The sequence below is a fragment of the Burkholderia sp. Ac-20349 genome (assembly GCF_017104865.1).
GTDB classification, from domain to species: Bacteria; Pseudomonadota; Gammaproteobacteria; order Burkholderiales; family Burkholderiaceae; genus Burkholderia; species Burkholderia aenigmatica.
The window spans coordinates 1-57,671 of sequence record NZ_JAAGPM010000029.1 but is presented as its reverse complement, the minus strand read 5'-3'; the positions used below and the strand labels follow the sequence as shown (position 1 = coordinate 57,671).

Genomic DNA, 57,671 nt, shown 5'->3' with positions numbered 1-57,671 from the left:
CGCACGCCGGCAACGCCGACCGGCATCGCGTGATGGCCGCCGGCTTCGACGCGTATCTGTGCAAGCCGGTGGACATGCCGACGCTGGCGAGCGTGATTGCCGATGTCGCACCCGACGCTGAGCACGATCGGAAGCCGCGCCGGCGGTAGCAGCCGGCGGCCGCGCACTGACCGGCGAGCGCGTGACTGCTTGCCGCCTTCAGGGCCATTCGACGGTTGCCGCCGACGATGCGTGTGTCGGCGCGCGACGGTCTGTCCGTCGTCATCAAACCTCTCCTGATCGATGCGGCACCCGGGCGGGCCACGCGCCATGAATGAGCGCCGGTCAGCGCCGGCGCGGCAGCGACACGTCCTCGAGCGTATTGGCCAGCTCGTCGCGCTCGGGGCCGCCCGCGCGTGTCGCGATGTCGCCGAGCGACACGATGCCGACCAGCCGCCGGTTGCGGTCGAGCACCGGCAATCGATGCAACTGCACGTCGGCCATCCGCTGCTGGACGTCGCCGACGCCGTCGTCCTCGACACACCATTGCACGGGCGTGGACGCGACCGCCTTGACGGGCGTATCGGACGCATGGCCGTGCGACAGTCCGCGCACGGCGAGGTCGCGATCGGTCACGATCGCGACGAGTTCGGTGCCATCGCAAACGGGCAGCACGCCGATATCGAAGCGCTGCATCAGTTCGGCCGCATGGCGAATCGTGTCGGTCGGCGCGACGCACACCACGTCGCGCGACATGATCTCGGTGACGCGATACATGAACGTCTCCTTCGTGAGCGAGACGATGAGGAAGCAGACGGCGTGCCGCGCGCGTGCCGCCCACGCCGGGCCGCGACGGCCAGGCGACGGAGAAATTTGCCAGCCCGCTTGTACATCTTCCACGGCGGCAGCCGTGAACGGGCGGGGCGGGACGTCAGTGGCCGATGCCCGTCATCGCGACGATCGCGAGCACCACTGCGCTTTCGATCGCCGCCAGCGCAGCGACGCCGGCGGCGCCGCTGATTTCATGCCATCTGCGTTCAAGGCGTTTCATCAGATCAACTCCGGATTGCTCCGGCGCGCCGTTGCGCCGCCGCGCAGCGCGGGCCGGGTGCCACCGTCAGCCGTGATCGGGGGGCGGGGAAGGAACGTGCGGCGCGCGGCGTTCGTGCTCGCCGGACGGCTTGGCAGGATCGATACGGGTCGCGCCGCCAACGGCGGGCGGGTCGCTGGCCGGAAACGTCTCCTCGAGTCCCTCGTCGATGCGTTCCTCCGTCTTGTCTTTGGACGGCGGGCGCGACGTGGCGAGCCAGAGCAGTCCGGCAGCCGGTGACACGGCGTCGTGGCGGCCGGGGGCGTGAACGGTCATGGTCGAACCTCCTTGGTCATGGATGCGGGCGCAAGCGCCATGCCTGCGCGGGCCGACGGCACGACGCTTGCGCGTCGGCGGAACCGTACGGGGCGCGGCGCAGCCACGCGCGCCGTCGGCGTGGACGAGAGGACATCGTGATGAATGCATCCAAGGAAAGGATACGTTACGACGCGAACGTATGCGGCGGCGATTTCTCCCATGTGCGCGGACGTTTCGACACGTGGAAGCGCGAATCGCTGGTCTATCGGCCCGAGCGGCGCATGTTCAACGGCAAGGACGAGGTACGCGAACTGAACGACACCGTCTATGACGGCCCCGAGCGCGCGCAGCGGGCGCTCGTCGCGCAATGCACGCCGTCCGACCGGTTCGCGCTCGCGGTGCGGCTGATCGCGGAGGGGCGCGCGATGTGGCTGGTGATGGCGGCTTACGACGACTGAGCGCACCGCCGCGCCCGACCGGAGCGGGCAACCGGAGGAAAGTGGCGCCGCAGCGGGCACGCCATTTGCGCGCGCTGGCAGCGCCATCGAGATGCGCGCGCCGTCGCGCAGGAGAGACATGAAGACGCCATTCACGCTGCACCGCCCCGAGCCGACGACGCCCGACGTCGACCCGGATCCGCCGCCGCCCGGGCACGACGATCCCGTCGATCCGCCGGTACCCGACGGGCTGCCTCAGGGCGACCCGCCGTCGCACCCGCCGCCGATGGGGATGCCGGGAGGCAGCGGTGCGCCCCAACCGGCCGCGCGAAACCTGAAAAAAGGAGGACCCTCATGGACATTCACGTGCAATCGCCAGACAAGCGCGCGATCGCTCAGGTGCTGGGCCGCTATTTCGAATCGCGCTCGTTGCGCTATCACATCGAGGAATTGCCGGGCGGCGTGCTGCAGATCGGCTTTCGCGCCAGCGGCCACCCGGTCGCCGTCACCGTGTCGTTTGACGATGCCGCGTACGACACCTATACGCACTGGGATGCGAGCCAGAAGCAGCTCGCGCTCGGACGGCTTGCCGATGGCTTCTCGCGGATGATGTCGATGCGCAGCCCGGCCGCGCTGGCCGGCGACTATCACGTCGAGCGCTTCTGATTCCACCTCGCTTCACCGGTCGGTGCCGGCCAACGGCAAAGTGCCCGCGCGCAGCGGGCGCTTTGCGTCTGCGCGCGTGTCGCGTAGGATGTCCGTTAATTCAGCGCACGCTACGTTCGCGCCGCAGGCTGCCAGCCGCTGCAGCCGAAGAGGCGCAATGCGCTTTCCTTCAGGTTCGATTCGCGCAACCGACGGGGACCGCCTTGATGACTGCTGCTCGCCCTTTGCTGTCGCCCGGCGCACGCCGGTTCGTTTCCGGTGTGTCGGCCTGTGCGGCGCTCGTCGCGGCCGATGCCCGCGACGCGTCGGCCCAGACGCCTTCGCCGCTCGGCGAATGGCAATACTCGGCGGGTGTGCCGCTCGAAAAACTGTACGACCCGAACATCTCCACCTGGGATATCAGCGTGGGGGCTGCGATGACGCTGCAGCCGCGCTATGCGGGCTCCGATCGCTATCGCGTGATGGGCGGCCCGAATCTCGACATCCGCTATCGCGACCTGTTCTTCCTGTCGACGGGCGAGGGGCTCGGCGCGAACGTGCTGCGCGGGCCGAACTGGCGCGTGAGCCTGTCCGTCGGTTACGACCTCGGGCGTCGTTCAGCCGACGATACCGAACACCTGAACGGCCTCGACAACATCAACGCGGCACCGGTGATGAAACTGGCGGCCGATTACGTGATCTCGAAGGAATTTCCGCTCGTGCTGCGCGCGGATATCCGGCGCAGCCTCGGCGGCTCGAACGGCTGGGTCGGCGATTTCTCCGCGTACATGCCGCTGCCGGGCAGCAACGAGCATTTCTTCTGGTTCGCGGGGCCGACCGTATCGTTCGCCGATTCGCGCTACATGAACAGCTGGTTCGGCGTGAACCAGGGCGCCGCCGCGCGTTCCGGGTTGCCGGCCTATTCGTCGGGGGCCGGGCTCAAGTCGTTCGGCGCGGGCGTGACGATGGCCTGGTTCGTGAACAAGCACTGGTTCGTCACGATCGACGGCGCGATCGAGCAGCTCGTCGGCCGCGCCGCGCGCAGCCCGATCACGCAGCAGTCGACCAACGGCGTGTTCGACATGTCGGTGAATTACCAGTTCTGACGGCGGCCGGGCAGCAGGTCGGGACCATACGGGGTGCGGCATCCGCCGTCACATTTGATATGATTCCGACCTGTACAAATGTACAGTGATCAATCCCCGTGACGCCTGCTTCGCCGACGCCTCCGGCGTTTTACTACCTGACCAATTTCGAACGCGCGCTGGCCTGGCTCGGCGAGCGTTACGACGACCTGTTCGACGCGCACGAGCACGCGTTCGTCCGGCAGTTCGCGACGTTGCCGCAGGCGTCGCGCGCGCTGCTCGTGCGGATGCTGATGCGCAACGGGGCCGACTTCCGCGCCAGCAAGCTCGTGTACGACGAAATCGGTTGCACGCTCGACGCGGCCGCGCCGCTCGTCGAACTCGGCTGGGTCGACCCGGCGCCCGCGCTGACGCTCGACGAACTGTTCGCGCTGTCGACCAAGGCCGATCTGCTGCGCATCTTTCCGGCACTCGCCGCGCATGCGGGCGAGCGCAAGCCCGAATGGCTCGAACGGCTGCGGCCCGCGCACGACGTCGCGCAACCGCTCGACGCGTGGTGCGCGCAGGCCGGCGACCGCGTGCTGCGCGTGACGGTAGGCGCGCTGTGCGACCGGCTGCGCCTGATGTTCTTCGGCAATCTCCATCAGGACTGGAGCGAGTTCGTGCTCGCCGATCTCGGCGTGTTCCAGTACGAAAGCGTGCCGATCGCACCGTCGTCCCGTGCGTTCCAGCAGCGCGGCGACGTTGACGCGTATCTCGCGCTGCAGATGTGCCGCGATGCGCTCGACGCATGGCCCGACGATCTGCCGTTCGACGACCTGATGCGCGCGATCGACGCGGTCGGCTGCGCGCAGCCGTGGCTCGCGACGCGTCGCGCGAAGCTGCTGTTCGCGCTCGGGCAGACCTGCGAGCGCCGGGCCGACTGGACTGCCGCGCTCGACGCGTATGCGCGCAGCGCATGGCCCGGCAGCCGTCATCGGCGCATCCGCGTGCTCGAACGCTGCGGGCGTGACGACCAGGCGCTCGCGCTGGCGCTCGATGCGCGCGGCGGCTTCGAGAGCGACGAGGAACGCCAGCGTGTCGAGCGCATGCTGCCGCGCCTGCAGCGCCGGCTCGGCCAGCGCGTCGAACGTGCGGCGGCCGCCGCGGACGTACCGCGCGAAACGCTCGTGCTCGCGCGCCCCGACGCGTTCGTCAGTGTCGAATTCGCGGTGCGCGACCATCTCGCGCAAGCGGCTTCGCCGGTTCATTACGTCGAAAACACACTGATCAATTCGCTGTTCGGGCTGCTGTGCTGGGAGCCCGTGTTCGCGGCGGTGCCCGGTGCGTTTTTCCACCCGTTCCAGCGCGGCCCGGCCGATCTGCACGCGCCCGATTTCGCCGCGCGCCGGGCAGACGCGTTCGCCGCGTGTTTCGCGCAACTCGATTCGGGCGCCTATTGCGACACGATCCGCCGGCATTTCGCGACGAAGGCGGGGCTGCAATCGCCGTTCGTGTTCTGGGGCGTGCTGAGCGACGAACTGCTCGACGAGGCGCTCGCGTGCCTGCCGCCCGAGCACTTGCGGCTGTGGTTCACGCGCCTGCTCGCGGATATCCGCAGCAACCGCTCGGGGCTGCCCGATCTCGTCCGCTTCTGGCCCGGTGAGCGCCGCTACGAGCTGATCGAGGTGAAAGGCCCCGGCGACCGCCTGCAGGACAACCAGACGCGCTGGCTCGCCTACTGCGTCGCGCACGGCATCCCGGTGCGCGTGATCGATGTCGAGTGGGCCGGTGAAGGCGTCGCGCACGCCGAAGCGGCGGGTCTGTCCGCATGAGCTACGTCGTCGCGGTGCGGGCGATGTGCGAGTTCACCGCGCGACGCGGCGATCTCGACCTGCGCTTCACGCCCGCGCCGACCGCGCTCGAAGGCATCGCCGGCCACGGCGCGGTCACGTCGAGCCGCGGCGCACGCTACGAAACCGAGATCGCGCTGACGGGCACGTGGGGCACGCTCACCGTGCGCGGCCGCGCGGACGGCTACGATCCGGTGGCGAACCGCCTCGAGGAGATCAAGACCTATCGCGGCAGCCTCGATGCGATGCCGGCCAACCATCGCGCGCTGCACTGGGCGCAGGCGAAGGTCTATGCGCACCTGATGTGCGACGCGCGCGGCCTCACGGAAATCGACGTCGCGCTCGTCTATTTCGACATCGTGTCCGAGCGGGAGACGATGCTGACGCAAACGCTGGGGGCGGCCGAGCTCGCGACGTTCTTCGCCGAGCAGTGCGCGTGCTTCGTCGGCTGGGCCGAGCGCGAGACGGCCCATCGTGCGGCGCGCGATGCGGCGCTGCGCGCGCTCGCGTTTCCGCACGGACAGTTCCGCAGCGGCCAGCGCGAGCTGGCGGTGGCCGTCTATCGCGCGGCACGCGACGAGCGTTGCCTGATGGCGCAGGCGCCGACCGGCATCGGCAAGACGCTCGGCACCGTGTTTCCGCTGCTGAAGGCCTGCGGCGAGGGCGAGCTCGACCACGTGTACTTCCTGACCGCGAAAACGCCTGGCCGCGCGCTTGCGCTCGAAGCGGCGACGACGCTCGGCGCCGGCACGCCCGCGCTGCCGCTGCGCGTGCTGGAACTCGTCGCGCGCGACAAGGCATGCGAGCATCCCGACAGCGCGTGCCACGGCGAATCGTGTCCGCTCGCGAAAGGTTTCTACGACCGGCTGCCGGCCGCGCGCGATGCGGCGATCGAGGCCGGGCTGCTCGATCGGGACACGGTGCGCACGGCCGCGCTCGCGCATGACGTCTGCCCGTACTACCTGTCGCAAGAGCTCGCGCGCTGGTCCGACATGATGATCGGCGACTACAACTACTACTACGACGGCAGCGCGATGCTGCACACGCTTGCGCAGCAGAACCAGTGGCGCGTCGGCGTGCTCGTCGACGAAGCGCACAACCTGCTCGATCGCGCGCGCAAGATGTACAGCGCATCGCTCGATCCATTCGCATTCGCGGCCGCGCGCGAGGCCGCGCCCGCCGCGCTGCGCAAGGCCTTCGACCGGCTCGCCCGCGCCTGGGGTACGGTCAATCGCGCGCAGGCCGAGCGCTATGCCGCGTATCCGGAGATACCGGGCCCGATCGTGTCGGCCGTGCAGAACCTCGTCGCGGCGATCGGCGAACACCTGACCGACGCGCCGCGCGCGAACGGCGACGCGCTGCTGCGGTTTCATTTCGAGGCGATCCAGTTCGGCGTGCTGGCCGAAGCGTTCGACAGCGCGTCGATCTTCGACGCGACCCTGCATGGCGAGCCGATGCCGCGCCAGCCGGCACTCGATGGCGTTGCGGCGCCCGGCCGCCGGCGCCGCGTGCAGTCGACGCTGTGCGTGCGCAACGTGATTCCGGCCGGCTTTCTCGCATCGCGCTACGAAGCCGCGCGCGCGACCGTGCTGTTCTCGGGCACGTTGAGCCCGTTTCATTTCTATCGCGACACGCTCGGGTTGCCCGGCGACACGGGCTGGCTCGATGTCGACGGGCCGTTCCGCGCCGAGCAACTGACGGTGCGCGTCGCGAGCCACGTGTCGACGCGCTGGCGCGACCGCGACCGTTCGCTCGAACCGATCGTGGACCTGATCGCCGCGCAGTACGCGACGCGGCCCGGCAACTACCTCGGCTTCCTGAGCAGCTTCGACTACCTGGGGCGCGTGGTCGCGCTGATGCAGACGCGGCATCCGGACGTGCCCGTCTGGGCGCAGGCGCCCGGCATGGCCGAAAGCGAGCGCGACGCGTTTCTCGCGCGCTTCGACGCGGGCGGGCGCGGCGTCGGCTTCGCGGTGCTGGGCGGGGCGTTCTCGGAGGGTGTGGACCTGGTCGGCGAGCGGCTGATCGGCGCGTTCATCGCGACGCTCGGGCTGCCGCAGGTCAACGACGTCAACGAGCAGATGCGGCGCGCGATGGACGCGCGTTTCGGCAACGGCTACGACTACATGTACCTGTATCCGGGCTTGCAGAAGGTCGTGCAGGCGGCCGGGCGCGTGATCCGCACCGAGCACGACGAAGGCGTCGTGCATCTGATCGACGACCGTTACCGGCGGCGCGAAGTGCGCGATCTGCTGCCGCGGTGGTGGCGGATCGGGTGAGACGGAAGAAGCGCTGCCGGCAGGCTGCCGATTCCGGCAGGTGGGCGCCAGCCGTCGCGTAGCGAGATCGGGCGGCCGCGGACGCGGCCTGGGCGGGTGCTGCCGCTACAGCACATTCAGCATCGCGAGCGCGGCTTCCTGCAGGTGCGGGAGGACGCGCCGCACGGCTGCGTCGGTCGTCTCCGCGCCGATCGGCATGTTCGTGCTCAGCGCGGCGACCACTTCGCCGTGACGGTTCTTCAGCGGCACCGCGATCCCGCGCACGCCGACCTGCAATTGCTGTTCGATCGCCGCGAAACCGGCGTCGCGTGCCTGATCGACCTGTTCGAGCAGGCGCGCCTTGTTGGTGATCGTGTGCGGCGTGAACGGCGGCAGTTCGGTGTCGTCGAGCCATGCGCGCACGGCTTCGCGATCGGGATGATGGGCGAGCAGCACGACACCCGGCGACGTCAGCGGCGCCGGCACGCGCGCGCCGAGCACGAAGCCGGTCGTCATCACGCGCGACACGCCGTTGCGCGCGATGAACACGAGTTCCCAGCCGTCGAGCACGCTCACATACGCCGATTCGTTCAGCGATGCGCTCAATTGCTGCAGATAGGGCTGGACCGTGCGCGGCAGCCGCGCCGAATCGAAGTACGACCAGCCGACCCGCAGCACGCGCGGCGTGAGGCCGTACAGCTTGCCGTCGGTGTACACGTAGCCGAGCGATTCGAGCGTCAGCAGGTAGCGCCGCGCGGCCGTGCGCGTGAGGCCGGTACGCGCGGCGGCCTGGGTGGGCGTCATGCGCGCGTGCTGGCTGTCGAACGCCTCAAGGATCGCCAGGCCTTTTTCGAGGCCGGCAATCCAGTCGCGTCGGTCGAGTTCGGGCTTTTTCATCGTCGGAGGGGCGCTTGGGTGCGCGGTAATCGCGCGCGAATGGGCGATTATCGCGCAAATCGGATCTGTCGCAACGCATGGCCGGGCTTGTATGATTCGACGCTGGATGTGTGCCCCGAGTATGTGCCCCGAGCCCGGAACATGACCGTCGACGACAACCGATATCGCCTCCTGCCAATCGCCCGCCGTATCGCCCGCTGCGCCGTGCTGGTGGCGCTGGCGTCGTTGCCGGCGGCGCAGGTTTGGGCGGGGGCGCCGGCCACGCAGGATGCATGGACCGTGGCGGTCAGGCAGGCCATCCTGCAGCGGCTGCAGATCCCGGCCGGGTCGGGCCATCCGTCGTCCGGCACGTACAAGGCGCGCCTGAGCGCACGAATCGGCCGCGACGGCTCGGTGACGCAGGTGGAGATCGGGCAGTCGTCGGGCTATGCGGATCTGGATCAAGCAGCGGTGGCCGCGTTCCGGGGCGGGAACGTGCCGGCGTTCTCGCCGGACATGCCCCAGGATTCGATGCTGCTCAATGTGCCGATCGTCTTCGATCTCGGCCCGGCGCAACCGGATGCCGGCAACGGGCGGCGGTTCAGCGATGCGATGACGGGGCTGTCGTTCTCGGTGCCGGTGCCGCTGCAGTTGGGGGAACGGCATACGCGGCCGTCGATGCCGCTGGTCGTCGACGTGACGAATCCCGAGCCGGTGCCGCGCTACGCGGGGAAATCGAACAGCCTGTGCGCGGTGGCGCTGAAGTTGCAATCCTCCGCGATGGCCGACGTATCGCAGCGCGAACTGAATTCACCGGAGGCGATCGCCAACCTGAAGGCGTCGATCGAGTCGACGATTTCGATCCTCGGCGTGATCGAGCGCATGTCGCCGATCGAGCTCGGCGGCGGCGTGAAGGGGCAGGAAACCGTGTATTCGCCGAAGATCGGGCCCGATCATGAGCGCGTCAGGTTGTACATGGCGCTCGGCGATACGCCGAACTACCGGATCAGCCTGACGTGCGCGACCTATGTGGAAGACATGCCGAAAGCGTTGCCGCTGTTCCGCAGCATCGTGAAAACGATGGCGTTGGGGACGTCGCACTGAGCGGCAGTCATGACGTCGGGGCGAGGTGCGCCGCGTTCAGGGCTGCGGAAGGCGCCGGACAACCTGATGGACACGAGCGTCCAGTATCCATCCAGCCCGACCGACGACAGCCTCGGGCTGCGGCCGAGCCATCCCGCACGCGGGACGACCGCGGTGATGCTGTACGGCTTCGATCACATGGGCGCGGGCGACGTCGACTGCGGGGACGCAGAGTGACGCCTGGCGGGTAGCACGGCCGGCCGGAACCGGCCGACGGGCAGGCGATGCCGATTGCCGGGCTGCCTGTCGAGGCAGCCGGAAGAAAACGGAAGGGGAAAAGGCGGCCGCGATGTCACGCGTACCGCCTCCGGTGCAGCGCTCGTTACTCGCTGCTCGTCCACTCGACGTTCGCGCCGACCGAGCGCAGGTTCTCGACGAAGTGCGGGTGCGCGCGGCGGATCGGCAGCGCGTTCATGATTTCCGAGCGGCCTTCGATGCTCGCGGCCACCATCAGCAGCGCGATCGCGACGCGGATGATGTACGGGCTTTCGACGCGCGCGGGCGTCAGTTGCAACCCGCCGAACGTGATCAGCCGATGCGGATCGGACAGCAGCACGTGCGCGCCGAACTTCGACAGTTCGCCCGACCAGCCGAGCGCACCGTCGTAGACCTTGTTCCAGAACATCGCGCTGCCTTCCGCGCGCACGCCGAGCGCGATGAAGATCGGCAGCAGGTCGACCGGCAGGTACGGCCACGGCGCGGCTTCGACCTTGGTGAGAATGTTCTGCGTGAACGGGCGGCGCACGCGCAGCGGGCCGTCGCGTTCCGCACGCGACCAGCCGTCGCGGTGCGTGATGTTGACGCCGAACTTCGCGAACGTGCGGTCGATCAGCGGGAAGTGTTCTGGCGACGAGTTGCGCACCGTGATGTCGCCGCCCGTGATCGCGCCGAGCGCGAGGAACGTCGCGATCTCGTGGAAATCCTCGGCGAAGCGGAACTCGCCGCCGCCGAGCTTGCGGCCGCCCGTCACGCAGAGCCGCGACGTGCCGATGCCCTCGATCGCGACGCCGATCATCGAGAGGAACTGGCAGAACTCCTGCACATGCGGCTCGGACGCGGCATTCATCAGCGTCGACGTGCCGTTCGCGGTCGTTGCGCACAGCGCGAAGTTCTCGGTGGTCGTCACCGACGCGTAGTCGAGCCAGTGGTCGTTGGCCGTCAGCGGGCCGTCGGTGCGGACGATCAGCGAATCGGGCGTGCGCTCGATGTGCGCGCCGAAGCGCTCGAACACCTCGACGTGCGGATCGATCTCGCGCACGCCGAGCGTGCAGCCCTTTACGTCGTTCTCGAGGCGCGCGACGCCGAAACGCGCGAGCAGCGGCGGGATCAGCATGATCGACGAGCGCATCGCTTCCGGCAGTCGATGGACCGCCGGATCGAATTTCGTGTTGCGATGGTGGAGTTCGAGCAGGCCCGTCGTGAAGTCGACCGATACGTCGCTGCCGAGCGTGCGGAAGATGTCGAGGATCTTGCGTACGTCGGTGATATCCGGCACGCCGATGAGACGCAGCGGCTGATCGGTCAACAGGGTGGCGCACAGAATCGGCAGGACGGCGTTCTTGTTCGCGGACGGCTTGATGTCCCCGCGCAGCGGAGTGCCGCCGTGGACGATGAGATTCGACATGATATGGGGGCGTATCGGTGACTGACGTAGGCCCATATGATGCCATTGGTCGGCGGGCGGCGTGGAATGTTCAGAGGGGAAAAGGGGGAATCGGGGCGTGTAACTGACAGTGTTTGACGTCGCGCGCACGAACGGAAGGCAGTGGCGCCGTTGCCGGTCACCGTTGAACAATGCGTGATGGCCGGCCGCGGGTCAGGCCGGCCATCCGGACGAGTTGTTACTGCGCCGCCCGCATCCGCGCGGCGACGACCAGCGAGATCAGGCAGCCCACCGCGAGATAGCCAGCGACGAGGTGCCACGAACCGCCCGCCACACTGACGAGGCCCACCGCGATGAACGGCGTGAACCCGCCGCCGACCACGCTCGCGAACTGGTAGCCGACGCCCGCGCCGCTATAGCGGTATTCGGCGCCGAACAGTTCCGTGAACAGCGGCTGCTGGACGCTCACGACCATGTCGTGTGCGGCGTTCGCGAGCAGGATCGAGAAGATCACGATCCACGCGATCGACCGCGCCTCGAGCGCGAGGAAGAACGGCACCGCCGACGCGACGCCGATCAGCGCACCGATCAGGTAGATGCGGCGCAGGCCGTAGCGGTCGGCCAGCCACGCAAAGCACGGGATCGTCACGCAGCTCACCGCGCCGACCAGCAGGCCGATGTTCAGGAACAGGTCGCGCGACATGCCGAGGTTCGTCGTCGAATAGCTGAGCGCGAACGCGGTGACGATGTACATCGTGAACAGTTCGGCGAGGCGCAGCGCGATGATCAGCAGGAACGCCTTCGGATGGCGCGTCAGCGCTTCGAGCACCGGCAGGCGCAGCTTGCGGTTGCCGTGTTCGACCTTGTCGACGAACTCCTGCGATTCGTCCATGTTCTTGCGCACCCACAGCCCGATCAGCACGAGCACGATGCTGAACACGAACGGCAGGCGCCAGCCCCACGACTTGAACGCGGCCTCGCCGAGCGTGTGGCTCAGGATCGACACGATGCCCGTGGCCAGCACGAGGCCGACGCCGTAGCCGACCTGCACACCGCTGCTATAGAACGCCTTCTTCTGCTTCGGCGCGCTCTCGACGGCCATCAGCGCCGCGCCGCCCCATTCGCCGCCGACCGCGAAACCCTGGATCGCGCGCATCAGCACCAGCAGCACGGGCGCCCACCAGCCGATCGTCGAAAACGCCGGCAGCAGGCCGATCGCGACCGTCGACAGCCCCATCAGCATCACGGTCAGCACCAGCATCCGCTTGCGGCCGAGCCGGTCGCCGTAGTGGCCGAACACGACGCCGCCGAGCGGCCGGAACAGGAAGCCGACGCCGAAGGTCGCGAATGCCGCGAGCGTGCCCATCGTCGGGCTGACTTTCGGGAAGAACTCGGAATTGAATACCAGCGCGGCGACGATCCCGTACAGCAGGAAGTCGTACCAGTCGACCACGGCGCCGACGAAGCTGCCGATCGCGGCCTTGCGGGCCTGGCTGCGTATGCGGGCACTGGCGGTAGCGTCGAGGGTGTCGATGGTTGGGGTCATGGCGGTGTCTCCTGGCACGGCGCATCGAGGAATCGTGGCGGCGCCGCGTCCGATGCTGCATTGAAGTCGATGGGTGAACGGAGAATAGGGTGCGCGCCGCCCGGCGGCAATTGGCCAAACGGGCAAAGTGCGCGATTATCGTTCAAATCCGTGCGATTATCGAACGCTTTCCGGGTTTGCACTAGGCGGGGCGGCGATATCCCGTTTGGCCAGGGTGTGCCGCCGTGAACGATCTGGTTAAAATCTGCAGCATTGATAACTCGCCCGTTCGGGGCGGATGCGCGGCGGCCGCCCTGGCCGCGCATGCCGCACGCAACGGGCGCCATCCCCATCGACGCATGCCCCCGGAGACTGGAATGCCCGGCAATTCCCCCCCCCTGTCCAGCGATACGCCGCCCGTTGCCGATCCGGCTGCCAATCCGCTGGGGATGGCCGGCCTCGAATTCGTCGAATTCGCGGCGCCCGTGCCGGAAGCGCTCGCGCAGCGCTTCGAGCAGCTCGGGTTCAAGGCGATCGCGCGGCATGTCAGCAAGAACGTCACGCTCTATCGGCAAGGACAGATGCATTTCCTGATCAACGCCGAGCCCGAATCGTTCGCCGCACGCTACGCGGAGGAATACGGGATGGGCGTCTGCGCGATCGGGTTGCGCGTGGCCAGCGCCCGGCGCGCGTTCGAGCGGGCGATCGAGCTCGGCGCGTGGGCGTTCGAAGGCGAGAAGGTCGGGGTCGGCGAGCTGAAGATTCCGGCGATCCAGGGCATCGGCGATTCGCACCTCTATTTCGTCGACCGCTGGCGCGGGCGCGACGGCCAGCGTGGCGGCGTCGGCGATATCTCGATCTTCGACATCGATTTCCGGCCGATCGACATCGCGACCGCGCATACCGATCTCGACTGCGTGGGCGTCGGGCTGCAGCAGGTCGATCATTTCACGCAGACCGTCGGCGCGGGGCGCATGCAGGAGTGGCTGGATTTCTACCACGACCTGCTGCATTTTCGCGAGATCCACGAAATCGACGCGCACTGGCATGTGTCGGAGGAATCGCGTGTGATGGTGTCGCCGTGCGGCGCGGTGCGGATTCCGGTCTACGAGGAAGGTACGCGGCGTACCGAGCTGATGCACGCGTATCTGCCCGACCATCCGGGCGAGGGCGTGCAGCATGTCGCGCTGGCCACCGACGACATCCTGTCGTGCGTCGATGCGCTGCGTGCGAACGGCGTCGAATTCATCGAGCCGCCGGCCCGCTATTACGACGACGTCGACGCACGGCTGCCGGGGCACGGCGTCGATCTCGACGCGCTGCGCCGCCGCGCGGTGCTGGTCGACGGCGAAATCGGCAGCGACGGCGTGCCGCGCCTGTTCTTCCAGACCTTCGTCAAGCGCCGGCCCGGCGAAATCTTCTTCGAAGTCGTGCAGCGCAAGGGGCACCACGGGTTCGGGGAAGGGAATCTCGCGGCGCTCGCCCGCGCCCGCGACGCCGGCTGAGCGGCCGCGGCGCCCGCATCGGGCGTCACACGCGATACCTGACGCTTCACGCGCCGGCGGCCGGCACGCGGTTCGGCGCGGGGTCGTTCGGCTCGCGCAGCACGCACGCGGTGCCGCCCGGCGTGTACATCGACACGACACAGCGGTTGCACGACGTGCAGCCCGACTGCGCGAGCCGGCCGTCACGCAATCCGTTGACGAAACCCGGCTCGAACACGAGCGCGCGTGCAAGCGCGACCGCGTCGAACCCTTCGCGCATCGCCAGCTCGACGTTCCCGCGCGAACGTACACCGCCGAGGTAAGCGAGCGGCATCCTGACGGCCTCGCGCACTTTCCTCGAGTGCTCGAGGAAATACATCTCGCGAAACGCGCCCAGCTTCGGCTCGGTGAGCTTCTGCAACGCCATCGCGGCACGCACGATCGCGTTGTCGGCATTCGCGCGCGCGTCGCCGGGCAACGGGCTGCCGAACAGCTGCCACACCGATTCGACGTTCATTCCGCCGCTGAGCACGAGCAGGTGCGCGCCTTCGGCTTCGAGCCGCCGCGCGATTTCGCATGCGTCGTCGGCCGTGCCGCCGCCGCGCACGCCTTCGGTCACGCCGATCTTGCAGACGACGGCGAGGTCGCGGCCCACCGCATCGAGCACGCGGCGCAGCACCTCGACCGGGAATGCGGCACGCCGTGCAGCGTCGCCGCCGTATGCATCGCGGCGGCGGTTGTACAGCGGCGACAGGAACTGGCTGAGCAGATAGCCGTGCCCCATGTGGATCTCGACCGCATCGAAGCCGGCGTCGCGCGCATGGCGTGCGGCCTGCGCGAATTCGTCGGCGACGGCCGACATCTGGTCGCGCGTCATCGCCTGCTTCAGAAAGCGGCCGCTCATCACGCCGACCTTGTTGAAGCCGCCCGAGGCGCTCAACGGCCGCGCGGTCGACAGCGACGGCAGGAACGTGAAGCAGCCGCCGTGCGTGATCTGCGCGGAGGCGGCTGCGCCGTGGCGATGGACGGCGTCGGTCAGCGCGCGGAACTGGCGGACCGTCGGCACGTCGAGCCGCGCCTGGTCGACGAACGTGCGGCCGTCGTCGCTGATCGCGCAGTACGCGACGGTCGTCAGCGCGGCGCCACCTTCGGCGATGCGTTCGTGAAAGCGGACGAGCGCGCGCGACGGCACGCCGTTCGGTGTCATGCCCTCGTTGGTGGCGGACTTGATCAGGCGGTTGCGCAACGTCAGCGGGCCGATCTGCAGCGGGCTGAACGCGGTCGTGAGGTCGGCGGATTCCATGAGGGGGCGGGTGTCGGGAATGGGCACGGCGACCATTGTGCGGCGGTGGCGCAGGCGCGCATCGTCCGGGTGGACGAGCCGGGTGGCGGTGATGGCAAGCCGGTGTGCCGTCGGGCGCGCCAGCCGGGCCGGCCTCACGACCCGGGAGCTGCGTTCGTCATCCGACAGAATGCGATGCCGGCTGCTTCCGTTCCGGCATCGCGGCGGATGCGTCAGTTCAGTCGGGTGAGCCGTCGAGTCCGTGCATTGAATCGCCGTATCCGGTTCTCGAGCCTGGCCGATGCGTCAGCGCAACCCGTACTGGACGGGATCTCGATCGCGGCGGATGTGTGCGTCCAGCCCGGATGATCTGTCCAGTCCGTGCATTGAATCGCCGTATCCGGTTCTCGAGCCTGGCAGATGCGCCAGCGCAACCCGTACTGGACGGGATCTCGATTACGGCGGATGTGTCCGTCCGGCCCGGATGATCCGTCGAGTCCGTGCATTGAATCGCCATATCCGGTTCTCAAGCCCGGCCGATGCGCCAGCGCGACCTGAAACGGACCTGACCTCGATCGATGCATCGAACGCCACCAGACGCTCAAGCCTGCCCCAAACTCGACAGCCACCCGTCAAGCCACATTACGCGGGTTCGCCAGCCCCGAGCTTGCGAACCTGCCGGCGCATGCCATCGAAGATCGCGTCTGCCACGTCCGCCGGAAAATCCGCCGGGATCTGCGCGGCGGCTTCGGCGATCGCGGGTTCCGTGCGTGCGGCGACGGCCGCCATCGCGGCGCGCACGTCGTCTTCGGTCAGGCCGACGCGCCGGCCCTGCGCGATCCAGTGACGCGGCTGGATCTCGCCGATCACGTAGTGCCGGTTCTTCCCGCACACGGCCATCGCGAGCCGTGCGCGGCGCGGCGGAAGCTGGTTGCGGCGCGTGCCGAGGATCGGATGCGCGGACAGCACGTCGTACAGCGGCGTGCTGCGGTACGTGTTGCCGGGCAGGTGCGCGATGCTGAAGTTCTTCGCGTGCCCGTCGATCGCCGCCAGCACCCAGAACACGAGCTGCGCGATGAAGAAATTCATCCGGTCGTGCGCGGCGTCGGCCGAATTCGCGAGGATGCCCATGATCGTCTCGATGCCGGGGCCGCCGTCGGATTCGTATTTCGCGCCCGACGGCGTGCCGGTCGCCTGGCACATGTCCTCCTGCGGCAACCGCAGGATCCACGTGCGGTCGCGCGAAGCACGCCGGTCGAAGCGCTCGACGATCAGCGCCTTCTGGTCGTCGAATCGGCCGATCTCACACCGCGCGACCGGCAACCCGTACGCGGCGACGAGCCTGGAGCACAGCCATTCGTTTTCGACGGACGTTCGCATGTCGGCCTGCATGTTCCCGACGCGCCCGAGCGGCAGCTTGAAGATGTGCGTCGTCGGCGTGCTGCCCGATGGCCGCAGCCAGCGATTTCCCTGGCGCAGCAACGCGGTCTTTTCCTGCGCGCCGGCAATCGACAGGCGCAGGTCGCCTTCCGGTTCCGGGCGGCCGGGCAGCGGCGCGGCGGTCGCGTGGCGCAGCACGTCGGCGACAGCCGCGTCGTCGAGCGTCACGCCGTCGATCGCCTCGAGATCGACGGGCGTTTCGCCAGGCGGCAGCATCTGGATCGCGCCGACGCAATCGCGGCCGATCGACGCGAGCAGTTCGAACGGCGCCGTCGATCGGAGCCGATAACGCTGCGCGATGCGACGGCGGATCGGCTCGCTGTCCGGCAGCAGGTTGTCGAAGTAGTCGGCGACGATCGCGCCCTGGTGCGGCTGGTTGCCGGGCGTGAAGGGCAGCGACAGCGACAGCGGCCGCCCCTGCGGATCGTCGAGCCAGGCCGGCAGGTAGACGAGACGCTCGACGCCGCGCCGGACTTCCCAGTAGCCGACCGGAATGCCGTTCATCCACAGGTCGAGCCGGTCGTGACGGGTACGCGTGGCCATCGTCACCAGTCCTCCCGCTTCGATACCCGTGGCTTGGCCGGTGTTGCCGTCGCGGGCCGCTTGCGTGCGGCACCGGTCGTGGGTTTGGCTGGACTTTTGGCGGGCGTGGTGCCGCGCGCCGCATCCGGCTTGCGTTTGCTCGCCGCCGGTTTGCGAACCGCTGGCGCGGGATCGGGCGCGGGAACAGGATCGGCCGATGCCGCCGGGACATCCTGCTTGCCTTGCGCGAGCGTCATGTGAACGCCGAGCGTGTTCAGCACTTTGAAGAGCCGCTCGATACTGACCGCCGACGGGTTGGCTTCGAGCTGCGCGTAGGATTGCTGCGTGACGCTCAGGCGGGCGGCCAATTGCGCCTGCGTGAGGCCCGCGGCTTTCCGGAAGCCGACGAGTATCGGACGCAGCTGGGTCAGGGTCTGGACAGGAAAGGCCATCGGGCGCTCCGCGGGATGACAGGCGATCGTTTGTAATCGGGAAATACAGTCTATGGCATGTATCGTCAAAATACAAACCCAAGACTGTATTTAACAAAAACAAACAATAGCCTGTTAGACGGAAAACCGGCCGGCCATCCCGCGTCAACGCATCATGCCGCCCGCAGCGGATTCGCGTGCGCGCTCCGTGCGCTTTCCGGATCGTCGTCGCCGAGCGGAATGAACGCCATGATCTCCAGGTCGTGCCCCGACAGCGCGGGCAGCCGGAACGGGCTCGACAGCACGTTCAGCCGCCGCACGCCGAGCTCGCGCAGGATCTGCGAGCCGATCCCCGTCACGCGTCCGTCGCGGCGGGCCGGGCCGGCGGGCATCCGCATCGCGTCGCCGCGCATGTCGCAGTCGAGCAGCACCGCCACGCCGCAGCCGGCCGCGTCGATCCGTTGCAGCGCGGCATGCAGCGGCCACGAATGCGCGGACGGCTCCGCATCGAGCAGGTCGAGCAACGAATGGCATTCGTGCACGCGTGTCAGCACGGGCGTCGACGGATCGGGCTCGCCGCGCACGAGCGCGAGATGCGGTGCGCCGTGCACGGTGTCGCGATACTCGATCGCGCGGAATCGCCCCCACGGCGTATGCAGCGGCCGCTCGCCGACGCGTTCGACGAGCGATTCGTGCTCGCGTCGGTAATGGATCAGGTCGGCGATCGTGCCGATCTTCAGCCCGTGATGCGCGGCGAACGCCTTCAGCTCGGGCAGCCGCGCCATCGTGCCGTCGTCGTTCATCACTTCGCAGATCACCGAGGCGGGCGTGAGCCCGGCAAGCGCCGCGAGATCGCAGCCGGCCTCGGTATGCCCCGCGCGCACCAGCACGCCGCCCGGGCGGGCGGCAATCGGGAACACGTGGCCGGGCTGCACGAGATCGTCCGGGCGGGCACCCGACCGCACCGCCGCACGGATCGTGTGTGCGCGATCGGCCGTCGAAATGCCCGTCGTCACGCCTTCTGCCGCCTCGATGCTGACGGTGAACGCGGTGCCGAACGGCGTGCCGTTGCGATCGGCCATCGGCGGCAGCCGCAACTGCTCGCAGCGTTCGGCGGTCAGCGTCAGGCAGATCAGCCCGCGCCCGAAGCGCGCCATGAAATTGATCGCGTCGGGCGTCACGTGATCGGCCGCGATCACGAGATCGCCTTCGTTCTCGCGATCCTCTTCGTCGACGAGCAGGACCATCCGGCCCGCACGCAGCTCGTCGACGATCTCCAGCGTACCGGCGAGCGTCATGACGCCTCCGTCGCGCCGAATGCGCGGCGCAGCGCGTCGGCGCCGAAGGTCAGCACGCGGTCGGCCGCATCGATGGCGCCGAGCATGCTCGCGAAGCCGTGAAGCTGGCCCGGCCAGCGCACGAGCGTCACCGGCGTGCCGGCCTGTGCGAGCCGCAACGCATACGCTTCGGCCTCGTCGCGCAGCGGATCGAATTCGGCGCTCACGATCGTCGCCGGTGCCGCGCCCGCGACGTCCGGTGCGGCGAGCGGGCTCGCCAGCGGCGACGCGTGATCGGCGCCTTCGTCGAAATAGTGCCGCTTGAACCAGCGCATCATGTCCGCCGTCAGGAAATAGCCGGTGCCGAGCGTTTCGTACGACGGATGTTCGGTCGCGCAATCGACGACCGGATACAGCAGCAACTGGTGCGCGATCGCGATGCCCGAACCGCGCAACTGCAGTGCGGCGACCGCCGCAAGATTGCCGCCGGCGCTGTCGCCGGCAACCGCCACCGCACCGGCGCGCGCGCCGAGATCGCGCGCACTGGCGGCGGCCCAGCGCACGGCGTCGCATGCGTCGTGCGCGGCGGCCGGGAAGCGCGCCTCGGGCGCGAGCCGGTAGTCGACCGACAGCACGAGCGTGCGCGCACGGGCCGCGAGGCTGCGGCACAGGTTCGCGTGCGAATCGATGCCGCACGACACGAAGCCGCCGCCGTGGAAAAACACGGTCAGCGGCAACGGCCCGTCGGCAGCGGGCCGGTACAGCCGTGCGGACAACTGACGACCGGATGCGGGAATCTGCCAGTCCTCTTCGGCGACGACGGCATCGCCCGGCGCGAATGCGCCGCCGGCGGCAAGACTCGCGCGATACGCGGGAACGGTGAGCTGCGCGAAATCGATCGCGGGTGCCTGGGCGAACGCGGCGAGCAGCGCCTGCGCCTGTGGGTCGAGCGGCATGGGGACTCCTGTCTGAATCGTATGCGGTTTGAATCAGGTAAACCCGTGTCGCGGTTTTCCCTGAGTCCGCGCCGGACGCTTGCCGGCACGGCCTGACGGGCATTCCAGCGCAGCGGGCAGGGCGCCACATCATCCGATCGGACGATGGTTGGTTCGTCCGGATAGCCAATTCTCACCATTCAGTGAATCTCCCGATGACGCCGGAATTTAGACGCGTCTTAATCATGGCGGCGCGGTTGGGTCGCGTCGGAAACATGTCGTATGGAGGATGGAGCGTGCTGATGGAGACGAGATGGGCTCCGCAAGAGAGCCAGGCAACCAGTGACGAGGCCGACATCGGCGTCGCGGATTTCAGCGAGCTGATGGCGCGCATCTACCAGGGGCCGCTGGAGACACCGCCGTGGGCCGGCGCGCTCGAACTGGTCCGCCGCTGGCTGCAGGCGAACTACGTGACGCTGATCCTGCGTGCGGCCGCGAGCGATCGCCGCGCGCCGCTGTCCGTGCACGCGTCGGAATTCGGCCCGGTCGTCCCGGGCGACGGCGAGGCGTCGTACAACAACTACTACTATTCGCTCGACCCGTTCGTCGGCCTGCCGGCCGATCGCGTGGTCACGGTCGACGAGGTATTCGGCGACACGGGCTGGCTGTCGAGCGAACTGTACAAGCAGTTCCTGAAGCCGCAGGACGTGCGCTATATCCTCGGCGCCGACCTGCGCACATCGTCGGGCGTCGAGTGCCGCTTCCGCGTGTGCCGCAACCATGCATCGAAGCCGTTTTCCGCGCGCGACAAGGCGATCTGCGCGCTGCTGCTGCCGCACCTGAAGCGCGCGGTCGAGTTGCATTCGCGGCTCGACACGGCCGAGGTCGAACGCTCGATCTATGCGAACGCGATCAACCGGATGCAGATCGGCACGATCACGCTCGACGAGAACGGCACGATCATCGACCTGAACAGCGTCGCCGACGAGATCCTCAAGCAGAACAACGGTCTGACGATTGCACGCGGCACGATCGAGGCGGCCGACGCGCAGGAGAACCGCACGCTGAAGCGGCTGATCCGCCACGCGGTGATGGGACACCACGGCACGGCCGCGGCAACCGTCGAAGCGATGCCGATCACGCGCAGCTTCGACAAGCCGCGCCTCGGGCTGCTGGTGCGCACGGTGCTGCTGTCCGACTGGTCGGAGGACAACAAGCGGCGGCCGGCCGTCACGCTGTTCCTGCGCGATCCCGACCGCAAGCCGCAGGGCGCGCAGGAAATCATTCGCAAGCTGTTCGACCTGACGCCCGCCGAGACGTCGCTCGCGCTGTTGCTGACGAACGGGCTGACGCTCGAGGAGGCGGCGGAGGAATCGGGGATCAGCAAGAACACGGCGCGCACGCACCTGCGCGCGATCTTCTCGAAGACGGGCGTGACACGCCAGGCGACGCTCGTGCGGATTCTGCTCGGAAGTGTCGTGCCGCTCGGGTAAGCGACAACCGATGCCAACCCATCGGAACCGGCTGCATTCGTCTGGCGATACATCGACATCGGTCAACGCGTCGCGTGCCGGACGATAGCGGCGACGTCATGCAAAAGAGGCTCGCAACGTGCGAGCCTCTTGTTCGTTCAGCGGGGCCGACAGCGAATATTCAGCCGCCCGCGATGCATGGGCGATGCCCCCGGCGTTCACGAGCCGCGCGTCGACCGATCCGCCCATGCCGACAACGCAGGCCACTGCGCACAGCCGCGCCGGATGAACCCAACGCCCGTGCGGATCACGAGCGCGCCGATCGCGAGCGCGGCCAGATCGTCGAGCCGACCGAAGCCGATCAGCGCCGCGCTCATCGCGAGCGCCGCCAGCAGCGACGACAGCGCATCGGTCCGGACATGCCAGCCGCTCGCCTCGAGCAGCGCGGAGCCCGTCTCGCGTGCCTTGCGCAGCATCCAGTGCGACAGCGCGGCCTTGCCGGCAAGCGTCACGGCGACGAGCGCGAGCGTCGTCGCGCCCGGCTGCACGACGGGCGGCGTCGCGAACCGGTTCGTTGCGTGCCAGATCATTTGCGCGCCGGTCGCAACGAGCAATGCGCCGAGGCCCGCGAGCGCGAGCGGTTCGTAGGTCGGGCGCCGTTCCGGCGGCAGGCGCGCGTCGAGCCGGCACGCGACGAGGATCAGCGCATCGGCCGCGAGATCGATTGCCGCATGCGCGACGTCCGCCAGCAGGCCTGACGAATGCGCGGACCCGGCCGCGACCGTCTCGACGGCGAGCAGCAACAGGTTGATCGCGAGGCTGATGGCGAGGGCGCGGGACGTGGCCGCATAAACGTGGGGCGTGGCGCGCGACGTGCGCTGCATGGCGGATTCGTCTGTCGATAGCGTGGGTCAGACCCGAACGCTACCGGTCGACGGTGGCAGATCGGTGACAGGCGCAGGACGCCGCCCGGCCGGTCAGCGCTGCCCGTCTGCCGACGGCAGCAGCGCGGCGAAGCGATCCGCGAGCGTCGGGCGCGACCGCGCGGGCCAGATCGCACTGAGTTCGAACAGCGGCAGCGCGCCGCCGTCGCGGATGGTGCTGTAGGCGACGCCTTCGAACGCGAACGTGTGGATCGAATGCGGCAGCAGCGACACGCCGCATCCGGCGGCGACGCACGAGATCACGGTCAGCGTGCGGTTCACGTCGAGCACGATGTCGACCGGGTGCCCGGCTTGCCGGAATGCACTCAGGATGCCTGCGCGGATCAGCGGCAACTGGTCGTGCGGAAACCACACGAGGCCGGTGCCGGCGAGATCCTGCAGCGTGACCGTGCCGTCGGGCTGGCGCCGGAAATCGTTCGGCAGCACGGCGACGAGCGGGTCGCGCCGGATCAGCTTCTCGCGCATCCGGCCGTTGACGGGGACCGGCGTATGCAGCAGGCCAATATCGATCTCGCCGCGCTCGAGTGCGATCGCCTGCTCGGCATTGCTCATTTCGCGCATCACGAGTTCGACGTCGGGCGTGGTTGCGCGCAGCGCGCGGATCGTGCGCGGCAGCGTGTCGAACAGCGCGGCGCTGACGAACCCGATCGTCAGGCGCCCGGCGCGCTGCGCGCCGATTTCGCCGGCCCGGTGCGCGGCCGCGTCGAGGCGTGCGAGGCTCAGGCGCAGGTCGTCGACCATCGCGAGGCCGGCGGCGGTCAGCGTGGCGCCGCGCCGCGAACGGTCGAACAGCCGGACGCCCAACTCCTTCTCCATCCGGTTCAGGGCCTGGCTGAGCGCCGGCTGCGCAATCCCGAGCTCGTTGGCCGCGCGCGTGAAGCTGCCCGTATCGACGATCGCGAGGAAGTAGCGAACGTGCCTGATTTCCATAAGCTGGCGTTATGAATAATTATTCAAAACATAGTAGCGAATTATCTCCACGCTTCATAGGATGCTCATCGGGCCACAACATCCGGCGCCCGGCGACGGCATGACGACACGAGGAGACCTGCATTGAACTGGACCCGCGAGCTATCGACGACCGAACGGCGCACGTTGCGCGGCTGCTTTGCCGGCTGGGCACTGGACGGTCTCGACACGCAGATGTTCAGTCTCGTGATCCCCGCGTTGCTCACGACCTGGGGCATCGGCAAGGGGCAGGCCGGGCTGATCGGCGGCGCGACGCTCGTGGCGGGCGCGCTCGGCGGGTTGCTGGCCGGCGTGATCGCCGACCGCTACGGGCGCGTGCGGGCGCTGCAGATCACCGTGTGCTGGTTCTCGCTGTTCACGTTCCTGAGCGCGTTCGCGCAGAACTTCGAACAGTTGCTGGTGCTGAAGGCGCTGCAGGGGCTCGGGTTCGGCGGCGAGTGGACGGCCGGCGCGGTGCTGCTCGCCGAAACGGTCGGCGCGCGCCATCGCGGCAAGGCGATGGGCATCGTGCAGAGTGCATGGGGCTTCGGCTGGGGCGGCGCGGTGTTGCTGTACATGCTGGTGTTTGCGTGGCTGCCGGCCGAATGGGCGTGGCGCGTGCTGTTCGCGATCGGCGCGCTGCCCGCGCTGCTGGTGCTGTATATCCGCCGCGCGATTCCGGAGCCGCCGCGGGCGACGCCGGTCGACGCATCGGCGCAGGCAACGGCGAGCGGTGACGAAGGGCCGACGATCGGCATCTTCGACCGCTCCGTGGTGCGCGCGACGGTGGTCGGCGGGCTGATCGGCGTCGGCGCGCACGGCGGCTATCACGCGATCACGATCTGGCTGCCGACCTACCTGAAGACCGAGCGGCACCTGTCGGTGCTCGGCACCGGCGCGTATCTCGCGGTCGTGATCGTCGCGTTCATCTGCGGTTGCTTCCTCAGCGCGTACCTGCAGGACAAGATCGGCCGCCGCCGCAACGTGATGCTGTTCGCCGCGTGCTGCGCGGTGATGGTGAACCTGTACGTGTTCCTGCCGTTGAACGATGTCGCGATGCTGCTGCTCGGTTTTCCGCTCGGCCTGTTCTCGGCCGGCATCCCGGCGACGCTCGGCACGCTCTTCAACGAGCTTTACCCGCGCAACGTGCGCGGCCGCGGCGTCGGCTTTTGCTACAACTTCGGCCGCATCGCGTCGGCCGGCTTCCCGGTGCTGGTCGGGCGGATGGGCGAGTCGTTGCCGCTCGGCACGGCACTCGGCATCGACGCGGGCATCGCGTACGGGCTGGTCGTGATCGCGGTGTGGTTCCTGCCCGAAACGCGCAGCCAGCGGCTGTCCGGTGCGGCGCCGGGCGGCGAGGCGGATGCCGAAAGCCAGCCGCGCGCCGAGGCGTCGCTGTAGGGCTCGCCGCCGCCCGTCATCGAATCGCCCGGCGCAGCGGCCGGGCGCCTCTTGCAGACTCGTCATGGATCGTCTCGTGAATCACCTCGCCGAACCGGTTCCGGCCGCGCCGTCAGTGGACGCGTGGTACGCAGGGAACCCCGCCGTGGCCGCCGTCGATGCGCATGCGCACGTGTTCGCGCGCGGCCTGCCGCTAGCGCCCGTGATCCGGCATGCGCCCGACTACGACGCGTCGCTCGACGCGTACGTCGCGCACCTCGCCGCACATGGCATCACGCACGCGGTGCTGGTGCAGCCGAGCTTCCTCGGCACCGACAACACCTACTTCGTCGACGTGCTGCGCCGTTACCCGCAGCGCTTTCGCGGCGTCGCGATGGTCGATCCGGCGATTTCCGACAGCGAGCTCGACGCGCTCGACCGGGCAGGCGTGGTCGGGATGCGGCTGAACCTCGTCGGGCTGCCGATCCCGGACTTCGGCGCGCCCGTCTGGCGCGCGCTGTTCGCCCGCATCAACGCGCTCGGCTGGCATGTCGAGATCCATCGCGGCATCGAGGATCTGCATGCGATCACCGCGCCGCTGCTCGCGCAGTCGTGCACGCTGGTGATCGACCATTTCGGCCGCCCGTCGCCCACGCTCGGCGAGCGCGCGCCCAGCTTCCGACGCCTGCTGTTGCTCGCGGATACCGGCCGCGTCTGGGTCAAGCTGTCGGCCGCGTATCGCAACAGCGTGGCCGGCGACGGCGCGATCGACGCGTTCGGTGCCGCGCGGGCGCTGCGCACCGCGTTCACGGCCGAGCGGCTGGTGTGGGGCAGCGACTGGCCGCACACGCAGCATCGCGAGCGCGTCGATTTCGATGGCGCGTATGCGGCGCTCGCGCGCTGGCTGCCCGACCCCGGCGAGCGCATGCGCGTGCTGCGCGATGCGCCGAGAACCCTGTTTCGTTTCGACCAATGAGGCTCCGCATGTCCGATCACACCGCACTTCGTCGCGCCGGGTTCCGGCGCAGCATCGCCGCCCGCCAGGGGCTGCTCGTCGCCGGCACGTTCAATGCGCTCAGCGCGCGGGTCGCGGCCGATCTCGGCTTCGGCGCGCTGTACCTGAGCGGCGCCGGCGTCACCAACATGTCGCTCGGTTTGCCCGATCTCGGTTTCGTCGGGCTCGGCGAGCTGGCCGAGCACACCGCACGCGTGCGCGATGCGGTCGAGCTGCCGCTGATGGTCGATGCCGATACGGGTTTCGGCAATGCGCTGAACGTGCTGCACACGGTGCGCACGCTCGAACGCAGCGGCGCCGACGCGATCCAGCTCGAGGATCAGGTGCTGCCGAAGAAATGCGGCCATTTCGCGGGCAAGGAAGTGATTCCGGCCGGCGAGATGGTGGGCAAGCTGAAGGCGGCCGTCGACGCACGCGTGGATCCGAACCTGCTGATCGTCGCGCGTACCGATGCGGCCGCGGTCCACGGCATCGACGACGCGATCGAGCGCGCGCACCGTTACGCGGAAGCGGGCGCCGACGTGCTGTTCATCGAGGCAATGGATACGGCGGAGGACGTCGAGCGGCTGCCGGCGCTGTTCGACACGCCGCAGCTCATCAACATCGTGATCGGCGGCAAGACGCCGACGCGCTCGCGCGACGACCTGGCGCGCCTCGGCTACGGCGTGGTGCTGTACGCGAACGCGGCGCTGCAGGGTGCGGTGCACGGGATGCAGGCCGCGCTGACGGTGCTGCGCGATACGGGCCGGCTCGACGAGGATCCCGCGCTCGTCGCGCCGTTCGCCGAACGGCAGCGGCTCGTCGACAAGGCGCGCTTCGACGCGCTCGATGCCCGCTACGGGGCCGATCGCGCATAAGCGCGCCGGCACACGGGCGGCAAGGACGGCCGCCCGGCATGACCATGCCAGGACAGGACAGGAGACAACCCGTGGCAATTTCCCCTACCGGAGCGGCCGGCGAGCCGCCGCGTATCGGTTCGATCGTCGGCGGCCTGGCCGGCAACCTGATCGAGTGGTACGACTTTCTCGCGTACAGCATCTTCTCGATCTACTTCGCGCCGGCGTTCTTTCCGGCGGACCGGCCGACCGTGCAGTTGATGAACACCGCGGCGATCGCGGCGGTCGGATACGTCGCGCGGCCGGCGGGGAGCTGGCTCGTCGGCCTCTATGCGGACCGGCGCGGGCGCAAGGCCGCACTGACGAAATCGGTGCTGGCGATGTGCGCGGGATCGATGCTGATCGCCGTCACGCCCGGCTACGCGACGATCGGCGTGCTCGCACCAGCGCTGCTCGTCGCCGCGCGGCTGCTGCAGGGGCTCAGCATGGGCGGCGAATACGGCACCAGCGCGACCTACCTGAGCGAGATCGCACCGCCGGACCGGCGCGGCTTCTACGTCGGCTTCCTGCAGGTGAGCGTGGTCGCCGGCCAGCTCGTCGCGCTCGGCCTGATGCTCGCGATGCAGCGGATCTTTGCCGGTACGCACGACCTCGAACGCTGGGGCTGGCGGATTCCGTTCTTCGTCGGCGGCGTGCTCGCGCTGTTCGCGCTCTACATGCGCCGCAACGTCGTCGAGAGCGACGCGTTCATCGCCAGCCGGGCGCGCGCGGCGAAGACGCGCATGACGGCCGACCTCGCGGCCCACTGGCGCGAGCTGCTGCTCGCGATCGGCATCACGGTCGGCGGCACCGTCGCGTTCTACACGTACACGGTCTACATGCAGAAGTACCTCGTCAATTCGGTCGGGCTGCACAAGGAAACGGCGACCTGGATCTGCACCGCCGCGCTGCTGCTGTACATGCCGCTGCAGCCGCTGTTCGGCCTCGTGTCGGATCGCGTCGGCCGCCGGCCGGTGCTGCTGTGGTTCGGAATCGGCGGCACGCTGCTGTCCGTGCCGATCTTCACGGCGCTCGGACACGTGCACGAGCCACTCGCCGCGTTCGCGCTGGTGTTCGCCGGGCTGGTCGTGCTGAGCGGCTTCACGTCGGTGCACATGCTGGTCAAGGCCGAGCTGTTTCCGCCGCAGATCCGCGCGCTGGCGGTCGGGCTGCCTTATGCGCTGACGACGGCGATCCTCGGCGGCACGACCGAATTCGTCGCGCTGCGGCTGAAGGCGAGCGGCAACGAGACGATGTTCTTCTGGTACGTCGCCGCGTGCGCGGCGATTTCGCTGCTCGTGTACTGGCGGATGCCGGAGACGCACCCGGCGAAGCGCGGACGCGCGTCACGGGCGGCAGTCGCCGCACCGGCCTCGCGCTGAACCGGTGCCGCCACGTTACTGCGCCCGTTGCGCCACGCGTGGCGCGGCGGGCGTCACGATGCGGGTCGCGATCGCTTCCGGCATGTCGTCCGGCCAGGACGCGGCGCATCGCATCCCGGGCGGCGGCGCCGGCAGGCCGCCCGGCATGACGGCTTCGTTGGCGTCGCGGCCGCAGCCGGGCAACCAGCCTGACACGCCGAGGCTCCAGATCAGGGTTGCAAAGAGGCGCATCGTCACGCTCCGGCGCCCGGACAGCGATAGACGCTGCCGGTCAGCGTGACGCCCGTCTGCCGCAGATAGCCGCCTTCGCTGCCGTCAAAACTCCCGCTCTGCACGCCGCGCTGTGTGAGCAGCACCACGACGTTGCCGCCGAGCGCGGCCGCGCGGTTCTTCAGGTCGTTGCGCGCGCCGGTCTCGAGCGTCGCGTCCGGGATGAAGCCGCCGGTCAGGAAGTTGCCGCGGCTGCCCGTCACGTCGCCGAGGTGACGGCAACTGCCGCCGGGGTCGCGCATGACGATGCGCACTTCGCGGCCGGCGGCGGAAGGCTCGAGTGGCGCGCACGCCGCCAGCGCGGCAGGAAGGAACAGCAGCCAGAGAGGTCTCATGTTTCCGCCGTAGCGAATGCGCGTGATCGCGCGACAGCGCCACTTTAGGGACGCCGCCGCGTCCGCACATCGGGCGAAGGTCGTGTGCTCGGGCCGGAAAGGATGCGACCAAAGTCGCAGACGGTGCATATCGCCCGGGCCGGTGCGCGACGCTGGAATGCGGCGTGTTGCCGACGTCGCCGGCAGCGGATGTCAGGGCTTCGGCGCCATCAGTCCTTCGCGCCACGCGAGCGCGACGGCCTGCGTGCGGTCGGACAGATGCAGCTTCGACATCACGTTGCCGAGATGCGTCTTCACGGTCTTTTCCGTAATGCCGAGCGTCGCGGCGATGCGCGCATTGCTGCCGCCTTCGGCCAGGCAGCGCAGCACCTCCAGTTCGCGCGCGGTCAGCGCGGCGAACGGGCTGCGCGGCGGCTTGCGCCACGCGCCGATCATGCGCTGCGCGATGCCGGGGTGCAGTGTGGGTTCGCCGTGGACGGCCGCATGGATCGCCTGCAGCAGACGCTCGCCGCGCATCGATTTCAGCAGGAACGAATCGGCGCCGGCGTCGATCGCGGCGAGCGCGAGCGCATCGTCGTCCGACGAAGTCAGCACCATGATGTGCGTATCGGCGCTGGCCGCCCGGATCGCACGAATCACGGCCGGCACGCCGGTGTGCCCCATGCCGGGCATCATCAGGTCGAGCAGCAGCACGTCGGGACGATGCGTGCGTACCTGCTCGATCGTCGACGCGCCGTCGTCCGTTTCCGCGACGATCTCGAATGACGCATCGAGCCGCAACAGCCCGCGGATGCCTTCGCGCACGACCGCGTGGTCGTCGGCAATCAGGATGGTGGTCATGCCGTCTCCATCGGATTGAAATGGACGGTCACGCGTGTGCCGTCCGCGCCCGACGCGATGTCGAGCATGCCGCCGGGTAGCGCATCGGCGCGCCAGCGCAGGTTGCCGAGCCCCATGCCAGTCGGCACGGCAGCCGGGTCGAAGCCGCTGCCGTCGTCGCGCACGACCCAGCGCCAGCGCGACGACGCTGCGCCGGAGGGCGCACGCACGGCGTCGCCCGGTTCGCACGCGATGTCGATACGACGGCAGCCGCTATGGCGCAACGCATTCGCGGCAGCCTCATGGGTGATCATCAGCAGTTCGTGCGCGGCCGACGGGTGAGCGTCGAGCGCGTGCGCTGCACGTTCCGGCAGATCGAGCGACCATTCGATGCCCGAGCCGGCCAGCAGGTCGTGCACCGCCTGCGAAACGGCCGCGCGCAGGCCGTCCTCGGCGATCGCGGGCAGGCTGAAGCCGGTCACCACGTTGTCGAGATCCTGCTGAAGATGATCGGCCAGACGCCGCGCCGCGCCGACCGTCGGCAACAGGTCGGGGTGGCGCTGCGCCTCGTACGCCAGCTCGGTCAGCTTGAGGCCGAGCACGAAGCTGCGCTGCTTCGCGGTGTCGTGCAGGTCGCGCGCGATCCGCGTGCGCTCGACCGACACCGCAAGCGCCTTCTGCATCCCGAATGCCCGCGCGAGCGCATCGGCCATCCGGTTGAAATGCGCGGCCAGTTCGCCGAGCTCGTCGCGAGACGCATCGGCGATCCGTGCCGAAAGGTCGCCGGCCGCCCAGCGATCGGCGGCGGCCGTCATCCGCCGCACGCGCCGCACCAGCAACCAGACCAGCAGCCCGGCGAAGCTCGCGCCCATCGCGCCGAGATACAGCAGAGTGCGTATCAGGTCGTACGCCGACGCATCGTCCGCGATCTCGTAGTGCAGTTGCCAGCCCGGCCAGTAATGGACGCCGATCCGCGCGATGGCGCCGCCCGCCAGCGCGACGGGCGTGACGATGGCCCAGTCGCCGTCGCGGCGCAGCATCGTGTCGGGCGCGGCCGGATCGGCCGGGGCCGTTGCGAACGCGTCGGACAGTAGCGGCGACGCAGCCGGCGCGGTCGCGCATCCGGCGCCATCCGGTCGCGCAATGCGCACCTGCAGCCGCCCGGCACCGAAGAAACCCATCATCGGCGCGAAATCCATCACGTCACGCGCGCCGACCCGCGCGATCTGCCAGAACAGTGCGTCGGCCGCCGCACGGCACGCAACCGGGTCGCGCCAGTCGACGGCGCCGGTCGCGGCGGCCAGCGCAGGGCGGTCGAGGTTGCCGAGAAACCGGCGGATATCGCTTTCGGCATGCGCGCGCCACAGCACGCTCGTCAGCAGCGACGACAGCACCATCGCCACGAACCCCACGACGATGAAGGTCGGCACGAGCTTGACGAACAAGCCACGGAAGCCGATCCGGAATGTGCGCAACGCGGACTCCTCGTTGTTCTGTTTGCTTGACGGACGCACCGGATGAATGCCGACGACACGGCAACGCAGCGCAACCGGCTTTCAATTGCGCCATGTTGACGGTTTTCGGAGGCGGTTGCTGGGGCGTTTTGCCGGAGGGTGGAGGGACGCCCGCAATGGACTCAATAGCGGTGCGGCCCCTTCACCAGCAGTCCGTCGGGTTTCCACCGTCCGGTGTCGAGTGTCGCCAGAAGCATCGTGCGCGCGGGCGGCCCCTCAGGGTCGTTGTAATGAACGGTGCGTTGCCTGATCCCCGTGATGACGATCACGTGACCGATTTCAGGCTGGCCAGGCCTGTCCAGGAAATGCCCCGCGGCCCAGATCGGACCGAAGTCCTCCAGGACCGCGGCCAGCCACTCGGGCGTAATGACCGTGGGCTGATTGAGCGCCACGAGTCCTTCGGCTGCGCATAAGTCAGGGATCCTCGACGGGGGAAGCCCCTGGTCTGCCTGCCATAGCGTCGGCATGCCCAGACGCGGCCCGGGGCGGTGGAAGTACGACACCATGCACGCCGCCGCATACCAGCATGCGTTGTTCAGTGCTTTGGATCCTGATTTGGTCTTCTTTACACCGCGCTGATCGACCATCGGCACGTTCAATCTGAAGTCCACCATTTCGGGTCTCCAGGCAGGAGTGATCCATAAGCGTATGAACAATCGGGCACGACGACAACCAGCGTGACGGGCAATCCACACGCCAATCTCGACATTATAGAAATAATGTCAAATTACATGGCTCGATGAATTGAAAATTTAACGGTTTACGTTATATTATTGACTAAATCATCGATCCAACCTCGCCATGTCCGATCTCGCTGCCGACGAATCCCGCCTGACCGCCGAAATCGAGCGCCTCAAGGCCGAATTCCCGAAAACCCGCGAGCTGTATCGCGAAGCCTGCGCGCTGCTGTTCTTCCGCTTCGGCATCACGCCCACAGCGAACCGTCTGTACCAGCTCGTCCGCAAGGGCAGCATGAGCACGCCGACGGCCGTCCTCGGCGAGTTCTGGGCAGCGTTGCGGGAGAAGAGTCGCGTCCGCATCGAGCATCCCGACTTGCCGGCCGATCTGCAGGCGGCCGCCGGGGAGCTGGTGGCGGCGCTATGGAATCGGTCGAGCGCCGACGCGGCCGCCGCGCTCGATGCCTTGCGCGCAGAGGTCGAAGCCGAGCGGGTGGCGGCGCAGGCGGAAGTGGCGGCGCTGCAGGCCGAACTGGCCCGCACCGAAACCGCATTGGAGCAACGCACGGCTGCGCTGCTGGCCGCGCAGGTGCGCATTCAGGAGCTGGAGCAGGCGAGGGCGGCAGACGACGCATCGCGGCAGGCGCTGCAAGCCGATATCGAACGCCTTACGGCCGACAACGCGGAAGGCGACCGGGCACTCGCGCAGGCACGCGCGGATTTCACCACCCAGCTTGACCGGCTGCGCGACGACGCCGGCCGGGCCGAGGAGCGCCTGCGTGCTTCGGAGAAGCGGGCGCTTCAGGAAATCGATCGTGAGCGGCTCGCGGCCGCTCGGCTGCAAAAGGAACTCGATGCGTCGGCATCCCGCACGGAGCAGCGCGATGCGCAGCAGCGCAAGGACGTGGCTGCACTGCAGGCGCAACTCGGCGACGCGCTGCATCGATGCGGCATGCTCCAGGGGCAGCTCGACGGCGCGCAGGCGACCGATGTGGCGCGCAGCAAGGAACTCGATGCGCTGCGACGAGAAATGACGGTGCTCGCGCGTCGGGCGCCGTTGCGGGGCGCCAAGGCTGCGCCCGCCGCGCAACGGGATGAGCGGAGGGCGCGCACGCGCAAGCGCGCCGACGAAGCGCCGCGCTGACGGCGAAACCGCGCGCGCGTCAGCCGATGGTGACGCACGCGTGAAGCCCGTAAGCGAGCAAGTGGGTAAGCCAGCAGCGATACCGCTACCCCCCCGACCGCTCGCCCACCCACCGATACAAATCAACTCGACACATACCGTGACGGCAGCGCCGGCGCATCCGCCGGAATCGTGACGAGCGACGTGTTCAGCCAACCCTGCGGCGAGCCATTCGACTGCGCATACGCGCCGACGTACGGCATCATCCGCGTCGTCTGGTAGACCTGCGGCGTCCACCCCGCGGGCGCCAGGAAGATCGACGTCGCGCGCTTCTCGCTATACGCGGACGCCCCGTACGTCGAGATGTTCCACAGCGTCTGCTGATACGTCGCATAGTCGGCGTTGTGCCGCGACCCACCGGCCTGCCAGCCTTCGAGCTGGATGAACGTGTTGTACGTGCCGGCGCCCGCGAGCAGGTTGTTCACCGTGCGCCCGTACAGGAACGACAGGATCAGCCCGCAGTTCGCCGGCGCGAAGTCGCTGCCGACGCTCAGGTAATAGCGGCCGGTCGTGTTCAGGACCGACGCGTAATGCGAGTTGCCGATATCGGTCGACGTCGTCAGCCCGCTCGCGCCCATGAAGCTGTCGAACGCCTGCATCGTGACGCCCGCCGGCAGGTCGGTCGTCGCGCTGATCGCGACGATATGCGAGCCGGCCGCCAGCAGCGTCAGGAACGCGGACAGCGTGCCCGCGTTCCAGTTGCCCTGCGCATCGACGAACGGAAACGCGCGATACCCCGTCAGCGCGAACACCGCCGGATCGGTGCCGGCCTGCCACGCGATCTGCGGCACCCACATCGTGAGCGGGCCGGCGTTCGATGCGCCGGACACGTACTGGTTCAGCGCATCGATGAGCTGCGCATCGGCTGCGGGCAGCACGCCATACGCGGCGCCGTTTTGCCAGCGCTGCACCCATTGGGCGACGAAGCCCGCGAGCTGGCCGCCGGTGAAGTCGGCGGGCGGTACGTAGCCGAGCGGGCCCGTGCTTTGGTATGCGGACTGGATTGCCGCAGCCGTACGCACGTTGCTGCCGAACATGCTGTTCGCGAAATCCTGACAGTTGTTGGCCGGCGGCGTCGCGAGCTGCGAGAGCGGGACGACCCACGCGCCGTTCGCGGTCGCGACACCGCGATACAGCGTGAGATTCGCGACCGAATCGTGACCGGGAAACGTGGTGGCGTCGGCGCCCGACACGTAGCCGGCCGACGGCGTGACGCTTACGGTGGTCGGTTGCGACCCGAACGGATGCGTGTACGCGATCGCAAACGACGCGTCGCCGCCGGCAAGGCTGAACGATCCCGTGCAATCGCCCCAGCTGTTCGACGCGCTGACGGCGGTCGATTGCCCGGTCGAAATCTGCGCTTGCGACGCCTGCGGCAGCGAGCCGCTCTGGCTGGCCGCATTACCGTACGCGAGTGCCGTCGACGGGATCGCATTGACGACGTTGATCGTGATCGAGCGGTCGGCGATCCCGTAGTTGCGCGTGGATGCATCCGCGGCGCCGGCGGCGGCGAATGACGATGCGGACGTCGGGTTGCCGTCGCCGCCACAGGCGGCCAATGTGCCGACGAGCGGCGACAGGGTCAGCGCGGCGCCGCGCTGGATGAAGCGCCGGCGGTTCGGCGCGGACGGGCGTTCGGGTTTCGAAGCGGTCATGGGCGTTCCTGGTCACGGGTTCGGGAGGCGGCAACGACGATCCGGCGCATTGCACACGTGTGCAATGCCGGCCGAAATGCATCGATTGCCGGCATGTGCGCCGCGCGTATTTATGCGGGAGATCGATGAAACGCCCGCGACGAAACCGAGTCGCGCGTGTGACGCCGTGCACCCGCCAGGGCGGGAGAGGAGCGAGGCATGCCGGCGCAACGTTTGGGCGCCCGGCGGGGATCGGGTAAAGTGCCGCTCAACCTACCGGATCGACGTTACTAGACGACCGGTCTAATCGTTGCTACCATACGCCATCATGAATGCATCTTCAGGCGCGGAAGTCCGCCAGCACATCCTGAACATCGCCAAGCCGATCATGCTCCACAAGGGGTTTTCGGCGGTCGGTCTGAACGAGATTCTCGCTGCGGCGGGCATCCCGAAGGGCTCGTTCTACCATTACTTCGGCTCGAAAGAGGCATTCGGCGAAGCGCTGCTCGAATCGTATTTCGACGGCTATCTCGCGCATCTCGACAACCTGCTCAAGCATCAGGCCGGCACGGGCGCCGAGCGCCTGATGACGTACTGGAGCAACTGGCTGCACACGCAATGCGCGGACGATCCGGAAGGCAAGTGCCTCGCGGTGAAGCTCGGCGCGGAAGTATCGGACCTGTCGGAAGCGATGCGCGCGGTGCTGCGGCACGGCACGAGCCAGATCATCGAGCGGCTCGCGGGGGGCATCGAGGCCGGGCTGGCCGACGGCTCGCTGAGCGCGGTCGCCGATCCGTCGCATACGGCCGCGATCCTCTACGAGCTGTGGCTGGGCGCGACGCTGCTGGAAAAGATTCACCGCAACCGCAAGCCCCTCGAACGGGCGATGGTCGAAACGCGGCGCATGCTGAACCTGCCGCCGCTCGAGCCGAGCGGAGCGCAGGCGTAACCCGGGCGCGCATCGGCGCGCCTTGTTTTTACCCTTTTTCTAGACGACTGGTCTACTCAATACGCATGACGAACGTGCCACGCCGCGTTACGCTGTCCCGATTGTTTCAACCGCACGCATGCAGACGCGACGGCCTGAGCGCCGCCGCCGCATGCGCGCGTCTCCTGCTGGTCCATCCCTGATCCGATCGTGCCCACGAAGCACGTCCATTCCTGTTGACGGAGGCTTACATGCCGCAAAGCAAGACCGCAAACCGCCAGATCATCCTGAATTCGCGCCCGGTCGGCGCGCCGACGCCGGGCAACTTCCGTACCGAATCCGGCGACGTGCCGACGCCGGGCGCCGGCCAGGTGCTGCTGCGCACGGTCTGGTTGTCGCTCGACCCGTACATGCGCGGCCGGATGAGCGACGCGCCGTCCTATGCCGCGCCGGCCGAACTCGGTCAGCCGATGGTCGGCGGCACGGTCAGCCAGGTCGTTTCGTCGAACCTGCCCGCGTTCCGCGCAGGCGACCTCGTGGTCGCGGGTGCGGGCTGGCAGGACTATGCATTGTCCGACGGCCGCGACCTGATTCCGCTCGGGCGCGACTTCGCGCATCCGTCGTACGCGCTCGGCGTACTCGGCATGCCGGGCTTCACCGCCTATACGGGGCTGCTGAAGATCGGCGAGCCGAAGGCCGGTGAAACGGTGGTCGTCGCGGCGGCCAGCGGTGCGGTCGGCGCGGTAGTCGGCCAGATCGCCAAGCTGAAGGGCTGCCGCGTGGTCGGCGTCGCGGGCGGCGCCGACAAGTGCGCGTACGTGACCGATACGCTCGGTTTCGACGCGTGCGTCGACCATCGCGATCCGGCGTTCGCCGAGAAGCTGAAGGACGCGTGCCCGAACGGCATCGACGTCTATTTCGAGAACGTCGGCGGGGCCGTGTTCGACGCGGTGTGGCCGCTGCTCAACGACCATGCGCGCGTGCCGGTATGCGGAATCATCGCGCACTACAACGACGCGGCCTACGACGACAAGGCCGTATCGACCGGCCGCGACCGTGTGCCGGCACTGATGGGCACGATCCTGCGCAAGCGCATCCGGATGCAGGGTTTCATCATCCTGGATCACTATGCAACCGGCTATGCGCCGTTCATGAAGGAAATGAGCGAATGGGTCGCGCAGGGCAAGGTGAAGACGCTCGAGGACGTCGTCCCCGATCTCGCCGATGCGCCTGAAGCGCTGATCGGCTTGCTCGCCGGCAAGAACTTCGGCAAGGTCGTCGTGCGCGTGGGTCCGGACGAACTGGCCTGACACGACGGTACCGGCCTGCAGTAATAAACGGTCGCCCGCCGGCGTTACCTGAAGTGCATGACGCCAGCGGGCGGCTTTCCCGATTCCGTTTCGATAGGAGTGACAAGATGGCGCTTCACGTGATTGCTTCCCTGTTCGTGAAACCCGAACACGCGGAGGCTGCCGAAGCCGAACTGCGCAGCATGGTCGCGAAGTCGCGCACCGAACCGGGCAACCGGCGCTACGACCTGTTCCGCGAGCAGGACGGTTCGCCGAACCTGCACCTGTACGAGATCTACGACGACCAGGCCGCCTTCGACGCGCACCTCGCGAGCCCGTATTTCGGTGAATTCCGTACGAAGTCGGCCGACTGGTTCACCGCGCCGCCGGTCATCAAGGTGCTGTCGGGCATCGACGTCGCCGAGTAACCACGCAGCACCACCGTTGCGGCTCGCACCCACCCGGGCCGCACGGCACCCGCCGCACGGCCCGCGGCGGCGATGACAACACCACGCGGCGCGCCGTTCGCGCCACCTCCCCAATACACCGGCCCCGGAGGCTGAATGATCACCCTCAACATCAACGGCGAAACCCGCTCGGTCGACGCCCCTGACGACATGCCCTTGCTCTGGGTGCTGCGCGACGTCGTCGGCCTCACCGGCACGAAATTCGGCTGCGGGATCGCCCAGTGCGGCGCGTGTACCGTGCATCTCGACGGCGTCGCCGCGCGCTCGTGCGTGCTGCCGGTCGCGGCCGTCGCGGGCCGCAAGATCACGACGATCGAAGCCGTCGGCGCGACGCCCGCCGGCCACAAGGTCCAGCAGGCGTGGCGCGAGCTCGACGTCGTCCAGTGCGGCTATTGCCAGTCGGGGCAGGTGATGGCCGCCACCGCGCTGATCGCATCGAACCCGAACCCGAGCGACGCCGACATCGACGCGGCGATGGCCGGCAATATCTGCCGCTGCGGCACGTACAACCGGATTCGCGCGGCCGTGAAGCAAGCCGCCAAGGAGGCCTGACATGTCGCGAGGACTGATCGAAGCAGGTCGGGCCGGCGCGGGCGTGTCGCGCCGTTCGTTCCTCAAGCTCGGCATGTCGCTGGGCGCAGCGGCGGGCGGTGGCCTGCTGCTCGGTTTCAGCCTGCCGGCCGCGGGCGACGATGCGCGCCGTTCGGTGATCGGCGGTGACGGCGATGAAACCGCGCGCGCTGGCGTGTTCGCGCCGAACGCGTTCGTGCAGATCGACCGCGCCGGCAAGGTCACGCTGGTGATGCCGAAGGTCGAGATGGGGCAGGGCGTCTATACATCGATTCCAATGCTGGTCGCGGAAGAACTCGAAGTGCCGCTGTCGAGCGTGACGCTCGACCATGCGCCGCCGAACGAGAAGCTGTTCCTCGATCCGCTGCTCGGCGGCCAGCTCACCGGCGGCTCGACGTCGATTCGCTACGCGTGGGAACCGCTGCGCCGTGCAGGTGCGACCGCACGCACGCTGCTGGTCGCGGCCGCCGCGAAGCAATGGCATGTCGATCCGGCATCCTGTCGCGCCGCGAACGGCGAAGTGCAGCATCCGCCTAGCGGCCGGCGCGCGTCGTACGGCCAGCTCGCCGATGCGGCGGCCAAGCTGCCGGTGCCGAAGGATGTCGCGCTGAAGAAGCCGGCGGATTTCAAGCTGATCGGCACGCCCGCGAAGCGGCTCGATTCGCCGGAAAAGGTCGACGGCACGGCCCAGTTCGGGCTCGACGTGCGCCTGCCCGGCATGCTGTACGCGGTGATCGTGAACAGCCCGGTGTTCGGCGGCACGGTCGCGAGCGTCGACGATGCGGCCGCGAAGAAGATCCCCGGCGTGCGCCAGGTCGTGCGCGTCGACAACGCGGTGGCGGTGGTCGGCGATCACACGTGGGCCGCGAAGCGCGGCGCATCGGCGCTGGTCGTGAAGTGGAATGAAGGCGCGGACGCGAAGGTCTCGACGAAGGATCTTTTCGCGGATCTCGCGCATGCGGCGGCGAACGGCAAGGGCGCGGTCGCACGCAAGGACGGCGACGTCGACAAGGCATTCGCGAATGCGAAGACGCGCGTCGATGCCGTTTATGAACAACCGTTGCTTGCCCACGCGACGATGGAACCGGTGAATTGCACGGTACACGTGCGCGGCGACGGCTGCGAGATCTGGGTCGGCACGCAGGTGCCGACGCGGGCGCGCGATACCGTGCAGCAGCTCACGGGCCTCGCGCCCGAGAAGATCGTCGTGCACAACCACTTGCTCGGCGGCGGCTTCGGCCGGCGGCTCGAGACCGACATGATCGGCCAGGCCGTGAAGATCGGCAAACAGGTCAACGCACCGGTGAAGGTGGTCTGGACGCGCGAGGAAGACGTGCAGCACGACATGTACCGGCCGTGCTACTACGACAGGATCTCGGCCGGCCTCGACGCGAACGGCAAGCCGGTGGCGTGGCAGCACCGGATCGTCGGCTCGTCGATCATCGCGCGCTTCGCGCCGCCGGCGTTCCAGCACGGCGTCGATCCCGATGCGGTCGAGGTTGCCGCCGAGCTGCCGTACGACCTGCCGAACCAGCTGGTCGACTACGTACGACAGGAGCCGCGCCACATCCCGACCGCGTTCTGGCGCGGCGTCGGCCCGACGCGCGGCACGTTCGTGGTCGAGAGCTTCATCGACGAACTGGCCGCGCAGACCAAGACCGACCCGGTGCAATACCGCCGCGCGCTGCTCGACAAGACACCGCGCGCGCGCAACGTGCTCGACGTCGCAACGAAGGCGGCCGGCTGGGGCGGCCCGGCGCTGCCGAAGGGGCAAGGGCGCGGCGTCTCGGTGATGCACGCGTTCGGCAGCTTCTTCTCGATCGTCGTCGACGTCGCGGTGGATAACGGCGAGGTGCAGGTGAAGCGTGTCGTGTGTGCGGTCGATTGCGGTATGGTCGTCAACCCGAACACGATCGAGGCACAGGTGCAGGGCGGCATCATCTTCGGGATCACGGGTGCGCTGTATGGCGAGATCACGATCGAGGACGGCCGCGTCGTGCAGAGCAACTTCAACGACTACCGGATGCTGCGGATCAACGAGACGCCGCCGATCGAGGTCCATCTCGTGAAAAGCGGTGAAGCGCCGGGCGGGATCGGCGAGCCGGGCACGGCCGCGACGGCCGCGGCGGTATCGAACGCGATCTTCGCGGCGACCGGCAAGCGGCTGCGCAAGCTGCCGGTCGGCGACCAGCTGAAGACGGCGTAAGGGGAGGACACAAGAGATGCGAAATCTGACCCTGACCCGTGCTGCTCACGCCCTTCGTGCGTCGCTGATCGCCATCGGCACGCTCTGCGCGCTGGGCACCGCCGCCACCGCACCGGCCGCCACGCCCGACAGCGCGCTCGTCGCGCGCGGCGCGTATCTCGCGAAAGCGGGCGACTGCGTCGCGTGCCACACCGCGCCGCGCGGCACGCCGTTCGCGGGTGGCCTGAAGATGGTCACGCCGATGGGCGCGATCTACACGACCAACATCACGCCCGATCCGGACACAGGCATCGGCGGCTATACCGAGGCCGAATTCGCCGGCGCGCTGCGCAAGGGCGTCGCGAAGGACGGTCACAACCTGTATCCGGCGATGCCGTACCCGTCGTACGCGAAGCTGAAGGACGACGACGTGAAGGCGCTGTACGCGTACTTCATGCACGGCGTCGAACCGGTGAAGCAGGCGAACCGGCCGTCCGACATCCCGTGGCCGCTCAACATGCGCTGGCCGCTCGCGTTGTGGAACATGGTGTTCCTCGACACGACGCCTTATGCCGACAAACCGTCCAAGGACGCGATGTGGAACCGCGGCGCGTATCTCGTGCAGGGGCTCGGGCACTGCGGGTCGTGCCACACGCCGCGCGGTGTCGGCTTCCAGGAGAAGGCGCTCGACGAAGGCGGCGCGGCATTCCTGTCGGGCGCGCCGATCGACAACTGGTTCGCGTCGAACCTGACCGGCGAGCCCAACACGGGGCTCGGCCGCTGGAACGAGGCCGAGGTCGCGCAGTTCCTGAAGACCGGCGCGAACCGCCATGCGACCGCGTTCGGCTCGATGGTCAGCGTGATCAACCACAGCACGCAGGCGCTCTCCGACGACGATCTGGCGGCGATTTCCCGTTACCTGAAATCGCTGCCGGCGACGGGCGGCACGGGCGCACCGCCGTACCGCTACGATCCGAAGGCGACGCAGGTCGCGCTGGGCCGGCCGGCAGCCGATCCGGGCGCGAAGGTGTATAACGCTTACTGCCTGCATTGTCACGGCGTGGACGGGCGCGGTTACGCGCCGCTGCTCGCGCCGCTCGCCGGCAATCCGAACGTACTCGAAGCCGATGCCGCGTCGCTGATCAACGTGACGCTGAACGGCAGCGAGACGCTCGTGATCGATGGCGTGCCGTCCGCGTATCCGATGCCGGCGTTCTCGAACCAGCTGAACGACCAGCAGATCGCCGACGTGCTGACGTTCATGCGCGCCGGCTGGAACAACGGCGCGCCGGCGGTGCAGGCGGCGGACGTCGCGAAACTCCGCAAGGCGACGGCGGCCGCGCGCTGAGCGCGGCCCCATGCGGAACGATGGCGGGCCGGCGTGCCCGCCGTCACTGCCGCCGGGTGCGTGCCTGCCCGGCGGCCTGGTGTTTTCTGTCAACCGGCGCGCGGCCGTTCGCGGCAGCGCGCGTTTATCGACGCAATGTAGGGGTGTCTGGATGGCTAACGTGACTTATACGGATACGCAACTGCTGATCGACGGCGAGTGGGTCGACGCCGTGAGCGGCAAGACGATCGACGTCGTGAACCCGGCGACCGGCAAGCCGATCGGCAAGGTGGCCCACGCGGGCATCGCCGATCTCGACCGTGCGCTCGCCGCCGCGCAACGCGGCTTCGAAGCCTGGCGCAAGGTGCCCGCGCATGAGCGTGCGGCGACGATGCGCAAGGCCGCCGCGCTGGTGCGCGAACGCGCGGACGCGATCGCGCAGCTGATGACGCAGGAACAGGGCAAGCCGCTCACCGAAGCGCGCGTCGAAGTGCTGTCGGCGGCGGACATCATCGAATGGTTCGCGGACGAAGGCCGCCGCGTGTACGGCCGGATCGTGCCGCCGCGCAACCTCAGCGCACAGCAAACCGTCGTGAAGGAGCCGGTCGGCCCGGTCGCCGCGTTCACGCCGTGGAACTTCCCGGTCAACCAGGTCGTGCGCAAGCTGAGCGCCGCGCTGGCAACCGGCTGCTCGTTCCTCGTGAAAGCGCCGGAAGAAACCCCCGCGTCGCCGGCTGCGCTGCTGCGCGCCTTCGTCGATGCAGGCGTGCCGGCCGGCGTGATCGGCCTCGTGTACGGCGATCCGGCCGAAATCTCGTCGTACCTGATCCCGCACCCGGTGATCCGCAAGGTCACGTTCACGGGGTCGACGCCGGTCGGCAAACAGCTCGCCGCGATGGCCGGCCTGCACATGAAGCGCGCGACGATGGAGCTGGGCGGCCACGCACCGGTGATCGTCGCCGAGGACGCCGACGTCGCGCTCGCGGTGAAGGCCGCCGGCGGCGCGAAGTTCCGCAACGCGGGGCAGGTCTGCATTTCGCCGACGCGCTTTCTCGTGCACAACAGCATCCGCGACGAATTCACGCGCGCGCTGGTCAAGCACGCGGAAGGGCTGAAGGTCGGCAACGGCCTCGAGGAAGGCACGACGCTCGGCGCGCTCGCGAACCCGCGCCGGCTCACCGCGATGGCGTCGGTCGTCGACAACGCGCGCAAGGTCGGCGCGAGCATCGAAACCGGCGGCGAGCGGATCGGCTCGGAAGGCAACTTCTTCGCCCCGACCGTGATCGCGAACGTGCCGCTCGAAGCGGACGTGTTCAACAACGAGCCGTTTGGCCCGGTCGCGGCGATCCGCGGCTTCGACAAGCTCGAGGACGCGATCGCGGAAGCGAACCGCCTGCCGTTCGGCCTCGCCGGCTACGCGTTCACGCGTTCGTTCGCGAACGTGCACCTGCTCACGCAGCGTCTCGAAGTCGGGATGCTGTGGATCAACCAGCCGGCCACGCCGTGGCCGGAAATGCCGTTCGGCGGCGTGAAGGACTCGGGCTACGGGTCGGAGGGCGGGCCGGAAGCGCTCGAGCCGTACCTCGTCACGAAGTCGGTGACGGTGATGGCCGTCTGACGGTCGTCGATCGATCGCGTGCGCGGCGCCATGGGCGTGGCGCGCGCGGTCGGCGCGGGCCGGGCGGCATGCCCGGTCCCTCGCCAGCTTTTCCCGCCTGCCGTACATTCGAACGGCAACCCACTCGGCATTTCGCTGTGCGTGCCACTGCGGATGGATTGTTTCAATTCCATCATCGGCAACGCCATACGCCACGCCCCTCGGTGCATCGATACCGGCATCCGGTGCTGGCCCGCACGGAACACGATCCGCCCGACACCGCCCGGCTCACGTCGTCAGCCACCTGGCAAGTTCGGACTGCACCTCGTACCCGGATGTCGCACTTTTTGGTATAGGTTATTCAGAACAAACCATAACAACCGGTGCGTGAGCGTCGGCCTAACCTGAGAGGAAACGGATGCATCCGCGGTCGGCAGCGCCGTACTACGTTGTGCTGGCGGGGACCTTGATAGCGTGCGCGCTGATGGGGCTCTGCGTGTTGCAGTTGTTTCAGAGCCGTCACGACGCGCTCGATCGCGCACGCGATACGTCGCGGAACCTGGCGCTCGTCGCCGAGCGCGACATCGAACGCAATATCGAACTGTACGGCCTGTCGCTGGAGGCGGTGATCCAGGGCCTTCAGCGCCCGGACGTCATGGCGGCGTCGCCGGCCTTGCGGCGCGGCGTCCTGTTCGATCACGCGATGACGGCGAAATTTCTCGGCTCGATGCTCGTGCTGGATTCCGCCGGCAACATCATCCTGGATTCGGCGACCGACGTGCCGCGACAGGGCAATTTCGGCGACCGCAAATACTTTACGGTTCATCGCGACAATCCGAACGCCGGGCTTTACATCAGCGATCCCTACGCGTCCCGCCTGCGCGGCGGCTCGCTCAGCGTGGCGCTGACGCGCCGCGTGTCGAATCCGGACGGCTCGTTCGGCGGCATCGTGATGATCGCGGTCAATCTCGAGTATTTCCACACGCTGTTCGCCGGCCTCGCGCTCGGTTCGCACGGCGCGATCTCGCTGGTCGGCAGGGACGGCATCATGTTCATGCGCCAGCCGTACGACGTGCACACCATCGGTCGCGACATCAGCCAGGCGGCGACGTTTCGCCACTTCATGACGGCGCCGGAAGGTTCGTTCCTCGACACCTCGACGATCGACAAGGTGCGGCGCCTGTACTACTTCAAGACGCTGCCGCACCTGCCGATGATCATCATGGTCGCCGAGGCGGAGCAGGACATCTACGCCGCATGGCGGCGCCGGGCGATCACGATCGGCGCGCTGGTGGCCACCTTCGGCGCGGCGTTCATCGTGCTGTCGTTCTTGCTGGGCACGCAGCTGCGGCGCCGGATGCGGGCCGAATCCGAACTGGTGATGCTGGCACGCACCGATGGCCTCACCGGGCTCAACAATCGCCGCTCGTTCGGGGAAGTGCTGGACCTCGAATGGCGCCGCGCACGCCGTGCCCGTTCGGTGTTTTCGCTGCTGTTCGTCGACGTCGACCGCTTCAAGGCCTACAACGACACCTATGGTCACCAGGCCGGCGATGACGCGCTGACGGCGGTTGCACGGTGCATCGGCGACAACATCCGGCGTCCCGCGGACACCGCGGCCCGCTACGGCGGCGAGGAATTCGTCGTGATCCTCCCCGATACGCCGGCGACGGGTGCGACCGAGATCGCCGAACGGATTCGGGCCGCCATCGACGGACTGGCGATCGAGCATGCGGAAAGCGAATTCGGGCGCGTCACCGCGAGTATCGGCGTGGCGAGCTGGGCGCCCGGGCAGGAAGGGGAGGTCGAGTCGGTGATCAAGGCGGCCGACGAAGCGCTGTACCACGCGAAGGAAACGGGGCGAAACAAGGTCGCCTCGCATGAAACCGGCAACTGACGCCACCGCCGGCACGCATCGCCCGCTGCCGATGGCGGGCGTGCCGTCCAAGGCTAGACGCTCAATGCCGGCCGCTGCCGCGATAGCTTTCCACTTCCGCGTCGTACGCCGCCAGGAACGCCTTGCCGAACACCGATGCGAAGTCGTCCTCGATCGCGAACACCGTGTCGCGATGGGTCGCCGCGTAGCGATCCCACATCCTCGCCTTGTACAGGACGGGCACGCGCTTCTCGTACCAGCGCATCGCGTCGTCCCGCTCGCGCAGCCGTTGCGGTGAAAAGCGCGTCAGCAGGTCCATCAACGCGGCGCGCATGCCGGCGACCATGCCGATCTGGTGGGCATGCAGATCCTGGAACGCGTCGCTGACCGCACTTTGCGGCGACATGAAGCCCGGCAGCGGCAGCCCGAACATCTGCCGCAGCACCGCACCGCCGTCCGGCAGCAGCTTCAGCGGGTTGTTCTCGCGGTCGAGCAGCATCGTCATGTGCGCCTTCACTTCGCGCTTCAGGATGCTGCGCGACGACAGCAGCTCGACCGTGCCGTTCGCGAACAGCGCCAGCAACTGGCCCGCGATGTACAGCTGCTCGGCCGACCACTGATGCGATTCGGCGGCCGTATCGAGCCCCGCGCCCTCGAAGAACGCGCTCAGCAGTTCATCGGGCGTCGGCGCGCGGGCGGCATGCGGCGCCGGTTCGTCGACGGGCTGCGTATCGGTGGCGCGCGCGGCGGCCGGTTGCACACGCACGTGTTGCGTCCACTCGGGTGCGTGGTCGGCCTGTGTCGTGGACGACGCTTCGCGATCCGCGTGGCCACGATCGACTTGCGCCGCCGTGCCCGTTGCGCCGATATCGCCCGACGACTGCGTGAACAGGTCGAGCGGATCGGTCGATAGCTGGTTCAGGTCGCGCTGCGACGGCGCGGGCGGTACGGCCTGCGCTGCGCGGTTCGCCGGCTGGGCGGCGTCCGCACGTGCGGGGCCACCTGGCCGGGTACCGGCGTCCGCCGCCTTGCCGCGCGGCGCGAGACGATCCTGCAGGAGCCCCCACAGCCGGTTGCCGCCGCCTTTCGTATCGACTCGCGAAGACGAAGCTTGCGCGGGCGCCGCTGACGCTCGCGCCTGCGCCTGCGTATCGACGTGCACGCCGGTATCGCGCGCCATGTCGATGACCGGTGCCGCGTCGCCATCGCCGCCATCGTCACGCTCGGCGCGCAGCACATACGGCCCGATGCGGATGATGTCGCCGGTGTTGAGCGGGCGCTCCTGCGCATAGCCGACCGGCTCGCGGTTCACCTCGATCGTCGAGACGCTGCTCAGGTTCTTCAGCAGGCAGGCGTCGTCGCCGACCTGCAGCAGCGCCTGCAGCCGCGAGATCTGCCGCGTGTCGTCGCGCAACACCAGATGGTTGTCGCTGGCCCGGCCGATGGTGCCGCCCGGCGGATGAAACACGACGGCGTCGTAGGAGTCGTTTTCGACCGGCTCGCCGGCATGTTCGATCACGATCAGTTGCATGTCATACGTCGCTCGGTGAAGCGCTCGCGTGGAAGCCGGTTCGTTCAGGATGACGACGCATGCCTGCGGCGCGCGAATTCGAACGCGGGCCCCCAGATCGGATGCCCCTTCTCGGCAGGGGACAAGTCGAAGCGCGGGTTGAGGTCGAGAATTTTCGAGAACTCGGCGCGGCACGGCGTGATGCGGTTCGTCACGCAATAGCTGAACGCGAGAAGCTTGTGCGCGGCCACCTGCGTGTCGGTGTCGGCGCCGTCGATCTCCTTCGCGTGGCTCAGCAGCGCGATCGTGCGCCCGTAGTCGCCGCTGTCGTACGCGGCACGCGCGCTATCGACCGTCGCGCGTGCAGCCGACTGTGTCGGGGACGTACTGCACCCGCCGGCCCCCAGCAACAATGCGCCGAGGAAAAGAACGAGCGATGAACGACCTTTCATTATTGAAATTAAAAATTGGCGTAATTGGAAGTTGGCACACAAGCGCTGTTGGATTCTAGTGCCAATCATCTGCATCGAACCGGCTGTTACGTTTTGTTTCATTTGGCCGATTCATTTCCACTTGAATGCAGAATCGACTACGAATTTCAGTGCTTGTGAATCCAGAAAAACGGCCTATAGTTCGCTGTGTTTTTCGGATTCGTCAGTTGTTTGGTCAGCGCACGTCAATGCTCGAAAAAACGGCCCGTCCGTTCGTGCGAAACGAATAGCCTGGCACACCCTCCGTGTCGCGGGCGCCCCTTGCCCGGCGGCCGGCCGGCTTGCGCCCCCGAGCCATCCGACAGGTGTCCACGCCATAGAACCGGGCCGCCCAGGCGCACCGGTCGGATTAACTGTTGCCATTAATTTACCAATCTCAATTCAATTGCCCATCATCTCGCCAAATCGACTTTCAAAAACCCTGAATGATATGACCCGGCTTTTTACAAGAATAATTTGCCGACACGGATTGCAATGGATGGATATGCAGGTTACACAATTACCGATCAATTAATTGTCCCTTTTTCAATCAGATCATCCGGTTTCGCAGTCGAAAACCGGCGCGTGGCTATTGGGTGGCGAGGGTGGAATATGCAATGGCGGTCGAGCAGTTTCATCGTATGGGGATGCGTGATGCTGTTGCCGGGATGCGGCGCGACGGAACACGCCGCGGCGGTGCCGTATGCGATCACGGTTGACGTTGCACCCGACGTCAACCCTGACATGAACCGCAAGCCTTCGCCGATCGTGCTGAAGGTGTTCCAGCTCCGCGCGGCGTCGTCGTTCGACAGCGCGGATTTCTTCTCGCTGCAGGACAAGCCGGAGAACGTGCTCGGCGCGGACCTGCTCGGCACCGACCGCGTGATCCTGCGTCCGGGCGAATCGCGCACGCTGCACTATCGCGGCAACGTCGAGGCGGGGGCGATCGGCGTGGTCGCCGAATACCGCATGCTCGAGAAGAACCGCTGGCGGCTGACGGTGCCGCTGCCGCGCGCGAAGCAGCTCAACCTCTACAAGTTCTGGCAGACGTCGCCGGGCGAGCTGAAGCTGTCGATCGCCATACGCAATGGCGGCATCGCGCTGAACGATGCGAAGGGGCGCCCATGACCGAACCGACGATGTCCGCGACGCCGGTCGCGGCGCTCCGCCAGCGGGTGGTGTGGACCGAGGGGATGTTCCTGCGGCCGCAGCATTTCCAGCAGCTCGAACGGCACTGGGAACGCTACGTCGCGCTGCGCTGCCTGCCGCTGCAAGGCTTCTACTGGGGCTTCGACACGCTGGAGCTCGATCGCGAGCAACTGGCGCTCGGCAAGGTCGCGCTGCGCACCGCGTCGGGCGTGATGCGCGACGGCACGCCGTTCGACCTGTCCCATCCGGACGATCTCCCCGAACCGCTCGACGTGCCGGCCGACGCGAAAGACCAGCTCGTCGTGCTCGCGCTGCCGCTGTGGCGCGGCGGCGGCGAGGAGGTGTCGTTCGGGGCAGGTGCAGGCGGAGGCAATGGCGCGAACGGCACGAACGGCGCTAATGGCAGCGTGGATGTCGCGCGCTACGTCGTGCGCGAATACGAAGTGGCCGACGCGAACGCGGTCGCGCTCGGCCCCGCGCTGCTGCAGACGGGCCGCCTGAACGTGCGGCTGATGCTCGAAGCCGAGCTGACCGGCGACTGGCACGCGCTCGGTGTCACGCGGATCGTGGAGCGGCGCACCGACGCGCGGCTGCTCGTCGACGACGGCTATATTCCGCCGCGCCTCGTCGCGCAGCACGACGCCGTGCTGCTGGCCTATGCGCGCGAACTGCACGGGCTGCTCACGCAACGCAGCGAAGCGCTCGCGGCACGGTTGTCGGAGCCCGGCCGCGGCGGCGTGTCGGAAGTCGCGGATTTCCTGCTGCTGCAACTCGTGAACCGCTATCTCGCGCTGACCTGGCATGCGCAGCAGCACGTGTCGACGCATCCGGAGGCGCTGTTCTGCGACTGGCTGAAGCTTGCGTGCGACCTGAGCACGTTCACGGCGGCCGGCCGGCGCCCGCAGTCGCTCGCGGTCTATGTGCACGACGATCTGCGCACGAGCTTCGCGGAACTGATGACCGAGCTGCGCCGGTCGCTGTCGACGGTGCTCGAACAAAACGCGATCCAGATCGAACTACGGGACGCGGGCAACGGCATCCGCGTCGCGACGCTGGCCGACCCGGCGCTGCGCGACACGGCCGGCTTCGTGCTCGCCGTGCGCGCGGACGTGCCGGCCGACAGCCTGCGCACGCGTTTTCCGGCGCAGGCGAAGCTCGGGCCGGTCGAGCGGATCCGCGATCTCGTGCAGCTGCAGCTGCCGGGCATCACGATGCGCCAGTTGCCGGTCGCGCCGCGGCAGATCCCGTATCACGCGGGCCATACGTACTTCGAGATCGACAAGGGCAGCGACCTGTGGAAGCAACTGGCGCGCTCCGGCGGTCTCGCTTTTCATTTCGCCGGCGAATTCCCTGGACTCTCGATGGAGTTCTGGGCGATACGCGGGTAAGGACGGGGCGACGCGATGAATTCCTCCTCCGATTCGATCTCCCCCGGCGCAGGCGGATTCGTGCCGCCGAATCCGGGCGGCGTGCATCCGTCCGCGGCGGGCACGGCCGGCCCGACCGCAACGCAGCCGCGCCCCGGGCGTTGGGCCGCGAGCGGCACGAACCCGCTCGTCGCGGCGGCGAATCCGTTGCTGAACCTGGTGCCGCAGATCCGTTCGACCGTCCATCATCCGAATCCGGCGTGGCTGCGCGAGCACCTGGTCGTCGAGATCCGGCAGTTCGAGGCACGCGCGCAGGAGGCCGGCGTGCCGTCGGAAGCGATCATCGGCGCGCGCTACTGCCTGTGCACCGCGCTCGACGAGGCCGCCGCGCTGACGCCGTGGGGCGGCAGCGTGTGGTCGTCGCACAGCCTGCTCGTGTCGTTCCACAACGAGACCTGGGGCGGCGAGAAGTTCTTCCACCTGCTCGAACGCCTGTCGCAGCAGCCGCGCCAGCATCTCGACCTGCTCGAGCTGCTGTATTTCTGTCTCGCACTCGGCTTCGAGGGCCGCTATCGCGTGCTCGACAACGGCCATGCGCAGCTCGACGCGCTACGCCACCAGCTCGCGCTGACGATCCGCTCGGTGCGCGGCGAATTCGAACCGGCGCTGTCGCCGCACTGGCGCGACGTCGTCACGCGCGATGTCGCGCGCCGTTTCGTCGTGCCGCTGTGGGTATGCGTGGCGCTCGCGCTGCTGATCGGCTTCGGCGTGTTCGTCGGGCTGCGGATCGCGCTCGCCGGGCATTCGGATCGGCTGTTCGCGTCGATCGACGCGCTGCACGTGCCGAAGCTGCAGCCCGCACAGGCGCCGCCGCGCCCGGCGCCGGCGCCGCGCATCGCGAAGTTCCTGGAGCCGGAAATCGCGGCCGGCCTCGTGTCGGTGCGCGACGACGCCGATCGCAGCGTGATCGTGCTGCGCGGCGACGGGTTGTTCAAGTCCGGCTCGACGTCGGTGATCGACCGCTACGTGCCGGTGCTCGCGCGCGTGGCCGATGCGCTGAACAAGGTGCCCGGCAACGTGCGCGTGACCGGCTATACCGACGACACGCCCGTGCATACCGCGCGCTTCGCGTCGAACTGGGACCTGTCGCGCGAACGCGCGGAAGCCGTGCGCGGCATGATCGCCGCGCGGCTCGACCATCCGGAGCGGCTCGCGGCGGAAGGGCGCGGCACGCTCGACCCGGTCGCACCGAACGATTCGCCGGCGAACCGCGCGCTGAACCGGCGCGTCGAGATCACGCTGCTGCCGGCGCCCGGCACTGCCGCCGTCGGCGCGAGCGCCACGCAGGGAGCCAACTGACATGAACCAGGCTGTCGCGCGTTTCGTCCGGCCGTTGCCGTCGCGGGAGATCTGGACCTTCGCCGGTCTCGTCGTGCTCGCGTGCTTCATCTGGCTCGCGGGCCCGCTGTTCTCGTTCGCCGAGGTCCGGCCGCTCGAAAGCGGCTGGGCGCGCGGGCTGACGATCGCGGTGCTGTTCCTCGCATGGGGCGCGCGCGTCGCGTGGCGCGGCTGGCGCGCCGGCCGCCTCAACGCGCAGTTGCTGAACCAGCTGCGCGAAGCCGCGCCGGGGCCGGCCACCGCCGACGATCCGGCCAAAGCGCAGCTCGACGAGTTGCGCAGCCGCTTCGACGAAGCCGCGACGCTGCTGAAGAAAGTCCGCTTCGGCCAGGCCGACACCGCGCGCAAGGGCGTGTCGCAGTGGTTCGACCGGATGTCGCGCCAGTATTTGTATCAGTTGCCGTGGTACGTGTTCATCGGCGCACCGGGCTCGGGCAAGACCACCGCGCTCGTGAATTCCGGGCTCAGTTTTCCGCTCGCCGAGCAGTTTGGCCGCGCGGCGATTCGCGGCGTGGGCGGCACCCGGCATTGCGACTGGTGGTTCACGAACGACGCGGTGCTGATCGATACGGCCGGCCGCTATACGACGCACGAGGGCAACCGCGCGCTCGACGAGGCCGAGTGGAAAGGTTTCGTCGACCTGCTGAAGAAATATCGCACGCGCCAGCCGCTGAACGGCGCGATGCTGACGATCAGCGTGGCCGACCTGCTGGGTGCGTCGGAGGCCGAACGCACGCAGCACGCGATGGTGCTGCGCAAGCGGCTGCTCGAACTGCGCGCGCAGCTCGGCATCCGTTTTCCCGTGTACCTGCTCGTGACGAAGGCCGACCTGCTCGCGGGCTTCGCCGAGTATTTCAGCAGCTACGGCCGCACGGAATGCGCGCAGGTGTGGGGTTTCACGTTCCCGCTCGCGCAAAGCGAGGCGCCGGGCTTCGACCTGCGTGCGGCCTTCGACCGTGAATACCGGCTGTTGCACCAGCGGCTGAACGACGGGCTGCCCGAACTGCTTGCCGCGCGGACCGACGCCCGACAGCGCGAGATGACGTACCTGCTGCCGCAGCAGATCGCCGACCTGCAGGACATGCTCGGCCAGTTCGTCGCCGAGGTGTTTTCCGTGTCGAGCTACGAGCCGATGCCGATGTTGCGCGGCGTCTACCTGACGAGCGGCACGCAGGAGGGCACCGCGTTCGATCGCGTGATGAGCGGCATCAAGCGCTTCCTGAAGATCGAGGGCGTGCCGCCGGTCGCGCAGGTCGGCTCGACCGGGCGCAGCTTCTTCCTGAAGTCGCTGCTGCAGGAGCACATCTTCCGCGAAGCCGCGCTCGCCGGCAGCGATCTGCGCTGGCATCAGAAGCGGCGCGTGCTGCAGATCGCCGGCTACGTGCTGCTCGCGCTGGTGTGCGTGGCCGTGCTGGTCGCGTGGCTGCGCAGCTATTCGAACAATCGCGCGTATCTCGACCAGATCGCCGCGCGCGTACCAGCCGTCGATGCGCAGATTGCCGGGGCGAAATTCTCCGATGCGGCCGACGTCGCCCGGTTGCTGCCCGTGCTCGACGCGCTCGGCAGCCTCGCGAATGCAGGCGGCGTCGACCTGCAGCATCCGCCGCTCGCGTATCGGTGGGGGCTGTTCCAGGGCGAGAAGATCGACGAAGCCGTCGATGCCGTGTACCGGCGCGCGCTCGAAGACGTGCTGCTGCCGATCGCCGCGAGCCGGATGGAAGCCGCGCTGCGCGACGCACGGCCAGACGAGACCGAATACGCGTATGCGGCGCTGAAGGCGTACCTGATGCTGTACGACAGCGCGCACTACGATCCCGCGTTCGTGCAGGCCGTCGTCGACCTCGAAATGGAACGCGCGCTGCCGCCCGATTTCTCGCCGGCCGAGCGCTCCGCGCTGCGTGCCCATCTCGCCGCGCTGTTCGGCGGACGCGTCGCGGTGTCGCCGTATCCGATGAACGAGCGGCTCGTGGCCGACGTGCGCGACCGGCTGCGGCAGGTGCCGTTCTCGCAGCGGCTGTACCGGCAGCTCACGCTCACGCTGCGGCCGGCCACCTCCGCGTTCGACTTCAGCGTCGCGCGGGCAGTCGGCCCCGACGCGTCGCTGGTGTTCCGCCGTCAGAGCGGCAAGCCGCTGTCGGAAGGCGTGCCGGGCTTCTATACGCGCAACGGCTATCGCAACGTGTTCGCGCCGCGCCTGGCCGGCGAGGTCGACGCGTACGGGCGCGAGGAAGTGTGGGTGCTGAACCTCGGGCTCTCCGAGATTCCGGGGCCGAACGACGCGGCCGCATGGGCGCGCGATATCCGCCAGCTGTACCTGAACGACTACCTGAAGATCTGGGACGACTATCTCGCCGACATCAAGCTGCAGCGCACCGCGACGCTCGCGCAGAGCATCCAGGTGGCGCGTGCGCTGTCGTCCGCCGATTCGCCGCTTACACGGCTGATGGTTGCGCTCGCGCGCGACACGGCGCTCGGCGATGCGCCGGGCGGGGCGCGCAATCTCGCGGCGCGCGCGCAGGACAAGGTCGACGAGGCGCGCAGCTCGCTGTCGCAGATCTTCGCGGGCCAGGGCAGCAATGCGAGCGCGTCCGCGGCGGCGCCGGCGAGCGCCGAGCAGATCGTCGACAGCCACTTCGCCGGGCTGCGCGCGTTCGCGCCGGGCAGCGGCGACCAGGCCCAGGCGTTCAACGAGGTGTTGAAGTCGATCGACGCGCTGTACACGTACCTGACGGCCACCGACGACGCGCTGCGCAGCGGCGCGCAACCGCCGCCGTCCGACGCGCCCGCCAAGTTGCGCGCGCAGGCCGGCCGCCTGCCGACGCCATTCCGCGAAGTGCTCGACGACCTGTCGAACGTCGCGAACGGCAGCGTCGCGACCGTCGAGCAACGCAGCGTCGCGACGCGGGCCGGCGCGAACGTCGGCGACTTCTGCCGGCAGGCGATCGCGGGCCGCTATCCGTTCGCGCGCGGCTCGTCGCGCGACGTCGCACCGGCGGATTTCGCGCAGATGTTCGCGCCCGGCGGCCTGATGGACGACTTCTTCCAGAAGAACCTGCAGTCGATCGTCGATACGACGTCGCATCCGTGGCGCTTCGCGAACCGCAATGCGGACGCCGATCCGTCGGCCGCCGCGATGCTTGCGTCGTTCGAGAAGGCGGCGGTGATCCGCGACGTCTATTTCGGCGGCGGTGCGCGCACCGCGCAATTGAAGGTGCAGATCCAGCCGCTCGAAATGGATCCGTCGATCACGGAGATGGTGCTCGACGTCGACGGGCAGATCGTCCGCTACGCGCACGGCCCGCTGGTGCAGAGCGCGGTGGACTGGCCGGGCCCGCGCGGCAGCAACCAGGTGCGGCTGCAGGTATCGGGGCAGGCCGGCGCGACCGACGGCTTCTCGACCGACGGGCCGTGGGCGCTGCACCGGCTGTTCGACCGCGCGGCCGTGTCGGCCGGGCGCGGCTCCGACCAGATGATTGCGCGCTTCACGGTCGACGGCAAACCGATCGTGCTGCAAGTGAATGCGGGCAGTGTCCGCAACCCGTTCAGGCTGCCCCAGATGGAGTCCTTTACATGCCCTCCGAAGCCATGAGCTCGACCCCGCCATTCACGCGTACCGACGGCGATGCGCCGGCCTGGTACGGGAAGATTCCCGGCGCCGGCGACTTCGTGAACAGCCGGCTGCCGCATGCGCTCGCGCTGTGGTGGGAGCGTTGGCTTCAGCAGGGGATGGCCGCGATGCGGCAGCGCGGCACGGACGAGATCGAGCGCCACTACACGGTCGCGCCGGTCTGGAATTTCCTGATTCCGGCGGGTGCCGGCGCGTCGTGCGTGCAGCCGGGCTGCCTCGCGCCGAGCTGCGACCGCGTGGGGCGCTACTACCCGGTGATCGTCACGCTGCCGATGCGCGCGGCCGATTACTGGAACGGGCTGCCGGATGCCGCCGACACGTTCTACTGGCAGGTGGGCCAGGCGCTGCTCGACGCGATCCGCCATGCACGCGCGCCGGGCGATCTCGAGCAGATGCTGGAGCGCGTGCGGCTCACACAGGGCGACGACACGTACGCGGACATCGTCGACGGCATGCCGGCGCCGCCGCCGGAACGGCCGGCTCCGGCTGCGTGGCCGGGGCTGTCGGGTTACTTCGATCCGCACGGCGGCACGAGTTTCTGGTGGACCAACCGCGCGGACGGATCGCCGCTGCGCACGCATGCGCATACGGGCACGCCCGACAACGCGCTGTTCCTGACGCTGTTCGGCGGCAGTTAGCGGCCCGGCCGAGGAGGGCCGGCCGCCGGGCGCGGCGGGCGGACAGGACGCGGTTTCGAGAGGTGGTGGAGATGAAGGACGCTGGATCGAGAGACAACGAGCACGACACGGCGACACGCGGCGACGCATCCGAATTCACGGTGCGGCCGCTGCCGCTCGGCCATCGCCTGGGCGAACTGCAGCTCGACGAGGTGCTGGGCATCGGCGGTTTCGGAATCGTCTATCGCGCATTCGACCGCACGTTGCGGCGCGCGGTCGCGATCAAGGAATACATGCCGTCGATGCTGGCCACGCGCGGCGGCGACTATACGGTGTCGCTGCGCTCCGAGCGGTTCGCGCAGGCGTTCGACGCCGGGCGCGGCGCGTTCCTCAACGAGGCGCGCCTGCTCGCGCAATTCGATCATCCGGGGCTCGTCAAGGTCCTGCATTTCTGGGAAAGCCACGGCACCGCGTACATGGTGATGCCGTTCTACGAAGGGCGCACGCTCAAGCAGCTGCTCGACGGCGGGATGCGGATCAGCGAAACGCAGTTGCGCAATATCGTCGGCGCGCTGCTCGGCGCGCTCGACACGCTGCACCGCGCGCAGTGCTTCCATCGCGACGTCGCGCTCGACAACGTGCTGATCCGCCCGAACGGCAGCGCGATCCTGCTCGACTTCGGCGCGGCGCGCAAACGGATCGGCGATCTGGTCGACGACGGCGCGATGATGATCAAGCCCGGCTACGCGCCGATCGAGCAGTACACCGACGATCCCGCGTTCAGCCAGGGGCCGTGGACCGATCTCTATGCGCTCGGCGCGGTGATGCACGCGATGATCACCGGCGAGCTGCCGCCCGCGGCGGTCGTGCGCAGCATCAAGGACACGTACCGGCCGCTCGCGTCGCGCGAACTGCCGGCCGGCGAGGTGTACAGCCCGGCGTTTCTCGCGGCCGTCGATCATGCGCTGCAGTTGCGGATTCCGGATCGGCCGGAATCGGTCGCGGCGTTCGCGGCCGAGCTCGGGTTGCGGGATTTCGGGGCGGGTGGCGGGTATGGTGCGGCGGCCGTGCCGCCGGTGACTGAAGCAGGCAGGAGCGGGGAAGGGAAGAGCGAAGCTTCTGCTGCGTCCGGCACGACGTCGGCTGCCGCTGCGGCTTCGATCGGCGCGGGCGCGACCGCTTCGGGCAACGCTGCTCAGGATGGGCGGCCGTCAACGCCCGCCGGTGCGGATCAGGTGTCCAGGCCCGCGGACACGGCATCCGCATCGTCTGCCGTGTCCGGTGCCAAGCCGGAGGCCGATGTGCGTTCAACGCGCCAGGCGGCCGCGCAAGGCGCCACGACTGCGGCTGCGGGCGCGCTCGCAGCGTCCGCATCGTCTGGGCCTCAGCCGGCGGCCAACCCGGTTGAAAAGCCGGTTGAATCCGCCACACCGAACGGAAACGCCGAACGCGCGAAAGCACCGCCCGCTGCACGAACCGACACCCACGACGAAGCCGGTACGCGATCCGCAAATCCCGACACGGACATCGGTGCGCGCAGTGCAGCAGGTGCCGGGAATCCGAACGCGCACGCGGCTGCCGGCGCACCGTATTCCGCCGCCTCGGCTTCGTCATCCGGCGGCGCATCCGTGCCGCCCGGTGCCCAGCGTGGTCACGCCACCGCCGGATCGCGCAACCGCCGCCTGCCGGTCTACGTCGGTAGCGCGCTCGTCGCGCTGATCGCAGTCGGCCTCGCCGCGACCTATCTGTCGCGTCCCGCCCGCGTCGCCGACGAGCCCGCGCCCGTTGCGAGCCAGCCGCAGGCCGGCACATCTCCGCCCGCGAGCGCGCCGGCCGCCACACTGGCCCAACAGGGGCCGACACCGACCGTCGTGCCGCCGTCCAGCCTGCCGGCCGGATCGTCCGCGCAAGTTCCGCCGCCCCCCATCGCCGCCGAGCCTGCCAGCACGCCTGCCGTTGAAGCCGCGCCCGCGCCGCAGGTTGCGACCACCGTGACGAACCCGGCCCCGGCCCCGGCGGCGACGGCCGGTTCCGGTTCCGCCATCGCGCCCGCCGGCAGCCTCGACGCGTCGGAACGCGTCGTCAACGTGCCGCCGTCGGAAGCCGCCGTACCGCCGGTGGCTTCGGCATCCTCGGCACCGAAGCCGCCTGAAAACCAGACGGCCATCGCCGCCGCGAACGTGCTGCCCGCCGAGCAACAGCCGCGTCCGCAGAAGGCACAGGAAACCGTGCAGGTGCGTTTCAACGTGCGGCCGTGGGGCGACATCTACGTGAACGGCGCGCGGCGCGGCGCGAGCCCGCCGCTGCGTTCGGTATCGCTGACGCCGGGCGTCTACGTGATCGAGATCCGCAACGGCTCGCTGCCGCCGTTGCACCGCACCGTGGCGATCGACTTCGGCAGCAAACCGGTCAACATCGACTATGCATTCGAATGACGTCAGCCAGGCGGCGCTGGCCGCCGCCGCATTGTCCGCGATGCCGCCCGGCATGCCGGCGACACCGCGCGCCGACGTGATCGGCCAACTGCTCGCGGATGTCGCGCCCGATGCGCCGTGCGGCACGAACCTCGAATACGACGCCGAGTTCCTGCAACTGCAGGAGCGTGCGACGCCGCGTGCCGCTGCGGCGACGATTCGCGCCAGAAGCGCGCGAGCCAGCCCGCATAGGCGGGCAGCGCGCGGTAGTCCCAGTAGAGATCGACCGAGCGGTTGCGCGCATAGCGCAGCAGCGTGCCGAGCCGGCG

At 68.6% G+C, this 57,671-nt stretch carries 49 protein-coding genes and 1 pseudogene (1 of these 50 running past the window's edge); 30 read left to right on the top strand and 20 right to left on the bottom strand.

All coding sequences use genetic code 11. The annotated features are described in order from the left end of the window. On the top strand, positions 1-149 hold the end of the coding sequence (locus tag G3N61_RS12965; protein WP_205822614.1) for an ATP-binding protein. The gene continues 1,837 nt to the left of window position 1, outside the view; only the last 149 of its 1,986 coding nucleotides appear in the window; the start codon falls outside the window, past its left edge; the stop codon is at positions 147-149. Positions 150-324: 175 nt separating this feature from the next. On the opposite strand, the gene G3N61_RS12960 is transcribed toward G3N61_RS12965, so the two are convergent. Together G3N61_RS12960 and G3N61_RS12955 are read right to left on the bottom strand one after the other, a co-directional pair. Then, positions 325-756, bottom strand: a complete 432-nt coding sequence (locus G3N61_RS12960; protein ID WP_205822612.1) for a CBS domain-containing protein — start codon at positions 754-756, stop codon at positions 325-327. Positions 757-1,096: 340 nt separating this feature from the next. Further along, positions 1,097-1,345, bottom strand: coding sequence for a hypothetical protein (locus tag G3N61_RS12955; RefSeq protein WP_043183698.1), 249 nt, complete (start codon positions 1,343-1,345; stop codon positions 1,097-1,099). A 140-nt stretch (positions 1,346-1,485) separates the two neighbouring features. Here G3N61_RS12955 and G3N61_RS12950 point away from each other — a divergent pair, with 140 nt between their 5' ends. From G3N61_RS12950 to G3N61_RS12930, 5 genes are all read left to right on the top strand, one after another. Further along, positions 1,486-1,785, top strand: a complete 300-nt coding sequence (locus G3N61_RS12950; protein ID WP_205822610.1) for a hypothetical protein — start codon at positions 1,486-1,488, stop codon at positions 1,783-1,785. 333 nt (positions 1,786-2,118) lie between these two features. Beyond that, positions 2,119-2,430 (top strand): hypothetical protein, encoded by a 312-nt coding sequence (locus G3N61_RS12945; RefSeq protein WP_089453001.1) that lies wholly within the window; start codon positions 2,119-2,121, stop codon positions 2,428-2,430. A 206-nt stretch (positions 2,431-2,636) separates the two neighbouring features. Beyond that, a complete protein-coding gene (locus tag G3N61_RS12940) occupies positions 2,637-3,515 on the top strand; it encodes a MipA/OmpV family protein (protein ID WP_043183702.1) in 879 nt (292 codons plus the stop codon). 98 nt (positions 3,516-3,613) lie between these two features. Further along, positions 3,614-5,308 carry a VRR-NUC domain-containing protein gene (locus tag G3N61_RS12935; protein ID WP_205822609.1) on the top strand — a complete coding sequence of 565 codons (1,695 nt, stop codon included), beginning with the start codon at positions 3,614-3,616 and terminating at the stop codon, positions 5,306-5,308. Then, positions 5,305-7,605, top strand: a complete 2,301-nt coding sequence (locus G3N61_RS12930) for an ATP-dependent DNA helicase (protein WP_205822608.1) — start codon at positions 5,305-5,307, stop codon at positions 7,603-7,605. Before G3N61_RS12935 ends, G3N61_RS12930 begins: the two co-directional genes overlap by 4 nt. A gap of 105 nt (positions 7,606-7,710) precedes the next feature. Here G3N61_RS12930 and G3N61_RS12925 read toward each other — a convergent pair whose 3' ends face one another. Then, positions 7,711-8,481 carry an IclR family transcriptional regulator C-terminal domain-containing protein gene (locus G3N61_RS12925; protein ID WP_011355232.1) on the bottom strand — a complete coding sequence of 257 codons (771 nt, stop codon included), beginning with the start codon at positions 8,479-8,481 and terminating at the stop codon, positions 7,711-7,713. Between the two features lie 141 nt (positions 8,482-8,622). Here G3N61_RS12925 and G3N61_RS12920 point away from each other — a divergent pair, with 141 nt between their 5' ends. Then, entirely contained in the window at positions 8,623-9,564 is a 942-nt protein-coding gene (locus G3N61_RS12920) for an energy transducer TonB (RefSeq protein WP_205822607.1), read from the top strand. Positions 9,565-9,630: 66 nt separating this feature from the next. After that, positions 9,631-9,780, top strand: coding sequence for a hypothetical protein (locus G3N61_RS12915; protein ID WP_241017723.1), 150 nt, complete (start codon positions 9,631-9,633; stop codon positions 9,778-9,780). A 145-nt stretch (positions 9,781-9,925) separates the two neighbouring features. Here G3N61_RS12915 and G3N61_RS12910 read toward each other — a convergent pair whose 3' ends face one another. Further along, positions 9,926-11,227: a UDP-N-acetylglucosamine 1-carboxyvinyltransferase gene (locus G3N61_RS12910; RefSeq protein WP_205822606.1), complete on the bottom strand. Its 1,302-nt coding sequence runs from the start codon at positions 11,225-11,227 to the stop codon at positions 9,926-9,928. Positions 11,228-11,444: 217 nt separating this feature from the next. Next, on the bottom strand, positions 11,445-12,752 hold the full coding sequence (shiA, locus tag G3N61_RS12905; protein ID WP_205822605.1) for a shikimate transporter: 1,308 nt from the start codon (positions 12,750-12,752) through the stop codon (positions 11,445-11,447). Between the two features lie 356 nt (positions 12,753-13,108). On the opposite strand from shiA, the gene G3N61_RS12900 reads away from it, so the two are divergent. Further along, complete coding sequence (locus G3N61_RS12900) at positions 13,109-14,236, top strand: VOC family protein (RefSeq protein ID WP_205822604.1); 1,128 nt, start codon at positions 13,109-13,111, stop codon at positions 14,234-14,236. A 46-nt stretch (positions 14,237-14,282) separates the two neighbouring features. Here G3N61_RS12900 and G3N61_RS12895 read toward each other — a convergent pair whose 3' ends face one another. From G3N61_RS12895 to G3N61_RS12875, 5 genes are all read right to left on the bottom strand, one after another. Continuing rightward, entirely contained in the window at positions 14,283-15,518 is a 1,236-nt protein-coding gene (locus G3N61_RS12895) for an NADH:flavin oxidoreductase (protein WP_205822603.1), read from the bottom strand. A 621-nt stretch (positions 15,519-16,139) separates the two neighbouring features. Beyond that, positions 16,140-17,480, bottom strand: coding sequence for a type II toxin-antitoxin system HipA family toxin (locus G3N61_RS12890; protein ID WP_175024038.1), 1,341 nt, complete (start codon positions 17,478-17,480; stop codon positions 16,140-16,142). 2 nt (positions 17,481-17,482) lie between these two features. Beyond that, the gene (locus tag G3N61_RS12885; RefSeq protein ID WP_205822601.1) at positions 17,483-17,911 is read right to left on the bottom strand and encodes a helix-turn-helix transcriptional regulator; all 429 of its coding nucleotides are present in this window, start codon (positions 17,909-17,911) and stop codon (positions 17,483-17,485) included. 152 nt (positions 17,912-18,063) lie between these two features. Beyond that, positions 18,064-19,188, bottom strand: a complete 1,125-nt coding sequence (gene ribBA, locus G3N61_RS12880) for a bifunctional 3,4-dihydroxy-2-butanone-4-phosphate synthase/GTP cyclohydrolase II (protein WP_205822600.1) — start codon at positions 19,186-19,188, stop codon at positions 18,064-18,066. Continuing rightward, the gene (locus G3N61_RS12875) at positions 19,185-20,123 is read right to left on the bottom strand and encodes an alpha/beta hydrolase (protein WP_205822598.1); all 939 of its coding nucleotides are present in this window, start codon (positions 20,121-20,123) and stop codon (positions 19,185-19,187) included. The genes ribBA and G3N61_RS12875 overlap by 4 nt, the downstream gene beginning before the upstream one ends. A 281-nt stretch (positions 20,124-20,404) precedes the next feature. Between G3N61_RS12875 and G3N61_RS12870 the strand changes: the two genes are divergently transcribed. Next, positions 20,405-21,595 carry a LuxR family transcriptional regulator gene (locus G3N61_RS12870; RefSeq protein WP_043183719.1) on the top strand — a complete coding sequence of 397 codons (1,191 nt, stop codon included), beginning with the start codon at positions 20,405-20,407 and terminating at the stop codon, positions 21,593-21,595. 197 nt (positions 21,596-21,792) lie between these two features. On the opposite strand, the gene G3N61_RS12865 is transcribed toward G3N61_RS12870, so the two are convergent. After that, the gene (locus G3N61_RS12865; protein WP_205822596.1) at positions 21,793-22,458 is read right to left on the bottom strand and encodes a cation diffusion facilitator family transporter; all 666 of its coding nucleotides are present in this window, start codon (positions 22,456-22,458) and stop codon (positions 21,793-21,795) included. Positions 22,459-22,551: 93 nt separating this feature from the next. After that, on the bottom strand, positions 22,552-23,448 hold the full coding sequence (locus G3N61_RS12860) for a LysR family transcriptional regulator (protein WP_089452986.1): 897 nt from the start codon (positions 23,446-23,448) through the stop codon (positions 22,552-22,554). Positions 23,449-23,571: 123 nt separating this feature from the next. Here G3N61_RS12860 and G3N61_RS12855 point away from each other — a divergent pair, with 123 nt between their 5' ends. The 4 genes from G3N61_RS12855 (at position 23,572) to G3N61_RS12840 (ending at position 28,118) form a co-directional block, all read left to right on the top strand. Continuing rightward, positions 23,572-24,867: an MFS transporter gene (locus tag G3N61_RS12855; RefSeq protein ID WP_205822594.1), complete on the top strand. Its 1,296-nt coding sequence runs from the start codon at positions 23,572-23,574 to the stop codon at positions 24,865-24,867. A 64-nt stretch (positions 24,868-24,931) separates the two neighbouring features. Continuing rightward, positions 24,932-25,822, top strand: a complete 891-nt coding sequence (locus G3N61_RS12850; RefSeq protein ID WP_205822592.1) for an amidohydrolase family protein — start codon at positions 24,932-24,934, stop codon at positions 25,820-25,822. Positions 25,823-25,830: 8 nt separating this feature from the next. Then, a complete protein-coding gene (locus G3N61_RS12845; protein WP_011355217.1) occupies positions 25,831-26,718 on the top strand; it encodes an oxaloacetate decarboxylase in 888 nt (295 codons plus the stop codon). Between the two features lie 71 nt (positions 26,719-26,789). Next, complete coding sequence (locus G3N61_RS12840; RefSeq protein ID WP_205822590.1) at positions 26,790-28,118, top strand: MFS transporter; 1,329 nt, start codon at positions 26,790-26,792, stop codon at positions 28,116-28,118. 15 nt (positions 28,119-28,133) lie between these two features. Here the strand turns inward: G3N61_RS12840 and G3N61_RS12835 are convergent, their stop codons facing one another. From G3N61_RS12835 to G3N61_RS12815, 5 genes are all read right to left on the bottom strand, one after another. Further along, on the bottom strand, positions 28,134-28,349 hold the full coding sequence (locus G3N61_RS12835) for a hypothetical protein (RefSeq protein WP_043183727.1): 216 nt from the start codon (positions 28,347-28,349) through the stop codon (positions 28,134-28,136). Positions 28,350-28,351: 2 nt separating this feature from the next. Next, on the bottom strand, positions 28,352-28,723 hold the full coding sequence (locus tag G3N61_RS12830) for a DUF4156 domain-containing protein (RefSeq protein ID WP_205822588.1): 372 nt from the start codon (positions 28,721-28,723) through the stop codon (positions 28,352-28,354). A 192-nt stretch (positions 28,724-28,915) separates the two neighbouring features. Next, positions 28,916-29,563: a response regulator transcription factor gene (locus tag G3N61_RS12825; RefSeq protein ID WP_089452980.1), complete on the bottom strand. Its 648-nt coding sequence runs from the start codon at positions 29,561-29,563 to the stop codon at positions 28,916-28,918. Further along, entirely contained in the window at positions 29,560-31,017 is a 1,458-nt protein-coding gene (locus G3N61_RS12820) for a HAMP domain-containing protein (RefSeq protein ID WP_089452979.1), read from the bottom strand. Before G3N61_RS12820 ends, G3N61_RS12825 begins: the two co-directional genes overlap by 4 nt. A 161-nt stretch (positions 31,018-31,178) precedes the next feature. Continuing rightward, positions 31,179-31,670, bottom strand: coding sequence for a papain-like cysteine protease family protein (locus tag G3N61_RS12815; RefSeq protein ID WP_205822586.1), 492 nt, complete (start codon positions 31,668-31,670; stop codon positions 31,179-31,181). A gap of 187 nt (positions 31,671-31,857) precedes the next feature. Here G3N61_RS12815 and G3N61_RS12810 point away from each other — a divergent pair, with 187 nt between their 5' ends. Then, a complete protein-coding gene (locus tag G3N61_RS12810) occupies positions 31,858-32,877 on the top strand; it encodes a DNA-binding protein (protein ID WP_089452978.1) in 1,020 nt (339 codons plus the stop codon). Positions 32,878-32,999: 122 nt separating this feature from the next. Here G3N61_RS12810 and G3N61_RS12805 read toward each other — a convergent pair whose 3' ends face one another. Then, positions 33,000-34,571, bottom strand: a complete 1,572-nt coding sequence (locus tag G3N61_RS12805) for a hypothetical protein (protein ID WP_205822584.1) — start codon at positions 34,569-34,571, stop codon at positions 33,000-33,002. A 307-nt stretch (positions 34,572-34,878) separates the two neighbouring features. Here G3N61_RS12805 and G3N61_RS12800 point away from each other — a divergent pair, with 307 nt between their 5' ends. The 8 genes from G3N61_RS12800 to G3N61_RS12765 all read left to right on the top strand — a co-directional run bounded on the left by G3N61_RS12800 (position 34,879) and on the right by G3N61_RS12765 (position 44,810). Continuing rightward, positions 34,879-35,499 carry a TetR/AcrR family transcriptional regulator gene (locus tag G3N61_RS12800; RefSeq protein WP_089452976.1) on the top strand — a complete coding sequence of 207 codons (621 nt, stop codon included), beginning with the start codon at positions 34,879-34,881 and terminating at the stop codon, positions 35,497-35,499. A 230-nt stretch (positions 35,500-35,729) separates the two neighbouring features. Beyond that, positions 35,730-36,788, top strand: coding sequence for an NADP-dependent oxidoreductase (locus G3N61_RS12795; protein ID WP_043183738.1), 1,059 nt, complete (start codon positions 35,730-35,732; stop codon positions 36,786-36,788). 107 nt (positions 36,789-36,895) lie between these two features. Next, complete coding sequence (locus tag G3N61_RS12790) at positions 36,896-37,195, top strand: putative quinol monooxygenase (protein WP_205822583.1); 300 nt, start codon at positions 36,896-36,898, stop codon at positions 37,193-37,195. A 135-nt stretch (positions 37,196-37,330) separates the two neighbouring features. Next, positions 37,331-37,786, top strand: coding sequence for a (2Fe-2S)-binding protein (locus tag G3N61_RS12785; protein ID WP_043183740.1), 456 nt, complete (start codon positions 37,331-37,333; stop codon positions 37,784-37,786). 1 nt (position 37,787) lies between these two features. Beyond that, positions 37,788-40,010: a xanthine dehydrogenase family protein molybdopterin-binding subunit gene (locus G3N61_RS12780; RefSeq protein ID WP_205822581.1), complete on the top strand. Its 2,223-nt coding sequence runs from the start codon at positions 37,788-37,790 to the stop codon at positions 40,008-40,010. 16 nt (positions 40,011-40,026) lie between these two features. Beyond that, positions 40,027-41,337, top strand: a complete 1,311-nt coding sequence (locus G3N61_RS12775) for a cytochrome c (protein ID WP_205822580.1) — start codon at positions 40,027-40,029, stop codon at positions 41,335-41,337. A 151-nt stretch (positions 41,338-41,488) separates the two neighbouring features. Next, entirely contained in the window at positions 41,489-42,934 is a 1,446-nt protein-coding gene (locus tag G3N61_RS12770; protein WP_043183744.1) for an NAD-dependent succinate-semialdehyde dehydrogenase, read from the top strand. A 397-nt stretch (positions 42,935-43,331) separates the two neighbouring features. Then, the gene (locus G3N61_RS12765) at positions 43,332-44,810 is read left to right on the top strand and encodes a diguanylate cyclase (protein WP_043183745.1); all 1,479 of its coding nucleotides are present in this window, start codon (positions 43,332-43,334) and stop codon (positions 44,808-44,810) included. Between the two features lie 61 nt (positions 44,811-44,871). On the opposite strand, the gene tagH is transcribed toward G3N61_RS12765, so the two are convergent. Continuing rightward, entirely contained in the window at positions 44,872-46,320 is a 1,449-nt protein-coding gene (tagH, locus tag G3N61_RS12760) for a type VI secretion system-associated FHA domain protein TagH (protein WP_205822579.1), read from the bottom strand. A 44-nt stretch (positions 46,321-46,364) separates the two neighbouring features. Continuing rightward, positions 46,365-46,751: a TssQ family T6SS-associated lipoprotein gene (locus G3N61_RS12755; RefSeq protein ID WP_027791608.1), complete on the bottom strand. Its 387-nt coding sequence runs from the start codon at positions 46,749-46,751 to the stop codon at positions 46,365-46,367. A gap of 630 nt (positions 46,752-47,381) precedes the next feature. Here G3N61_RS12755 and tssJ point away from each other — a divergent pair. From tssJ to G3N61_RS39545, 7 genes and pseudogenes are all read left to right on the top strand, one after another. After that, a complete protein-coding gene (gene tssJ / locus G3N61_RS12750) occupies positions 47,382-47,897 on the top strand; it encodes a type VI secretion system lipoprotein TssJ (protein ID WP_043183748.1) in 516 nt (171 codons plus the stop codon). Further along, on the top strand, positions 47,894-49,306 hold the full coding sequence (gene tssK / locus G3N61_RS12745; RefSeq protein WP_205822578.1) for a type VI secretion system baseplate subunit TssK: 1,413 nt from the start codon (positions 47,894-47,896) through the stop codon (positions 49,304-49,306). The genes tssJ and tssK overlap by 4 nt, the downstream gene beginning before the upstream one ends. Positions 49,307-49,321: 15 nt before the next feature. Further along, on the top strand, positions 49,322-50,644 hold the full coding sequence (locus G3N61_RS12740; RefSeq protein WP_043183750.1) for a DotU family type VI secretion system protein: 1,323 nt from the start codon (positions 49,322-49,324) through the stop codon (positions 50,642-50,644). A gap of 1 nt (position 50,645) precedes the next feature. Further along, the gene (gene tssM / locus G3N61_RS12735; protein ID WP_205822577.1) at positions 50,646-54,272 is read left to right on the top strand and encodes a type VI secretion system membrane subunit TssM; all 3,627 of its coding nucleotides are present in this window, start codon (positions 50,646-50,648) and stop codon (positions 54,270-54,272) included. Next, the gene (tagF, locus tag G3N61_RS12730; RefSeq protein ID WP_089452968.1) at positions 54,254-54,949 is read left to right on the top strand and encodes a type VI secretion system-associated protein TagF; all 696 of its coding nucleotides are present in this window, start codon (positions 54,254-54,256) and stop codon (positions 54,947-54,949) included. The genes tssM and tagF overlap by 19 nt, the downstream gene beginning before the upstream one ends. A 71-nt stretch (positions 54,950-55,020) precedes the next feature. After that, positions 55,021-57,363, top strand: coding sequence for a serine/threonine-protein kinase (locus G3N61_RS12725; RefSeq protein WP_205822576.1), 2,343 nt, complete (start codon positions 55,021-55,023; stop codon positions 57,361-57,363). Between the two features lie 40 nt (positions 57,364-57,403). Then, positions 57,404-57,671: pseudogene (locus G3N61_RS39545) on the top strand (type VI secretion system ImpA family N-terminal domain-containing protein); the annotation flags it as partial.

Coding starts and splice junctions, on each gene's coding strand:
- G3N61_RS12960 (WP_205822612.1), bottom strand. CDS start 756: ATGTATCGCGTCACCGAGATCATGTCGCGCGACGTGGTGTGCGTCGCG.
- G3N61_RS12955 (WP_043183698.1), bottom strand. CDS start 1,345: ATGACCGTTCACGCCCCCGGCCGCCACGACGCCGTGTCACCGGCTGCC.
- G3N61_RS12950 (WP_205822610.1), top strand. CDS start 1,486: ATGAATGCATCCAAGGAAAGGATACGTTACGACGCGAACGTATGCGGC.
- G3N61_RS12945 (WP_089453001.1), top strand. CDS start 2,119: ATGGACATTCACGTGCAATCGCCAGACAAGCGCGCGATCGCTCAGGTG.
- G3N61_RS12940 (WP_043183702.1), top strand. CDS start 2,637: ATGACTGCTGCTCGCCCTTTGCTGTCGCCCGGCGCACGCCGGTTCGTT.
- G3N61_RS12930 (WP_205822608.1), top strand. CDS start 5,305: ATGAGCTACGTCGTCGCGGTGCGGGCGATGTGCGAGTTCACCGCGCGA.
- G3N61_RS12925 (WP_011355232.1), bottom strand. CDS start 8,481: ATGAAAAAGCCCGAACTCGACCGACGCGACTGGATTGCCGGCCTCGAA.
- G3N61_RS12920 (WP_205822607.1), top strand. CDS start 8,623: ATGACCGTCGACGACAACCGATATCGCCTCCTGCCAATCGCCCGCCGT.
- G3N61_RS12915 (WP_241017723.1), top strand. CDS start 9,631: ATGGACACGAGCGTCCAGTATCCATCCAGCCCGACCGACGACAGCCTC.
- G3N61_RS12910 (WP_205822606.1), bottom strand. CDS start 11,227: ATGTCGAATCTCATCGTCCACGGCGGCACTCCGCTGCGCGGGGACATC.
- shiA (WP_205822605.1), bottom strand. CDS start 12,752: ATGACCCCAACCATCGACACCCTCGACGCTACCGCCAGTGCCCGCATA.
- G3N61_RS12900 (WP_205822604.1), top strand. CDS start 13,109: ATGCCCGGCAATTCCCCCCCCCTGTCCAGCGATACGCCGCCCGTTGCC.
- G3N61_RS12895 (WP_205822603.1), bottom strand. CDS start 15,518: ATGGAATCCGCCGACCTCACGACCGCGTTCAGCCCGCTGCAGATCGGC.
- G3N61_RS12890 (WP_175024038.1), bottom strand. CDS start 17,480: ATGGCCACGCGTACCCGTCACGACCGGCTCGACCTGTGGATGAACGGC.
- G3N61_RS12885 (WP_205822601.1), bottom strand. CDS start 17,911: ATGGCCTTTCCTGTCCAGACCCTGACCCAGCTGCGTCCGATACTCGTC.
- ribBA (WP_205822600.1), bottom strand. CDS start 19,188: ATGACGCTCGCCGGTACGCTGGAGATCGTCGACGAGCTGCGTGCGGGC.
- G3N61_RS12875 (WP_205822598.1), bottom strand. CDS start 20,123: ATGCCGCTCGACCCACAGGCGCAGGCGCTGCTCGCCGCGTTCGCCCAG.
- G3N61_RS12870 (WP_043183719.1), top strand. CDS start 20,405: ATGGAGACGAGATGGGCTCCGCAAGAGAGCCAGGCAACCAGTGACGAG.
- G3N61_RS12865 (WP_205822596.1), bottom strand. CDS start 22,458: ATGCAGCGCACGTCGCGCGCCACGCCCCACGTTTATGCGGCCACGTCC.
- G3N61_RS12860 (WP_089452986.1), bottom strand. CDS start 23,448: ATGGAAATCAGGCACGTTCGCTACTTCCTCGCGATCGTCGATACGGGC.
- G3N61_RS12850 (WP_205822592.1), top strand. CDS start 24,932: ATGGATCGTCTCGTGAATCACCTCGCCGAACCGGTTCCGGCCGCGCCG.
- G3N61_RS12845 (WP_011355217.1), top strand. CDS start 25,831: ATGTCCGATCACACCGCACTTCGTCGCGCCGGGTTCCGGCGCAGCATC.
- G3N61_RS12835 (WP_043183727.1), bottom strand. CDS start 28,349: ATGCGCCTCTTTGCAACCCTGATCTGGAGCCTCGGCGTGTCAGGCTGG.
- G3N61_RS12830 (WP_205822588.1), bottom strand. CDS start 28,723: ATGAGACCTCTCTGGCTGCTGTTCCTTCCTGCCGCGCTGGCGGCGTGC.
- G3N61_RS12825 (WP_089452980.1), bottom strand. CDS start 29,563: ATGACCACCATCCTGATTGCCGACGACCACGCGGTCGTGCGCGAAGGC.
- G3N61_RS12815 (WP_205822586.1), bottom strand. CDS start 31,670: ATGGTGGACTTCAGATTGAACGTGCCGATGGTCGATCAGCGCGGTGTA.
- G3N61_RS12810 (WP_089452978.1), top strand. CDS start 31,858: ATGTCCGATCTCGCTGCCGACGAATCCCGCCTGACCGCCGAAATCGAG.
- G3N61_RS12805 (WP_205822584.1), bottom strand. CDS start 34,571: ATGACCGCTTCGAAACCCGAACGCCCGTCCGCGCCGAACCGCCGGCGC.
- G3N61_RS12800 (WP_089452976.1), top strand. CDS start 34,879: ATGAATGCATCTTCAGGCGCGGAAGTCCGCCAGCACATCCTGAACATC.
- G3N61_RS12795 (WP_043183738.1), top strand. CDS start 35,730: ATGCCGCAAAGCAAGACCGCAAACCGCCAGATCATCCTGAATTCGCGC.
- G3N61_RS12790 (WP_205822583.1), top strand. CDS start 36,896: ATGGCGCTTCACGTGATTGCTTCCCTGTTCGTGAAACCCGAACACGCG.
- G3N61_RS12785 (WP_043183740.1), top strand. CDS start 37,331: ATGATCACCCTCAACATCAACGGCGAAACCCGCTCGGTCGACGCCCCT.
- G3N61_RS12780 (WP_205822581.1), top strand. CDS start 37,788: ATGTCGCGAGGACTGATCGAAGCAGGTCGGGCCGGCGCGGGCGTGTCG.
- G3N61_RS12775 (WP_205822580.1), top strand. CDS start 40,027: ATGCGAAATCTGACCCTGACCCGTGCTGCTCACGCCCTTCGTGCGTCG.
- G3N61_RS12770 (WP_043183744.1), top strand. CDS start 41,489: ATGGCTAACGTGACTTATACGGATACGCAACTGCTGATCGACGGCGAG.
- G3N61_RS12765 (WP_043183745.1), top strand. CDS start 43,332: ATGCATCCGCGGTCGGCAGCGCCGTACTACGTTGTGCTGGCGGGGACC.
- tagH (WP_205822579.1), bottom strand. CDS start 46,320: ATGCAACTGATCGTGATCGAACATGCCGGCGAGCCGGTCGAAAACGAC.
- G3N61_RS12755 (WP_027791608.1), bottom strand. CDS start 46,751: ATGAAAGGTCGTTCATCGCTCGTTCTTTTCCTCGGCGCATTGTTGCTG.
- tssJ (WP_043183748.1), top strand. CDS start 47,382: ATGCAATGGCGGTCGAGCAGTTTCATCGTATGGGGATGCGTGATGCTG.
- tssK (WP_205822578.1), top strand. CDS start 47,894: ATGACCGAACCGACGATGTCCGCGACGCCGGTCGCGGCGCTCCGCCAG.
- G3N61_RS12740 (WP_043183750.1), top strand. CDS start 49,322: ATGAATTCCTCCTCCGATTCGATCTCCCCCGGCGCAGGCGGATTCGTG.
- tssM (WP_205822577.1), top strand. CDS start 50,646: ATGAACCAGGCTGTCGCGCGTTTCGTCCGGCCGTTGCCGTCGCGGGAG.
- tagF (WP_089452968.1), top strand. CDS start 54,254: ATGCCCTCCGAAGCCATGAGCTCGACCCCGCCATTCACGCGTACCGAC.
- G3N61_RS12725 (WP_205822576.1), top strand. CDS start 55,021: ATGAAGGACGCTGGATCGAGAGACAACGAGCACGACACGGCGACACGC.